We start from the raw sequence: 57,671 nt of genomic DNA on the forward strand, positions 1-57,671 counted from the left end.
TCGATAACTTTCATTTCCGTTCAAATAACGTAGAACGATTTGTATTTTTTCATCAGCTGTAAATTTAGCCATAGAAAAACTGCACCTCCAATTGTTAGACTGTGTCTAACAATTGGGGTGCAGTTCATTTTTTTGGCTCTTTTTCTATGGTAAGAATACTATCCAACCAATCCATACTATAAAAAGAATCCCGGCAATTACAGCTGGTAATAAATAAAAATGAGAAAATATAACTATTCCATACAAAAGTATTACTGGAAACAATAAATAGCGATCTGCCTTCCATCTTAACAATAGTAATTTGCCTTCATCACAATATAAATGAAGAAACATTTTTTTCGTAAATTCATTCCAATAATCGCGCGCATAGCGGGAAATTGCAACTAAAGTAAATACAAGAATAATAGCTGAAATCCATCTCGGACTCATAATAATACTTACAGTGCTTATACATACAATTTGAATATAAAATATTCGTACACTACTTGTACGGAAAAATTCTTTCAAAAAGGATTCAACAATACGAGAATCAGTTTTCTTCCCTAAAAACTTTTTAGAACGCGGAAACATCCACGGCTTTTTATTCGAACTACTCGGTTTAGCTGCATGACCACCAATTTGCATAATGCCACTCGTCCAGCGCATACTTTCTTCTTTCTCTTTTTCAACTTCTTTAAAAAAGGAATTTTTATAATTTAGTTTTTCTTTTATCAATACGATAATTAGAAAAACTGCTAGACCAATACATAATATAGAATAAAAAGGATCTTTATAAATGACAAACAGACTCATACAAAAAAAGGATAGACTTATAGAAAATATTACATTTTTGATAACCCATAGTAACCATCGTTTCCCCACACGTACATGAATAAATCTCGTTAATAACGACAACATAAATCGAAATACAGTAAAGAATAGCCAAAATAATACGACTTGTACCTTCGTCACTCCAATACTTTTCAGCAACACTGGTAACATAGCAACTACTACCACTACATTCGTTATCGCTATCCGAATAAACGTATATGTCATGCCATACTGGATTAACTTTTTCATGTGAGCGGGGTACGAAATTAAAAATAAACTATCCGCTTGTTCAAAAAATGAACGAACTCCTCTTGCATACGTAATCACATAAAATACAAGTAGGCCTAATCCGAAATAAACTGCCTCTCCTATCGATAGTTCTTCCATCCATAGTGAACGATAATAAATTCCCATAAATACAAGTGCCGGAATAATAATATATAGCGCAACCGTCCAATCAGTTATAGAACGTATGGACTTCCATTTCCGCCCTAGTTCATGGCGCAACCTTTTATAAAATTGTTTTTTAATCATGCTGTTCACGCCTTACGATTACATCAAAACAGTCTAACAATGAATTCCCTGGCATTTCTGCTAACGTTTGAATTGCCTCTAAATGGCCATCTGCGACTAATGTACCTTGTGAGATGAGTAAAAATCTTTCGCAAATTCTTTCAGCTGTATCTAATACGTGCGTACAAAGTAAAATTCCTGCCCCGCGTTCTTTTTCTTTATATAAATAACTTAAAAATTCTTTCGTAGCTACTGGATCTAAACCGATAAAAGGTTCGTCAATGATATAAAAATCTGGCTCAGTTAAAAATGCTAATATAAGCATCGATTTTTGTTTCATCCCTTTTGAAAACTTTGATAAATACTCATGTTTATGCTTATCCATTCGAAACATATGTAATAACTCTTCCGCTTTCCTTTCCCAGCCTCCTACTTCGTTCTCTCGAGCAGCCATTAACAATTCAATATGTTCCCAGAGCGTCAAATAATCATAATAAGTTGGATGTTCTGGCACGTATGCATACGGATTTTTCTTTTCACCAAATGATATTTCACCATTCACATTTACGAGTAACCCGAGCATCGTTTTAATCGTCGTACTTTTCCCGGCACCATTTGCGCCAATAAGAGCAACTAATTCACCTTGCTCAATCGAAAAGGCAATATCATGAATTGTTTTTTCACCTATTTCATATCCAGCAGAGCGGATATTTACTTCTAACATACATTCCCCTTCTTTCCATTTCCAATACAAACAAGGAAAAGAATAACATATAACTATCTATATATCATTATAAAATATTTATTTTCCTAGCAGGAAAAAATATTTTTTAACAGAATAATAAATGTTTGATTACATTTTATTGGAGTGGATAATATGTCTTTTCAAATTCGTGAAGCGACGATAGACGATATAGATGCACTTTGCTCTTTGACGAAAGAATTAAAGGGCTCCTCTATTTCCTATGAAGATATGAACAACCGATTGCAATTCGTACAAATGAGTCCTTTTGATTTTTTATATGTTTATGAGGAAGAAGAAACTATATGGGGATTACTTGGGTTTCGTATACGTGAAAATTTAGAAGATGTAACTCGGTATGGAGAAATTTCAATTATTAGCGTTGATTCTACACTACGACGAAAAGGTATTGGACAAATATTAATGGATTATGCAGAGTAATTGGCAAAGAATCATGATTGCATTGGCACATGGCTAGTTAGTGGAACAAAAAGAGTAGAAGCTCATGCTTTTTACAAAAAATTGGGATATGAAGTAAATGGTTACCGATTTGTAAAATATTTTTAAACTACTTTTTAATAGAAAGGATTATAACTATGACAAATATTCAAGCAATTTTCATTGATCGTGACGGTACAATTGGCGGGGACACTACAATACATTATCCAGGATCATTTACATTATTTCCTTTTACAAAAACATCCTTACAAAAACTAAAAGCTAATAATATAAAAATTTTCTCTTTCACAAATCAACCAGGTATTGCGGATGGAATAGCGACTATAGCCGATTTCTCACAAGAATTAGAAGGCTTCGGTTTTGATGATATTTACGTATGTCCTCATAAACATGGTGATGGTTGTGAATGCCGGAAACCAAGTACAGGTATGCTCCTTAAAGCAGCGGAAACACATGGCTTTGATTTAACACAATGTGCTGTAGTTGGTGATCGCTGGACCGATATCGTTGCAGGAGCAAAAGTGAATGCTACAACGATTTTAGTACGAACAGGGGCTGGATACGATGCCTTACATACGTACCGAGACAAGTGGGCACATATTGAACCAAACTACATTGCAGAAAACTTTGAAGATGCGACAAACTGGATTTTAAATCAACTATAATGCAAATTAAAAGAGCCGTTTTCATTGTGAAAACGGCTCTTTTAATCTTAATTTTTTTTAAAACGTCAATTCATAATGGAAATAACGATTATCTCTCAAATAACCATTCTCAGCGTATAATCGCTGTGCTGATAAATTATCGATCTCTGTTTGTAATTTTACACCTTTTGCACCATTTTCTAAGGCAAATTCTTTCGCAGCTTCTAATAATTTTTTTCCTGTTCCTGCTCCGCGCTTAGCAGCTTGTACAAATAAATCATTTAAAATCCATAATTCTTTCATCGAAATAGACGAAAATGATGGATATAATTGTGTGAATCCAATATATTCACCGTCTTCAACTGCTACAAAAATAACAGATTCTTTTCTCTCCATTCGATTTCGTAAAAATACTTTTGCTCCTTCTATGTCAGAATCTTGTCTATAAAACATACGATAGTTATTAAAAACTGATGCTAGTCCATCTAAATCTGCAATTGTTGCTTCATATATTCTCATTTTACTCCGTTCCCCTTCCAATACTGTCTCATTATATCCGTTGCCCATTTAGGCTGTAGAATTTCTTCTTTCGGCATAAACTCTTTCATTATTGGCTTTATATCCAATATAGGGGTGCCATCAATAGCATCTAACCCCTCAACAATAATTGATTTACCTTCTCTTTTAATTACCTTTACAATTGTTGTTCCTATGCGATTCGGACGATTTTTCCCACGCTGTGCAAAAATGCCTACTTTAGGATAATCATGATTATTTCTAGGATGTCTAGCAACATATTGAATTTGTTCATCAGTTACTTTATGAAAATAAAAAACTACTTCAATATGAGAAAAATCTTCAATGCCTTGTATACTTTCTTCTGTATACATTTCAGTTAAAGTAATATAAGATCTTACTTCTCCCCACTCATCATCTTTTATTTCTGTTCTTTCATTATGTACAAATGCGATTGGTTGAACTGAAAACATACGCATTCCCCCTTAAATGTAAACACTTACATTATAAAGTATTTTCTGAATGTTTTCCACACATACGAACTAGGTTACATAATATAATTATACTCTATTTCGTACAGCGAAATTAACTGCTTCAACTGCATGTATATGAGTTGTGTCGAATATCGGAATGGATACGTCTTCCTGCTTTATTAATAATCCTATTTCTGTGCAACCTAATATGATTCCTTGTGCCCCTTCTTGTACTAGCTCTTCTATAACTCTTTTATAATATACTCTAGATTGAGATGTTATCTTTCCTAAACACAATTCCGTATATATTACTTCGTTTATCTTATCTCTATCCTTTTCTGATGGTACCATGACTTCTATATGATTCTCTTCAATACGTGACTTATAGAAATCTTGCTCCATTGTATATTTTGTTCCAAGTAAACCAACAGTTTGAATACCTTTTCTTTTAATTTCTTTCGCAGTTGCATCAGCGATATGTAAAACTGGAATATGAATATTCTTCTTTATTTCCTCAACTACTTTATGCATTGTATTTGTACAAATAATTATAAAATCTGCTCCTCCCCTCTGTAACGAATATGCTGCTTTCCCTAATACTTCTCCTGCTCCATTCCAATCTCCGTTAGTCTGGAATCGTTCAATCTCTTCAAAGTCCACACTATTAATCATACATTTTGCTGAATGTAACCCTCCTAACCTCTCTTTTATTTCTTCATTTATAACTCGGTAATATTCAGTAGTTGATTCCCAGCTCATACCACCAATTAAACCTATTGTTTTCATTGAAAACCGCACCTACCTCACACTATTTTTTAAGCGAATTACAACATTTTATTATGTATATTATATATAATAAAACAAGACTTTACGTTTATAAATATAAAGTCTTGTTTTAACTATTTCCAAGGAAATTTAATAAGAATATTCTGAAATTATTTTTCTAATGTTTTTATTGAATCTTCATATTGATAATGAAAACATTCTCGATACAACTGTTTAATTTCATCATATGATGGCACACGTGGATTATTTGCTGGACTTCCACTTTCAATTGCATCTGATGCCATTTTAGAAATAGCTTTTTCAAATTCAACTTCACCAATTCCATATTCTTTTAAATTTGGAATACGAATATCAAAACAAAGTTTTTTTATTTCCCTCAGCGTGTAGTCGGCTACTTCTTCATCACAATATGAATACAAATCTTTATTTAAACAACGTCCAATTTCCGCTAGTCTTTTTACTGCACTACCTTTTGTATATTCTAAAACAGTAGGTAATAGTATTGCATTTGATATACCATGTGGTACATGAAATAATGCCCCTACTGGCCTTGACATTCCATGAACTAACGTAACAGATGCATTTGAAAATGCGATTCCAGCTTGCAAAGACGCGATCATCATCGCTTCTCTTGCCTCCATATTCTCTCCATCTTCATATGCAATACGCAAATATTTCATAATACTTTCAATAGCGGAAAGAGCTAGTACATCTGTAAGTGATTGTGAAGCTTTAGAAATATACGCCTCGACGGCATGACATAATGCATCTATCCCTGTTGCTGCTGTAATATGAGGTGGTACCGAACGTGTTAAAATCGGGTCAATAATCGCTACTTGTGGGGTAAAACTCGGATGCTTCATCATCATTTTTACATCTGTTCGTTTATTCGTAATTACTGCTACACTTGTTACTTCTGATCCAGTGCCAGAAGTTGTTGGAATTGCAATAAGTGGTAGCGGATCATTGTCTATTTCTAAATCCTTTTGAACATAATCTTCCACTTCTCCACCATTTGTATATAACACCGCAACTGCTTTTGCTGCATCAATACAACTTCCACCACCAATACCGATAATAAAATCACACTTTTCTTCTTTACAAATAGTTAACGCCTCTAACACGTGTATATTTGTAGGCTCAGCATTTACTTTATTATATGTAATAACAGTAATACCTTTCGTATTTAGTTGTTGTGTACACCTCTCAATATATCCTAAATTCTCCATAATTGTATCAGTTACTATAAATGCTCTTTTTCCAAACTTCTTGGATTGTTCCCCCAGCTTTTCAAGCGAATTCCTTCCATATAATACAGACTTCGGCATACGAAACTCAGCAACTTCTTGCAAGTACTCCACCCCTTCTCACCCTAATTAATGTTTTCGTCTATAAAATATTTGTTTCATAAATCTCTATAATTCATATAGTACCTATTTTAATAAATTCCTGTTAAGGTATAGAATGCGATAACTAAAAATACAGCAAACGTTTTCAAAACTGTAATCGCAAATATATCTTTATATGACTGTTTATGTGTTAATCCAGTTACTGTAAGAATAGTAATAATAGCCCCATTATGCGGTAATGTATCCATACCGCCTGATGCCATTGATACGATACGGTGCATTACTTCTAATGGAATATCAAATTGATGAGCCGCTGCAATAAACTTATCTCCCATTGCACTTAAAACGATTCCCATTCCTCCTGATGCAGAGCCTGTAATACCGGCTAAAATATTCGTCGTGACTGCTCCATTCACTAGAGGGTTTGTGAATGTGGCAGAGATGCCATCTCTCATAATTGCAAAGCCTGGAAGTGCTGCGATGACACCACCGAATCCAAACTCAGCCCCTGTATTCATCGTTGCAAGTAATGCTCCACCAATACTTGTATTTAATCCTGCTTGAAATCCTGTTACCACTCGTTTCCAATATAATAATAGCGTTGTTACTATACCTATAATAAGTGCCAATTCTACCGACCAGATTCCAACTACTGCACTTAATTCTACTTTTCCAAATGCCTTCATACCAATTGCAGAAAAATCAAAACCGTTCGGATACCACTTCGGTATCATAATAGTAAAAGCTTTATTCATTACACCTACTAAAATAAGTGGTATAAAAGCAATCACTTGCTGTGCTCTTGTAATTTCAACACTTTTAAGTAACGGCATATCTTTTTGTTCTACTTGCAAAGATGCTGCCATTTCAGTATTCCCATCGTTAAAACCAAAATATCCCTCACCTGCTGCTTTTGCCTTCTTTCGTCTACTCTCTAAATATAGTAACCCTAATGTAAGAACAAAAATTGCGCCTACAATCCCAAGTACCGGTGCAGCATAAATGTCCGTTTTAAAAAAGGTTGTAGGTATTACATTTTGAATTTGTGGTGATCCAGGTAACGCATCCATTGTAAACGTGACTGCTCCAAGAACAATCGTTCCAGGGATTAAACGCTTTGGAATATTCGCTTGTCGAAACAACTTAGCTGCGAACGGATATACAGCAAACACTACTACATACACACTAACACCGCTATACGTTAAGATAGCACCCATTAATACAATCGCTAATATCGTACGTTTTTCACCGACTAACTCTATAATTGTCTTTGCAATTGAGTCCGCAATTCCTGACATTTCTACTACTTTCCCAAATATTGCTCCAAGTAAAAATACAGGGAAATATAGTTTAATAAAACCTACCATTTTCTCCATAAAGATATTCGAAAAGAAAGGTAATACAAAACTAGGCTCTGTCAAAAATACCGCAAATAATGCAAATATCGGTGCAAATAAAATAACAGAAAATCCTCTATATGCTACAAACATAAGTAAACTAAGTGCTAATAATATAATAACTAGCTCCAATTATACCCCTCCTTTAAACTGAAAATTCAAACTATTATTGATAAACTTCTATTAATCTTTTGATTCTGACATCCCTCCTCTTATTCATACAAATTTTTCATACTAAAAATGTCTAATTATAAGTATTCGATTACATATGAAAAATCCCTTTAAACAAAAAACGATTTCATCGCCATACTTTATAAAGGGATTTTTAGTCTCTATATTTACTTCTTAATCAAACTATTTTCTAAACAAAAATGATGTAGTTCTTTTACATCATTTACTATATGAGTCGCATCAACTTCAGTCAATTCTGTTTCACTACCATAACCATATAAAACTCCGATTGATGCAATTTCATTATGATTCGCACCGATTATATCGTGCTTTCTATCTCCAATCATAACAATTTCTTCTTTATTAAGCTCTTCATTTGTTTGTAAAATATGAGCAATAATCTCTTCTTTTTTTATTCTTGTTCCATCTAAATCAAATAGAAATGTTGTATACATGTTTCATTCCCCCACCCATTTTACTTTATAAGTAACCTATAACATATTTTCCCACTTCCCCTTCTATTATACTATCATTATCTTTTTTTCTGAAAAATTACTTTTCCTATGTCACATACTTTCAGTTACAAAAAACGATACATATGATAAAGTAAAAAAGTTACAATTATTTTAATAGAAACCGGTGAAACAAATGTCTATTACATTAATCTTTATTATGGCCTTTACAATTATTATTCACGCAGTCGAAACAAGTTCTTATAGTATTCGATTAGCAGGGGTTCGTTTGAAAAAGATTGCCGTTGCTTTATCTGTCGTAGGAATGGTATTACTCATTTCAAGAACATCAAACTTACTACAAGCCTTTTTAATCGGTGGTATTGTCGATGAAGCAAAACTAGATTCTACTATTAATTTAGAGTATATTATACGACTTGTACTATTATCGGCTTCTATCGGTACATTACTTGCGATTATACTGTATCCAACTTTGACAAAACTATTTGGATACGTCATTCAAAACTTTGAAACAGACGGCTCTTTCATTCGAATGATGAAAACGAATAACATTCAAAAATTAAAGTACACAAAAAAATATGTACGCTTTCCAAGATTTGAAATGATTCATAGATTGCGTATCGGTGGTATCCCAAAGCGTATTATGCTTATTAACATGTTTGCTACTGCTATTTATACAGCAGGGGTACTTTCTGCCCTATACGCTTCTTTTCTAAATCCAGACTATGCAACAAACGCAAGTACAGCTTCTGGTCTTGTAAATGGTTTTGCTACAATTTTATTAACCGTACTACTCGATCCACGCATCGCTCTTTTAACAGAACGTGCTTTACAATCAGAGAATGGTGCTGAATCTATGAGTAAAATGTACGGTTGGCTAATGATTTCTAGACTTTTCGGTACATTATTAGCACAACTACTATTTGTACCAGGGGCTTACTGGATTTTATGGATTATTGAACTAATGCATTAATTTACTAGAAAGGTGAGTTTATCAATGAAGATACAAACAGAGCAAGATATAATTTTCCTAATAGAAAACGACGAATGGATGATGAATGTATTACAAATGGTGAAATCATTAGAACTACCTGATTGGTGGATTTGTGCCGGATTTGTTCGTTCTAAAATTTGGGATAATTTACATAACTACGAAATAAGAACAACTACACCAGACGTTGATGTCATTTATTTTGATCCTTTTCGTAAAGATGAGGTATACGAACAATCATTAGAAAAGAAACTGATAAATTTGGATGCCTCTATACCTTGGTCAGTAAAGAATCAAGCTCGTATGCATGTAGTGAATAATATGCCTCCCTATTCCTCTTCTATCGATGCTATTTCTAAATTTCCTGAAACAGCAACGGCTTTAGGGGTTACATTAAACGAAAAAAACAATGTTATATTAACAGCGCCTTGCGGTATTGAAGATGTTCTTTCATTACAAGTGAGACCAACAGCTCATTTTCTCGAATCAAAAGGACGCATACATATGTACAAAAACAGAGTTATTAAAAAGAATTGGCAAAGTAAATGGCCTAACATAACAATCACATATCCAGAAATATAGAAAGGGTGCTTCTCATTTATAGAAGCACCCTTTTCTTCATTTCAAAAAATGCATGACTGTTTCTGCAAATCTATCTGCTTCCTCATAATGAGGTGAATGACCGCTCTCTTCAAATGTGATATATTTTCCGTTTCGAGCATCTTTATTAAATGTTTCAATTTGTTTTTCACACGTTACTACATCATGTTTTCCTACAATTAATAACATTGGATTTTGTACATCTTTTATTTTAGATAATAATGATGTATGACATGCTCCCTCTAATTTTAATCTATCAAAGTGAATTTTGGAGCGATTTGAAAATACTTCCCACTCTTCATCACTATATAAACTTTCGTCTGTTTCATCTTCCTTATAATTGTAAATCTCCATTCTTTTTTCTTCTAATTCAGCGCTTAATATTATATAAGCTTCTAACAACTCTTCTGAACTAGCATTACTAGATAAATAAGCGAGACATTCTTCTAGCGCTAATTCTTTTCCATACTTTTTTAATAAATCCCCTGTCTTTTCTAACAAAGCCCTACTTGTTAATGCAAAATCGAAAGTTGGTCCTTCAAATATTATTTTCTCTATTGAACTTGGATATTTTGATGCATATAACAATGCTAAATATCCACCGAAAGAATGTCCAATTACAGACCACTTCTCAATTTGTAATACTTTTTTTAGTTCCTCACAGTCTTCAATCAAATCCTTTAATCCAAAAGCTTCGTCTTCAGTAATTTCTTCTGAGCGACAAACACCTCTTTGATCTATCATAATTACATATAAAGAATCTTTTAAACGTTCCGCTTGATGAAATGAAAAGTCATAGCAACTTTCTCCTGGTCCACCATGCAAATATAGGACTGGTTTATTTTTAGGATTTCCATGCGTTTCAACATATAGCTTTTTCCCTCTAATATTCATGTATTCCCCTGTTTCTATCCAATTCGCCATAAAAATCAGCACCTTCTTTTTTACTGAACATTATAACATTTATTGTTAAATAATCCCTATTACATTTAAAAAGACGATGATTATTGCAAGTGGCGCTACAAATCGAAGTAAAAATGCCCAACATGTAAATACTTTCTTTCCATAATTTCCACCTACAAAAAATTCTGCTTCTAGCACCTTCTTTTCCATTTTGAATGAAACGAAAATACTAATAAATAGTGCTCCAAGTGGCATTAATATATTACTAGATAAGAAGTCTACAGCATCAAAAATATTTTTTCCAAAAATCGAAATATCACTCCATACTCCAAATGATAACGCGGATGGTATACCTACTAAGAAAATGCAGAAACCGATCATCCATGATAATTTTGTTCTTCTTTCTTGTTCCCCATTTGCTAATGCTGAAACAACTGTCTCTAGTAGAGAAAATGCCGATGTTAATGTCGCAAATGTAAATAGTGCAAGGAATACTGTTAAGAAAAACCCACCAAATGGAATTTGACTAAATACTGATGGTAATACAATAAATAGTAATCCGGGCCCTTCTGTTGGCTCCATTCCTAATGAAAATACGGCCGGAAAAATAGCAAGACCTGCAAATAAAGAAACGAATAAATTCAGTCCAACAATTGTTATTGCTGATTTTGGTAAACTTTCTTTTTTATTCAAATAGGAACTATACGTGACCATAATCGAAATACCGATACTAATCGCAAAGAATGATTGTCCCATTGCGAACAAAATACTTTCTGAAGTAATCTTTGAGAAATCTGGTTGTAAGAAAAATTTCACACCTTTCATTGCATTATCCAGTGTTAGTGAGCGAACAATAAGAGCCACAAATAAAACGAACAACGCTGGCAACATATATTTACTTGCTTTTTCAATTCCGTTTTGTACACCTTTTGATACAACCCAAATCGTAATGAACATAAAAGCGAAATGTCCCATAATCGCCCAAGTGGGATTTCCAATTGTTTCAGTAAATAATGAACCGTAATTTTGTCCTGGAGTAATAAGTTGTCCCGTTACTCCTCTGAATAAATAAATGAATACCCATCCACCTACAACACTATAAAACGAAAGTAATATAAAACACGTTCCAACGCCAAGGCGTCCAATCCAATGCCACCCTGTATTTGGTGCAATACTTTTAAATGCTCCAACTGCTTGTTTCTGCGTACTGCGTCCAATCATAAATTCAGCTATAAGTAGTGGTAGTCCAATTAATACAGTAAATAATATAAAGATTAAAAAGAATGCTCCTCCCCCGCTCTTTCCAGCGATATAAGGAAACTTCCATATTGCGCCAAGTCCAATTGCCGATCCTGCTGCAGCCATTATAAAACCTAATTTCGAAGTCCATTGCTCCGTCTGTTTCATCTTATTTTCCTCCTAATAAAATCGTTTTATATAAATGAATAAATTTTATAAACCAATCCAAATAAACCCTCCATTTCTTTTTCTATAAAATAAAAAAATGGCCCAACGTCTCTATATAAAGAGACGCTAAGCCATTTACTTAACGCGGTACCACCCTTATTGATTCCATTATGAATCCACCTTAGTAGTAATCGTTTGATTACAAACCTAATATCGAAGGTTAACCGTTAAGATTTACTAAGAATGTGATTCCGTTCCACCTTACTGCTCCTAGGCGAGTTCAGGATGTCATTTGACTATGTCACACCAACCCATAGCTCTCTGTACAAATATACGACCTTACTACTCCTATTCAACACATTTTAATATTTAGAATATATTTTCTTTTGAAATTAATATGAAGTATATCGGTTATATTTGTAACTGTCAAGGGATATATTATTTTTTGTCGAAAAGGATTATTTCGGCCCTGTTTTATTTTTTTACTATCGTTATTTTAGCTGTATATATGATATTACCTGGAATGCAAAATGCATTGGTTCATATTGCTAACTCACTTTTACTAAGTTCATTAGCAAAAGAAAGAATCACTATTTCCCATTTTCAAACCAACTATAAAAGAGCATTAAAAAAGAATCTTCGCGATTATCGCGAAGATTCTTTTTACGGTATAAGCCGAGTACAATCTCTCGGAAAAGCACTCGCCTCTCGTACGTTTGTTAATTCTAAAAGTTTATATACAACCCTTTCTAACCCAATTCCAAAACCGCCATGCGGGGGACAACCGTATCGGAATGTATTTAAATAAGATTGAAATTTATCTAGATGTAATCCTTTTTCTTTAAAAGAAGCAAGTAACATTTCATAATTATGAATTCGCTGTGCTCCTGATGTTATTTCTAATCCTTTATATAGTAAGTCGAACGAATCAGTAATAGCTGAATTCTCGTTATTCGGCATCGTATACATCGGTCTCGCTTCTTTCGGATAATGTGTAATAAAAACAAATTCACTATTATGTGTTTCCTTCACATATTTCCCTAGTAACTTTTCACCTTCTGTATCTAAATCCCCAATCGGTGATTCTTTCCGATACTTATTTTTCAAAATTTCTTGCGCTTCTAACAATGTAATTTTAGGTATTTCTGTAATAACAGGCACTTCTATTTGTAATAGTTGTAGTTCTTTTTCACAGTTTTTTGCTACTTGTTGAAACATATATCGTAAAACATCCGTTTCTAATTGCATCACTTCATGAAAATCATGAATAAAGCCAATTTCTACGTCTAAAGATATATATTCATTTAAATGACGGGAAGAATTGTGATGTTCCGCTCTGTAAACAGGTGCAATTTCAAAAACACGTTCTAATCCTCCCGCTACCATCATTTGCTTATAAAACTGTGGTGATTGTGCTAAATAAGCTTCTTTTTGGAAGTATGGCAACTTAAAAACATTCGCTCCTCCTTCTGCCCCTTGCGAAACAATTTTCGGAGTAAATATACGTGTGAAATCGTTCTCTATAAGAAATTCACTAAAGCTCTGAACGAGTGTAGATTTCACTTTAAATATCGCCGTGGTTCTCTCATGTCTTAATGATAATACCCGCTCATTAAGTATTTGATCTAGGCCAACTTGTAACTTCTTTTTATTTATTTCAAATGGAAGTTGTTCTGCGCCATTTAATATTTTCACTTCGTGAGCAAGCACTTCAACCCCTAATTCTGTTTTCGAAGTCTCTACTATTTGACCTATGACTTGAACGACACTTTCCACATCCACTTTATATCCAGCTAACTCATTTTCTAATACACATTGAATAACTCCCGATCGATCCCTTATTAATAAAAAACTAACATTACCTAGATGACGAATCTTTTTTACCCATCCTTGAAGTAATACAACCTTTCCACTTTGCTTCGTACATTCTTTTGTGAGTGAACGCTTCATTATTTGATCCATTACATTTCCCTCCAATAATTTTATATTTATTTACGTTATTGTTGTCATCGTCATCATCCACGGTCACTCACCTCCTTTCAAAGAATACAAAAATCCGCCCCTATAAATAGGGACGGATTTTCCCGCGGTACCACCCAAATTGTCATAATGACCATCTTAGTCCTGATAACGGTAGGTACCGTTTGCTTTTACTAATTATCACGTTCAAAGCAACACTCACAGGTGTCTTTCCATCATGCGGTATCGCAATCTTCTCAGCAACCGATTGCTCTCTGTAGACCTTTGCATCATGTACTTTTCCTGATCATCACTTTTTATATTTACAGAGTATTCTATCTCTTCACTCTATAAAATGCAAGCACTTTTAAATATATTTTGATTTTTCACATCCAGTTTTGTACAATCTCCTCTAAAGCCATTCCACGTGAACCTTTCAATAAAACAACATCCTTTTTCGTTATAACTTTCAATACTTCCTCTGCTATCTTGGCTTTATTATCAAATGACTGTACTTTTCCTGTATGATAGTTCTTTCTTGCTTCTTCCGCTACAATTTCAGCTAACTCTCCATAAGTAAATACATATTGAATGCTCTCTTCATTTAACATTTTACCAATTTCTCCATGATATGTTTCAGCTTTCTTCCCTAACTCCAACATATCCCCAATCACTATAATTTTTTTCTTATAGGCATTTAATTTCACTAACGTCTCAATTGCAGCCTTCATGGAAGAAGGACTAGCATTCCATGCATCGTTAATAATGGTGAAACCTGTTTTAGCAGTTAGAAACTGAAAACGCATATTAGTAATATTTATTTGCTGCATCGATTCTTGTATTTTTTCCGTAGAGACATTATAAAATCGTCCTACAGCTATTCCAATGATCGCATTTAAAATATTATGCTTTCCATGTAAAGGAACATCATACTGCACTTTTGTTGAACCATTTAATTTAAAGTGAACACCATATTCATCTAATTGTACATTATTGGGATACAAATCGTTTGTGTCTTTTTCACCAAACGATTTACATTTTATATCTAGCATATTATTATTTCGGGAAAGCAATGGCTCATCACCATTATATAAAAACAGTCCATCGTCTTTTAATCCTTCTACAATTTCCAATTTAGCCTTAGCAATCTCTTCTCCAGATCCAAGCGTTTCTAAATGAGACTGTCCAATCATTGTAATGATCGCTACATCTGGCTGTGCTATTCGTGATAGATTTCGAATTTGTCCTTTTTCACTCATTCCCATTTCAAGTATTAAAAACTCTGTATCTTGTTTCATTTCTAAAATCGTTAGTGGTAAACCAATTTGACTGTTTAAATTACCCTTCGTTTTATGCACTCTATAAGTTGAACTTAAAACGCCTCCTATTATATCTTTCACTGTTGTCTTTCCATTACTACCTGTAATACCGATTACTTTTACATTTATCTCTCTTCGATAAAATTGTGCCAATTGTTGCAAAGCAAACAAAGTGTCATCTACAAATATAATTGGAATCCCTTTTGGCGGAGTACCGTAAGACTTTTTCCATAAGGAAGCGATAGCTCCATTATCCATTGCCTCTTTCACATACTCATGCCCATCTTTCACCCTAATGATTGGAACGAATAAATTTCCTTCTTTAATGTTTTTGGAATCTATACAGACACCATGTATTTCTATATGATAAAACGATTCTTTTAGTCCTTCTCCATTTACTACTTCTTCAAGTTTTTTCAAATTCATTTGAATCAAAGTATCACCTTATTTCCATTTAATTACATATTATCAATTTTAATTACGCATATTAATAAAAATTTTACAGCGAGGTGTTTATATGAAAAAAGCGATTAGTTTCTTTCTTCTTTTGTTATGCCTAATTGTAGTAAATGAAACGTACGCCTATTCACCAAAATCTTTACCAATCTCCCAAAACTCTGATCAATGGCAAGTGAATATTGATGAACCCAAAAAAATAAGCAAAAATATGCTTCAAGCTAAAAAAGATGAATTTCAAACCTATCAATTTTCAGTAAAAAATGTTGGAAACAGTGAAGTATATAACGTACAAGTCGAAGTCTTTCGTAATGAACCAAATACGAAAACAAAACACGAACTCTTTTCACGAAAAGAAAGTCGTCTCGCAAGCGGGAAAACCGGATTTAAACATGCTAATTTCCCTGTTTCTACAAAAGCAAATGAGGTTGATGTAATCATTACTTGGCAAGAACACCCTTTCCGCTCCATGAGAAACGGTCAAAAAGTTGAGTCTAGAAAATTTAAAGAGCATTTTGTTTTTAAAGACGAGAAAAAATAAATGGATGCGGATAAATTCACATTATCATCCATATAGCTTATTTTACTAGTACCAGTACTTAAGCAAATGTAAAAAGTCGTGGTTTATAAACGCCACGACTTTTTATATTAATTCGTACTAATTCCTCTTGCTGCCCAAATACGATCGATATCAGCAGCATGTTGTCCGCCATATAAAAGAGCATCCGCTTGCTTAATCGCTTTTGCTCCATCACTGAATTTAGAGTTTGGTGTTAATGACCAGTGTGATTGTAAAATAATTTTCGTTGCTACATCACGTCCAAAAGCTTGTGCCATCTCATATTGACCTTGTGCCCAAATTTCCCCATCATCATGTACCTCATTTGTAACATCTTTCGGATACACTTTATTCGTATCTAATCGGCGCAAGCACGTCGGATCTGAACTAGAATAAGCAGCCGCATCCCATTCTCCAACACATGCTTTTCCGTAGCCTGTTGTCGATACTGCATCTTCATACGTAGCACCTAAGAAGTCACCAAATCCTTCTCCCATCGCTCCGCCTTCTGCTGAACTACCAAAGCCAGGAACTTGGTTATCTTGAATTGAATGTCCGTATTCATGTGCGATAATACCAGCATCTTCTGCATCATCTACTCCGCCAGTACCAAAAGTTAAAGCTTTCGTTGTCGGAGAATAAAATGAGTTATCCGCCGTCGTTCCATTCACATTCACTTTAATAGAGCGATTATTAATATTTTTAAAACCTAACCCTTGAATGTAACACTGTAATGTATCGATATGATAATACGACATAACATCTTCAAAGCTATCATTTGCACGTGTATAGTTAAATTGTAAATTTGTAGATTTTGTTTTTGCTTTTGAAGAAATTGTTACATACTCTCCAATTAAAAATCCTGTCCCATCTAAACCTTTTAACGTAACAGTCTTCAATTGATTCGTTAACGCTGTTGAATCCGCATCGTTATTATCTTTTAAGCCTACTTTACTACCACTAGATACGACTGGGTTAGGTAAAAATACTTTTCCTGTCCCTTCAGCTTTTCGGTTTATATCAACCTTTTTAATTAACTTCCCATTTTCTGCATCAATAAATGTTTCCCATGCACCAAACGGGTTATTAGAATGGACTACAACTTTATATACTGGAAGAGCAATTCCCTCTTCAACAATATATCCGAATTCTTTCTCTGTAGGAGCCCATAAGTTTTGCTCACTTGCTTCTCCAACATACGCCATTGATTTTTGTATTGCATCTTTTTCACTAATTTTTGTCGTTACTTCCTTCACACCTTTGACGGATTGATAATCAGAAACAGCAAGTACGCCCTTTCCCTCTCCGTTAAGTGTAACTGTAATTTGTTTTGAAAATACAGGCGCACCATTAACAACTTGTTGGAATCTAACATATGAAGCTACTGACGTTTCTGTTGTAGAAATATATTGCAAGTCTGAAAGGTCTGTTTTCAATCCATACTGTGCAGCATTTTCTTTTAAATATTCAGTTGCTTTTTTCTGCGGCGAATAAGCTTCTAGCTTTACTTGCTGTTGTTTTTCCAACGCCGAAACCGTAGAAATCATCCCCATTACTAATGGCACAGTCATTGCCATTGCCACCATTTTTTTATTAAACATAGAACCACTCCCCCTAATAAAGTAGCTCAACCTTATCCCATTACCACTAGGCAATCATTCCCCACAACATGGGGGGATAAAAATTGAATCTACGAGTAATTCTCTATAAACAATTCTATTACCTTTCCATTTAGGATCAGTGAAATTTTCTCAATATTTATGCGTAAAGTGAAAACAATACTTTAGAAAGAAATTTCTAAAGTCATTCCTTATCCCTGAAACTTTTCATATTACTGTTTAAAAAAATAGACTTTTTACCTAACGGTAGGTTGAAAAAATTATTAATGAATGATACGATTTAAATAACCTTTTTTAGGAGGATCTATTATGAGTAAAAGTGAAGAAACACTCTCTTCAATAATGGAAGCAAGTTATCGCCTTTTTGCTACGTACGGTATTGCTAAAACAACTTATACGATGATTGGTGAGAAGGTTGGTATCGCAAAACCATCTATATATTACTACTTTAAGTCTAAAGATGCCTTGATTGAATGTATTTTTACTGAATTATGTAAAGCTATGCAGTTCTCTTCGTATTTTCATACAGAAGAATTTACGAAAACAAATTTTATTGAAAAATGTATTGCAATTGGCCTTAAAATAATTGATGAACAGCGAAACGACCCTTATTTTAATCTTGTGTTACAAGAATATGTTTTACTATCTTCAAGAAACAATATGTACAAAGATCGATTACTAACTGTGCAAACAGAATATTTACATGGATTTGAGGTACTCCTTACAAAAGCAAATAAACTTCAATTAATTGAAAATAAAAATCTAGTTTCAAAAGCTCATATGTTAGCATTAGTGCTTGATAATATCGGGAATTTTATGATGATTGATGCAAAGATAGATTATAAACAAATTTGGATTGAAGCTGTAAATAGCATTTTTGAAAGAAGGGATTGAAGTGAATACAAAAAAGCGCATTATCGGCTTAGATTTCGCTAGAGCTTTGGCGATGTTTGGTATGCTACTTGTTAATTTCATGGTGATAACAGGTGCAGAAGGAAATGGTCCCCCTTTTTTAATAACCCTCATGTCACTATTTGAAGGTAGAGCTTCTGCTTTGTTTGTTATACTTGCAGGCATCGGTATCACTTTAATGACTAGGTCAGCCGTTGCTAGCAATGAAAAAATAAAAATTTCTAATAGCCGAAAGACCATATGGAAACGATCACTATTCTTATTTATTTTAGGATTACTACTATATGGACTAGAGTGGACTGGGGATATAATACACTACTACGGTGTTTACCTTTTCGTCGCTGCATTACTCATTACAGTACGCAAAAAACTATTACTTTTTCTTTCTATCATTATTTTATTAATCGCACAAGCTCTTCAGCTTACTTTCAATACTTTCGAAGGTTGGGGAGGACCTACTCCATTCATAAACTATGTAGACTTCTGGACAATACAAGGTTTTCTTCGCAATTTATTCTTTAATGGCTATCACCCTATTTTCCCTTGGTTCTCGTTCTTCTTAATCGGTATGATAATTGGCAGGTTAGATCTTCATAATAAGAAAATTAGAGAAAGATTACTCTTACTGGGTATTACAATTACAATATTGTCAGAACTTTTATCAAAAGGGCTTACTCACTTTTTTATTCCATATATCGGCAAAGAGGCTGCCACATTTTTATTTAATACAGGACCCATCTTACCAAATGTATTATATATTTTATCTGCTACAGGATCCGCTATTGCTATATTAATCATTTGCCTCAACATCGCTGAAAAATATAGAAATAATTGGTTTGTCACTTCCATTGTACAAACAGGACAATTAACATTAACTCATTATGTCAGCCATGTATTTATCGGTATTGGGACGTTAATTCTATTAAATAAAATGGAACAACAATCACTACTATTCGTTTTATTATTTGCTAGTGGATTTTTCATTTTTAGCATTTTAATTAGTGTGTTATGGGGAAAGAAATTTTCTAGAGGACCTATCGAATGGATTATGAGGAAATTAGCCGGATAAATTTCCATCATACAAAAAGGAAGTTGGAATCATTCCAACTTCCTTTTTTCTTTAATGAGCCGCGCTTAATTTAATTCGAACTTTCGCTTCACCTAAAGATAGTTCATCGTCTTCATTCGTTAAGTGATCAAATGTAAATTGCTTAACGAGTAAATTTTCTTCCAATAAATCTTTATGGTTCGTTAATGTTCGTTGTAGTTCTTCCTCTGTATCAAGAATAACATCTACTCGTAAATTAACCGGTAAATTTAACTGCTTACGATATTCTTGAACCGCTCGAATGAATTCACGAGCTACTCCTTCTTGTAACAATTCTTCCGTTACATTCGTATCTAACATAACTGTATATTGTCCGTTAGTCGTATTAGAAAATCCTGATTTTGCGACTTTCTCTACCAGTACATCTTCAGCTGTTACAACTACTTCTTCTCCTGGTGCTGCTTCGTAAACTGCTCTTTCTGTAGATACAAAATGTTGCACTTCTTCTTTTGGTAATTGTTTTAGCCATGTATTTACTGCATTCACATTTTTACCAAGCTTCGGCCCAGCTGTTTTAAAATTCAGCTTTAATTGATAGGACGTATATTTCGTTTCATCGAGTTCAACATGAAACGCTTTGACATTTAGCTCATCCATGACGATATCACGATAAGATTCCCAATCCATATCATTTTCATTATGCGCTAGTAATACAAGTTCTGCTAACGGCTGTTTTACTTTTAAAGAATGCTGATTACGATTACTTCTTCCAAGTTCAACAACCTGTAAAACTGCATCCATTTCCTCTTCTAATTTCGGCTGAAGTAGTGATTCATTTACAACTGGATAATCCTCTAAATGAACGCTACTTGCAGTTAAATTCAAATGAATATCTTCAGCGACAAACGGTGTAAATGGTGCAATTAATTTACTAATTGTTACAAGTACTTCATGAAGTGTCTCATACGCAGCTGCTTTTTCAGCATTCATACCAGACTCCCAGAAACGATTACGTGATCGTCTTACATACCAGTTACTTACTTCATCTACAAGTGCCGCGATTTCACGAGCTGCATTCGTAAATTGATAATCATCAAGTGCTGTTCTCACTTTTTTCGTAGTGCTATGCAATCTTGATAATACCCATTCATCCAATTTCGTCCGCTTTACATCATACGTTTCTTTCGGATTATACCCATCTAAATTTGCATATAAAACATAGAAGCTATACACATTGACTAATGTATCTACAAACTTAGATTTTGCTTCCAGTACTGTTCTTTCAGAAAAACGTTTCGCATTCCACGGTGCACTGTCAACGAGTAGCGCCCATCTTAAAGCATCTGCACCAAACTGATTTACTAAATCAACTGGATCTAGTGCATTCCCTTTACTTTTAGACATTTTCTGTCCTTCTTCGTCTAATACATGTCCTAGTGATAACACTCGTTTATAAGGTACTTTTCCTGTATATAGTGCTGATACTGCTAATAAACTATAAAACCATCCGCGTGTTTGATCAATGCCTTCTGCAATAACATCCGCTGGAAACTGTTCTTCAAATAACTCTTTATTTTCAAATGGATAATGATATTGCGCAAATGGCATGGAACCACTATCAAACCAAACATCAATTACTTCTGGTGTACGATTCATTGTACTTCCGCATTTTTCACAGCAAACTTGCACTTCATCTACATATGGCTTATGCAATTCCAAATCTTCCGGTGTTTCTTTTGTACTATGCTTTCTTAAATCAGCAATGCTTTTCGGTGCGAATTGATGATCGCAACTTTCACATTCCCATACGTTTAATGGTGTTCCCCAATATCTATTTCGGCTAATATTCCAGTCCACCATATTTTCTAAAAACTTACCAAAGCGTCCATGTTTCATATGGTCTGGATACCAAGTAACAGAATCGTTATTTTGCAAAAATGTATCTTTAATTGCAGTTGTTCGGATTAACCAACTCTCTCCTGCATAATAAAGAAGTGGTGAATCACAACGCCAGCAATGTGGGTAGCTATGTTCATACTTTTCTTTATGATACAGTAAACCTTCCTTCGCTAAATGACGAACGATATCCACGTCACAATCTTTAACAAATTTCCCTTTCAAAAATGGTACTGCTTCTGTATATTCACCTTTCTCATCTACAACATGCAAGAATGACAATCCTTCACTTTGAACGACTCTATAATCGTCCTCCCCATATGCTGGAGCGATATGAACGAGTCCTGTACCACTATCTGCCGTGACAAAATCTGCTGCGATAACGTGATAGCCATTTGTAACTTCTTTCATTGGAAATGGCGGCATATAAGATGTGTTTACTAATTCTTCACCTTTATGAACAGATAATACTTCATAGTCTTCTTTTAATACATCTTGTACACGTTCTTTCGCAACAATGTATACATGACCTTCTTGTTTCGCTTTCACGTATTCCATATTTGGATGTACAGCGAGCGCAACATTTGCTGGAAGTGTCCAAGGTGTCGTTGTCCACCCTAGGAAATATTCATTTTCACTATCTTTTACTTGAAACTTAACTGTTGCACTTAAGTCTTTTACTGTTTTATACCCTTGTGCAACCTCATGTGAACTTAGTGAAGTTTGACAACTTGGGCAGTATGGTGAGACTCTATGCCCTTTATACAATAATCCTTTTTCATGAATCGTCCCTAAAATATGCCATACACTTTCGATATATGGATTCTCTAGCGTAACGTATGGATCATCCATATCTACCCAATAACCGATGCTTTCAGTGAATTCACGCCACTGCTTCTCATATGTGAATACACTCTCTTTACACTTCTGAATAAATGGCTCAATTCCATACTCTTCAATTTCATGTTTACCAGAAATACCGAGTTGCTTCTCAACACCTAATTCTACAGGTAAACCGTGTGTATCCCATCCCGCTTTTCGTAGCACTTTATAACCAGCCATCGTTTTATATCTTGCTACTACATCTTTAATTGTCCGTCCAAGCGCATGACCTACATGCGGTAATCCATTCGCCGTTGGTGGTCCTTCATAAAACACAAAAGACTGTGCGCCTTCTCGATTCTGAATTGATTGCTCGAAAATACTTTGCTCGTTCCACTGCTTACGAATACGTGTTTCTCTCCCTACAGCTGACTCTTTTACATCTACTTTCTTCATCTACAATCACTCCTTTTGAATATTTTAAAGCACACAAAAAAACCGTCCCCATGAAGTAGGGACGGGTTTAACCGCGTTACCACCCTAATTCTATTAGCTCTTCGCTAATAGCACTTAGCAACGTACTATCATACGTGTTCTTTGTAACGGTAGACATCCGTCCGAGCTTACTTATTTTCAGCCTCGGCTCCTCGGAGATGATTTTCAAATAACGTCTGCACACCGGCTTTCAGCTATACACCGGCTCTCTGGGGAACAATTCATTATTTTACTCGTTCTCGTCTTCAGATTTGTATACTTTATTAAAAGCTATTTTATGCCATTGGGCAATAAATTGTCAACTAATTCGAAATATATATTTAATTATACCCTTTTTTCACAATTCCTATACAATTATTTCTTAAATTCTTGTATTCCAGCTAAATCTTCATCTTCTTCAATAAGCTCAGCAAAGAATCTTGATTCATCCTCACGAAGAACAATTTCAAGCTCTTGCTTCGCCTCTTCAATTCTATTTAACTGTGCTAAATAACAAGCGCGATCATATCTTGCTAACAAATCACTCGCATCTATTGTTAATACATCATTTGTTATTTTTTCTGCCTTTAGTGTTTGTCCGGCACCATGATACGAAGATGCTAAAGAAAGAAGAATTGCTGCTTCATTTGGATGATGTATAGAAGCATTTTCTAATACATGAATTGCCTCTTCAAACCTTTCTTGACTTTGATACATTTCTCCTAAAGCAAGAAACGCTCTACTTACAAACGGTGTTTGCTCCATTAATTGTAAGGTAATCTTTTCTGCTTTTCTTTCTTCTCCTATTTTAAAGAATACTTGTGCTTGTAAAAGAAGCGTATCATAATCATCTGGTAACTCTCGAACCATTTGCTTCGTTAATTCTGAAGCATCCCGTAACATATCTTCTTCCTCACACGCCATGAAAAGATTTACAAGTTGCTTCGCTACATCGTAATCCCATTTATTTTCTAACGATGTTTGCAATACATCTATCGCCTCTTTATACATCGCCACATTCTCGTAAAATAGTGAAAATCGCTGCGCTGCCATACTATTTTTTTGATTTAACTTTAACGAGATTTCATACAAATCAATGATTGTAGTAATAATCGAAATTTCTTTCGCACGGTTTTTCATACGATAAAAAGCTCTCGTAATTATGGATTTTTTCGGCTGTTCATTTTGTTGCCGTTCAATCCATCTTTCCGTCACCGCAGATGCAGCATACATAAATGCCATACTTCTTTCTGCCTTCTTCACCTTTAATGTATGAAGAAAATCTCGTATGTTAGACAATTTCTTATGTTGTTCTATCGTTTTTACATACACATCAAATATTTGTTCATTATTTGCATCTTTTTGTATAACTTTCATTGCAATTTCAATTGCTTTTGCATTCCTTTTTTTCACTAACACTTTGGCATAATGATATAGAACTTCTATATGCTCACTATCTAATTGAAGTGCCTCTTCAATCTGTGCTTGTTCTTTATCTATTTCATCCATCGCTCCATACACATATGCAATCGCATCTAATCGCCATATTTCAGGTGCTTCGTCCGCTAATTGTTCTAGTTCTGTCAGTAACTCTTCCTGAAGACTCATTTCTACTGAAAGCTGTGCCAAATATTCCATATTAATATGCATCGGCTCTTCTTTCATAGCCTGAACCATATGACTTTGTTCTTTAGAACGGTTTTCTTCTTTTTCGTATATTTCCGCAAGCTGTAAATGTACACCGACGAAATTCCCATCAAGCTCTAAACAAGTTTCATACGCTTGCTTTGCTTCTGTCAATTGCCCTAATGCCATAAGTGTTTCACCAATTCGGTAATACGGTAATGCCGTTTCCTTTTGTTCTATCGCCTTATTATACCTTTTCATCGCTTGGCCGTACTGCCCAATAGATTCATATAAAATACCTGTATAACAACCGTATTCGCTTATTTCATTTCTTTCTTTGTGTAACGTTCTTAAGAATGCTATACCTCTTTGTACAAATACCGTTCCTTTAATTCGATTCACATATTCATCTAACGCACTTGCCACATTATATTCGCTCTGCTTTATACCACTCTCTAAATTAGACAAAGCTACTTTAAACCCTTCTTCATTTCCACCAAGTTCAATCTCAGCATCCCATAAAACCATTCCCGCATTCATAAGAAAATCTTGGCTCTTTTCAATTTGTTTTTCAATACCGAGAATATATTGTTTCGCTTCCTTGTATTGTTCTTTCGCCATATAAACTTGCGTAAGTCCAAAGTGAGAATAAACATCATCATGATTTTCTTCTAAAGCACGATTATACAATGTTTCTGCTTCTTCCAGACTATCATTTTGAAAATGATAGTCACCCAATTTTACATATAAAGGCGCCTTATCATCACAATTCTCAATACCTTTTAATAAAATTTCTTTCGCACTTTCCTCATCCTTCAAATCAGAGTCGTATATTTCCGAAAGTTTCGTGTAAATGTAAGGTGCATTGCTATCCAAATGAATCGCTATTTTAAGCCCTTTTATCGCTAAATGTAATTTCCCTAAATGATGCGCACATCTCGCTCGCTCATACCATACATGTGCCTCATTTTTATGCTCTTTTAACAGATCGTTAAAGATTTCATACGCTTCTTCATATCTTTCTAAATCTATTAATATTAACCCGTGATTCGTTAAAGTGAACCTTTCTGGACTACGTTCTAAAGCAACTTGAGAAAGCTGCAACGCCTTTTCAGATTGGTCAATATACATATATGATAAAGCGAGGAAACTCCAAGCAATCGGCTGATCTGCATCTAATTGTAATGAGGAACAAAAACTTGAAATTGCTTCTATATAACTTTCCTGTTCAAAAGCATATCTTCCGTTTATTAAATGATATAAAGCACGATTATTTTTCTTCTCAACACTCGCGAGCATTTGCCCAGCTTTTTCTAATTCTTGAAGGCGAATAAAGCACTGCGCACCATGCAATTTAACAAAATCTGAGCTTGGAAACCTCTTCATTAACTTTTCAATACAAGATAAAATAAACTCATTATCTACTTCAACATCTAAATGTTTAACCGTATATAACCACGTATTCGGATTATCACTCGTCTCTTTTAAAAATTGTACTAAGTTATGAATCCCATCTTTATCTTGTTCATCTAAATGATCCGTTAGAGAAAAAATGGATTTAAAATAATGATTTTCTTCTTCATTTAAAAATGATAATTGTCCCTTCTTTTCTTTCGGAACAAACGTAATCGCTAAACAACCTGTATAACGATATTTTTCTTGTAATTTACTATATTCCACAATAACTGGTTCTATAAAGTTCGGATCTTGAACATAAAAAGCTTGTAACGTATCATCATATCCAGCTAGCACTTGCACATGTGAAGCATGCTCAATATCTATACTTAATAATACGGGAATCCCCTGATCTAGCAGTCTCTTATAATTTTCTACATTCCCTTTAAAATAACGATATTCATAACCTAATTCTTCTAAATAAGAAACAGTATCTGAAAACTTCGAGCCTGTCATATCGAAAATAAACTCTGCTATTTCATCTTGTGTACGTTTTTCTCCCCATAACTGCAACATCATTTCCAAACTTGTCGGTACACAATAATTATCCTTTTGTACAATGGGAACTATCGGCAGGTGAACCTTTTTTCCATTTGGATTTTTTTCTAAATTATGATATAAAGACCCTTTTAAACTTTTTTCTTCTTTTAATAACTGTTGTAAATCTACAAGTTTATTCATTTTGTAAAGCGCTTCTGCACGTAAATGTACAAAGTAAGCTTTATACGCATGATAAGGAAGCTGATTATTTATGTTATCTATTACCGCTAACATCTCTTCATACTTCCCTAAATCTAATAAATATTTTACCTTTTCAAAATGAAAATATGGTACTTGCGGGAACTTTACAATCGCATCATCAATTAGCTCCAAAGCACGTTTTTGTTCTCCTTTATTCGCATATAACTGTGATAATAAATAGGTAGATAACTCTTCACAATCTTTATGCTGCATGCCGGCTATAAATTGTTCTTCTGCTTTCTCCCATTCACCTGTATGCATATAGACGTAGCCCCATTTATCAAATACAGCACGTGCACTGTACTCTTCTGCTTTTTGCATATAAAAAAGGGCTTCTTCATTTCGTTTCATTTCTAACAAACATCGTACTAACGTAAAATATGTTTTCGCTAAAAGATCAACTTCTATTTCTTCTTTATTTACCTCTTCTAATGAGTCTTTTAACAACTGTTCTACTTCAAGTATTTTCCGCTCATCAATTAACTCATCACAATATAAAGAGAGCGTTCTCATATTTGGAAATTTTTTATAAGCGTAGCGAATGAGGAATGAACTATATTGGTGCATAAGCCCTTCATCAGTAAGGCGTATTAATATATCAAACTCCTTATGTGAAGGAATATTAGCAAGCCAATTTTTCACATAAGATAAAGTATTCTTTTCTTTTATATATGAAATTTCATTATTTATTTCCTGTAATCCATCTATAAATCTCTTGTCTTTTAAACAAGCATCTAACTGCTTAAAATCTAGCATGTATTCACCTCGAATATTTATTTAAACTGCTACTTGCTTAGATTTTACACATCATATAGTAGGTATTCAACTAAAATCTCCTATAATGGATGGTATTATTTAATATTATTTGAATTTATAACAAAATATAGTAAATTTGATTGTTTTTCTCTGTATTTTGTTTGATTATATGTGATAACGTAACATGCGGATCTTATCTTTTGTAAGTTCAAATCAGTACATAAAATTATATCGGTGATTTTACGGTGATATCGACTTACCGACTAAAAATGTAAATCCTCAACACATTGCTACCTTTTAACATACTATTTCCCCAAATGTAATTTTCATATTTGGAGCATATATAAAGAGGAATATAGATGAAATGCTTTAAAAAATTGTAGTTCAGCTTCGTATTGAGTTAGCGCATCATCATATGTTAATCCTCTAACCATTAAACATTCTATAAATTGCTGTTTATCACCTGGATTTCCCGCAATCCCCTCTTCCTTTAATGAATGATACAACTTTTGTTTATCATTATGATGCATATTAAAATCTAAAAAGTTCACTTTATCACTCACTCTACATTCAATATTTTTTACGCCTAGTTCACTTAAAAAGATCGGTATTTTCATACCAATATTTCCATCTTTTCCGCTTCTCTGTGTGTCACTTTCAAATAACTTCTGCAAAACACCTAGCCTCATAATTTCCGATTGATTCTCTCCTTCTAAAGAGTATGAAGACATATTTGATATCCAATGTGGTTCAAAACAGATTATTTTTCCGCCCTTTTTAACTGAATGCATCATTTTTTGTAGCATCGTTTTTGGTGAACTCATATGTAACAAGAAAGCATGACAAATTGCTATATCGTATTTATCGTTTAATTGAATTTCTGTAGCATCTCCTTCAAGAAATTGTGAGTCATACGGAAGTAAACGAAACAACTCTCTCGCTTCAGCTAGTAATGTTCCCCCGCTATCAATACCTGTATACTTTGATCCTTTTGGAAGGAGTGGCATTAATACTAAGCCTCAATAACCATATCCACAGCCGTAATCAACGATATGTACCGGCTTAGTAATCTTCCAAACTGTATTTACTAAAAAGCTTACATAATTGTCGTTGTAATATAAATCTCTTGTATTTTTTAAATATGTTAGTTTACTGTTCCAGTCGTATGTTTCCAAGTTTAACGCTTCCTTTTTATATATGACATTACAATTCTCCATTTAATACGGACATTCCTACACCTGAAACAATTCTAGAAAAGTTTAGGTGTAATAAAATAATACTTTTGCTTTCACATTTTCTATAAAAATAAATAGGTATACATATCTACTATGATACGTATACCTATTTGTGTTACATCTCCTCAGGTGCCTCCACTCCAAGTAAACGTAATCCCTCTTTTAATACAACCGTCACAGCATACACTAATGCCAGTCTGCTGTCTTTCTCTTCGCTCTCTTCCAATATACGCACATTTCCATAATATTTATTGAACGATTGTGCTACATCTAATACGTATTTCGAAATAACCGATGGCTCATTTTTGTTGAAGGCTGCTTCAATTACTTGTGGGAATTTATTAAGTAATTTTACGACGCTCCAGCTATGATCATCTTTTAATGCATACGTACACGTTTCAAATTCTACACTTTCTTTTCTTAAAATAGAGCAAGCACGTGCATGTGTGTACTGTACATATGGTCCTGTTTCACCTTCAAATTTCAGCATGTTTTCTAATGAGAATTCAATATTATGCATACGCTCATTTTTCAAATCATGGAAAATAACTGCCCCTACACCAACTTGCTTTGCTACTTCTTCTTTCTGCTTTAAGTCTGGATTTTTCTCTTCAATATTTTGTTTAGCAAGTTCGATTGCTTCCTCAAGTACTTCTTCGAGTAAAATAACTCTTCCTTTACGTGTCGACATTTTCTTACCATCGTTTAAAATGAAGCCAAACGGTACATGTTCCATGCCGTCAACCCAAGTGTAGCCAAGCTTTTTTAATACAGTGAAAAATTGATTGAAGTGTAAACTTTGTTCTGGGCCAACTACGTATAACGCTTTATCAAATGCATATGTGTTTTGACGATATAGTGCTGCCGTTAAGTCACGTGTTGCGTAAATCGTCGCACCATCTGATTTTCTAATTAAGCAAGGCGGCATTCCCTCTTCTTCTAAATTAACGACTAACGCGCCTTCTGACTCTTCAAGCAAATCATGGTCCTCTAAAATCCCAATAAAGTCTTCCATTAAGTTATTATAAAAAGCTTCTCCTTGAAAATTAGTAAATTCTACACCGAGAAGTTCATAAATACGAGAAAATTCTTTTAAGGATTCGTGACGGAACCAATTCCAAAGCTCGACTGCTTCTTCATCACCTTCTTCTAATTTCTTAAACCAAGCGCGTCCATCCTCTTCTAGTTCTTTGTCGTCTTTTACCTCATCGTGGAATTGAACATATAACTTAAATAGTCCACGTATTGGATCCTCTTTAACTACTGCTCCATTTCCCCATTTTTTATAGGCGGTAATTAACTTTCCAAACTGTGTTCCCCAATCCCCAATATAATTAATCCCTACAACTTCATAGCCACATTTTTCAGCGATATGTTTCAATGAATTTCCAATCATTGTAGAACGTAAATGCCCCATTGAAAAAGGTTTCGCGATATTAGGAGAGGAATAATCGATAACGACCGTTTTTTCACATCCAAAATGATTTTGACCGTACTCTTCTTTCTCCGCTAAAACCGTTTTTAATACTGCATCACTTACAGTTTCACGATTGAAAAATACATTTACGTAAGGACCAACAGCCTCTACTTTCGTAAAAAATGGATCCCTTAATTTCTCCGCAACTTCCTTTGCGATAATTGCTGGCGATTTTTTATATTGCTTCGCTAGTGAAAAACATGGAAACGCTGCATCTCCGAATTCATCTTGTTTCGGTGTTTCAATTAAATCTAAAATTTGATTTTGCGTTAATTCATGCGTAAAAATATTGGATAAACTTTTCGCAAAATACATTTTATAATCCATACTACAACCTCCTTATTTTTTAAACACAAAAAACTCGTCTCTATATAAGAGACGAGTTTTAACCCGTGGTACCACCCTTGTTGTTCATTACGAACCACTTTCCCGTTTATAACGAGGACAGGGGGCCTCGGCTTACTCTACTATTCGTTCAAGAAGCATCTCCGAAGTGCGCTTCATCTTTTCCTTCCGTACTAGGCTCACACCATCCCTAGCTCGCTTTCCTTCTAAAAAAGACTACTCTCTTCATCTCAGACAGTTATATTTAATTAATTATTGCTTATTATACATCTTTTCAAACAATTAGCAAGGGTCAATTACACCAAAGTGGAACTTAGCACTTTTTCTTTTGTATACGTGAAAATTATGTTTTTCAAATCTAGAACTACGGAAATGATCTTTCAGAACGACACGCTTTCTCGCCACACGCTTCGCTTCTGCAATTGTTTCGTCAGTAATATCATGATACAAAGCGAAATGTTTTAATCCTTTAATTCCATCTGATTCTATAACAGTTTCTTCAAACATTGGATCAAGGTAAACGACATCATAACTATTATCTTCACATTGTTTTAAAAATGCGACATGCTCCGTTTGCTTTACATCAATTCGTTGCATTGCTTTATCAATTTCAGAGACGGATGAAGACCATGTTTCCAAACCATTTCCCATGATATAAGCCATATATTTGTTTCCTTCAAGTCCTGTTACTTTTCCTCTTTCACCAACAATATAACTAGCTACAATACTATCTGATGCCATACCGAGCGTACAATCTAACACTGTCATTCCGCTCTCTAATTTAGCAGCTTGTACAAATGGATCGTGTTCTCCGCGCATTAATCTTTTCACACGAAACATCGCTGAGTTCGGATGAAAGAAAAACGATTCTTCCGTACCTTTCGGATAAATGGCTAATCGGTTTTTCCCTACAACAAGCACATCTTGTTCATACTGTTCATGCAGTTTATGTACTGGTATGTCATTACGTATAACGAAATTACTATTTAATTCTGCTGCTACCTGCTTTGCATAATCTGTCATTTCTTTGTTTGTTCTTCCAGCTGTTGTTACTATCATTATTTCACCTCTATATAAAGAAAAGAGGGAGATTTACTCTCCCCCTTCTTTAGCAATTCTTTTCGAAAGCTTGTTCTAAGTTCGTAATAATTTCGTCCATAGTTGCACCTTCAATTTCATGACGGTGAATGAAGTGAACAACTTCTTTTCCTTTTAATAATGCCATAGATGGTGAAGATGGAGGAATTTCTCCAAAGTATTCACGCATTTTTGCAGTAGCATCTTTATCTTGACCTGCGAATACAGTTACAAGATGATCAGGTTGTTTTTCAGCACGAACAACTGCTTGACCTGCTGATGGACGTGCTAAACCAGCTGCACAACCACAAACAGAGTTTACAACTACTAAAGTTGTACCTGTTACTTTTTCCATAAATTCTGTTACAGCTTCTTCTGTAGTTAATTCTTCAAACCCAGAACGCACTAATTCTTGACGCATTGGGATTACCATTTGGCGCATGTATTCTTCATAAGCATTTGACATCTTGTAATCTCTCCTTCAACTTTCATTCCAAATTCATCATATCACGCTCTATTAATAGGTGCAAAAGAAAGATAACGATGATTTCATTTTTTTGGAGGAATTTCACAAACCCCTTCACGGCAATGTCCAACTGGGACAAGTTTTCTATTGTTAGCAATATAATCGTATACTTTACTTCCAAATCCAAGTATGATAGATAGCTTTATAAAAGGAACGGCAAACCAATAAGAGGGAACGGACTTTGCTAATACATGTATGCTATGAATTCCGTCATACCATTTATTATTTTTTAAAATGTACAATCTTTGTTCCATCTTACTTTGTAGTTCTTGAGAAAGTTCATACCTCTCAACTACATCTTCATCCCGAAATGAAACAAATTTCATCTTACCCTTTTTATCTAATTTTTTCGTACGTTCTGCAACTGCCGTACACATCGGGCACCAGCTATCATAGAAAACAATCATACATTATTCCCCTTTACGAGACTCCGTCATTTGTTTCCATACAGAACCTTTTGCTTCTTCTCCGCCTTCAATACGCTCTAATGCTAGACGTGCTTGCATCGCTACTTCAAACTCTGGATCATCTTGCGCTGCTTTTAATGCTGGAATCGCACTTTCATCTCCAAGTTCAAATAAGAACATAGCTGCACGCCAGCGTACTAATTTACTTGAATCTTTCAGAGATTTAATCATAACAAACATCGCTGCTGGATCACCTACATCTGATAAGCAATCGCCAGCTGTACGGCGAACACTTACTGAACGATCTAATAACGCTTTATATAATAACGGCAATACTTCATCACCTTTTACCATACCTAAATACGCTGTTGCTAAACGGCGGATTGAAACTTTTTCATCATCTAACGCCATCTTCAACACTGGAACATCTTCTTCAGTAGGATCCATTTGTTCTAATGCTGCAAAACGATTTTTCCAGTCAGCATCTTTCATCATCTCTTCTGTTACTTTATATGGCTCACGCTTTTGAATCGTTACTTCAACAGCACCTGCTTGATTTAATAATTCTTTAACCGTTTCATTTACACGTTCTTCTGAATAAGCAGCAACAATCTCTTCTACTACTTCTTTCCCGATTTCTTCAAAATTACCGTAACGTGTACTTTGTTCCACCCATTTACGTTCTTTTACAACGTTTGGTGCAGACATTTGAACTTTCATAATCGATTCTTTAAAACGATCGGGTAAACCAACACGTTCTTCCGATGTTCCATCTGTTAACTTTACTTGCATTGGAATTGTAAAGAACATTTGAACAAACACTTTCACTTCCCCAAAATGAGCAAGTTGTTGTTCTTCACTTTCTTCTACTACCTCTTCGCCGAAAACAGCACGAACTTGTTGTAATAAAACTTTCCAGTCATACTTCGCATTTCGCTCCACTGCTAAAAAGTCGGCTACATGATATACACCTTTAATGCCTTCAATTTTCAAAATTTCTTGCACTTGCATTGGTGCTTGTTCTTTATTTTCATTTGTATAATTATTACGCGCTCCTGATGGTAATACTTCATTCAAAATAACTTTCATTGTATTTGGACTTGGCGTCGGTTCAATTGCTTTAATCTTCACGTAAAAAACTCTCCTTTATTGCGTGTTCTTACGTGTATTGTAACATGTTCCACCTCTCTAAACCTACTCGGATGCTTTATTTTGCTGATTTCTTTCCATCTTCATACTTTTTCATTCTCTCCCCACCTAATTCTCCCAAACTTATTTTTTAAAGCCCCATCTTATCGCGCTGCCCCTCCAGCCTTCTATCCAAAAATGTAATACTCTCAATCACAACCTCCGTTCTATATATTCTCTTTCCTTGATTATCATCGTAATTACTCGTATGAATACGCCCATTAATTCCAACAAGTGAGCCCTTTGTACAGTATTCTGATACATTTTCAGCGGATCTTCGCCATATCTGACAATTTATAAAATCTACTTGTTGTTCACCTAAACTATTTCGAAAACCTCTATTCACCGCAACACATATTCGTGCATAAGCGACGCCTTGCTTTGTGTAGTATAATTCTGGCTCCTTTGTCAATCTACCGATTAATACAACTCGATTCATCATAAGTTATACCACCTCACATATTTTTCTTTATTGTAAAGAAAAATGTGTGAAGGGTAAAAAGCGTAAAATAGTATATTTTAAAATAAAAAATATATTATTTTATCTTGTAAAAACAAAAAAGAAACCTTACATATTTTAAAGATGTAAGGTTTCAAAATTTATACTTCACTGCAAGATATGTAATAGCCTCCACGAGCCATCTTTATCTCAACGCGATACATTACATTTTCTAAGTAAAAAGTAATCGGTTTAACTTTACTCTCAAATTTTAGTCTTTCATTACATTCAGCCGCATATCCTTCTATTGCTGAAGTAATAACTTCTGATGATGGATACGTTAAAGCATCTTCTAGTTCTATGAAAAAACTTTTAGAAAATAGTTTTTTCATAATTCCTTTCTTCTCTTTCATCATATTCCATCCCCCTTTAACTCAAGTTACTAACATCCATATTATACCATATCATCAATTTATCTTTAAAAACAAAAAAATCCTGCATTTTTCATGCAGGATTTTTTATTAGTCATTTTTCGTAAAGTAAGAAACGAAACGAAGAATTTCTAAGTATAACCAAACTAATGTAAGCATTAGTCCCATCGCAGTGTACCACTCCATATATTTCGGAGCTTGACTACGTACACCATTTTCGATTAAATCGAAATCTAGTAATAAGTTTAATGCAGCAACTACGATAACAACTGCGCTAATAATAATACCGATTGTACCACCTTGGTGAATGTACGGAACAGTCACACCAAACATGTTTAGTAGAAATACGACTAAATACATAACCACAATTCCAAGTGTTGCTGCCATCACGCCTGTACGGAATTTATCCGTTACTTTTACTACACGTGTTGCATATAATACTAACATTGCAAATAGAATTGAGATTGTTAGTAATACAGCATTTAAAACGATAGAATCGCCAAATTTCATTGTATATACCGCTGAAATACTACCTAATACAATTCCTTCTACTGCTGCATAGATTGGCGCACCAAAAGGTGAAATACGTGGGAAGAACATAGACGCAAGTGCGATGATTGCCGCAACGATTAAAGCACCAATTAATACTGGCATCTTCATAGTCCCTTGCGTCATCTGTATGTATGAATAGACAGACGTTGCAAGTAGCAAGATAAGCATAATAAACGTTTTGCCTACTGTTCCGCCAATAGTCATCGCAGAAGCACTTGCTCCCTCTTTACGGAATGCCTCTTTTTTCAGCATTGGATTAGATGTTCTCATTTTTTCCCTCCTAAAATAGGTTCTACCAATAGTGTAAAGTTTTTCTCTTTACTTTTCAATATATGCAGCTTGTTTTTATTTTAATCCTTCAACAATGTCCGATAGTTCACTCCATCGTTCCATCGTTTTTTCTAGCACTTCTTCTGTGTTTTGCTGCGCTTCAGATAATTTTTGTGCTTTTGTGAAATCAGAACCAACATTCGCAAGTTCTTCTCCGATTGACTCAAGTTTTTCTTCAAGTCCTGCAATTGTATCTTCAATTGTTTCCCACTCACGCTGCTCATTATAAGAAAGTTTACGCTTACGTTGCTGTTTCGGCGCTTCTTCTACTACTTTTTTCTCTTTCTGTACTTCCGCTTTCTCGATAAGTTCTCTCTTTTTTTCCATTTCTAAATAATCCGTATAACTACCTAAAAATTCGCGCACTTCTCCTTCTCCCGTAAAGATGAACAACTCATCAACTACTTTATCTAAGAAGTAACGGTCATGCGATACTGTTAAAACGACGCCTGGGAAATCTTCTAAATAATCTTCTAATACAGTTAATGTTTGTGTATCTAGATCATTCGTAGGTTCATCCAGTAATAGTACGTTCGGTTCTCCCATTAATATACGTAATAAGTATAAACGTCTTCTCTCGCCACCAGATAGTTTACCAAGCGGTGTACCATGGGAATGTGGTGGGAATAAGAAACGTTCTAACATTTGAGACGCACCTATTACTTTTCCATCTGTCGTATGAATAACTTCCGCGATTTCTTTAATGTATTCAATCATACGTTGATTTAAATTCATTTCTTCATTTTCTTGCGTATAATAAGCAACTTTTACAGTTTGTCCAACTTCAATTTCACCGCTATCAGGAGATAGCTTACCTGCAAGCATATTTAATAAAGAAGATTTTCCGCTTCCATTCGCTCCAATAATTCCGATTCGATCTCCTGGTTTCACAATATGATTAAAGTTGTGTAATACCGTTTTATCACCGAATTTTTTCGTTACATCTTTTAACTCAAGTACTTTTTTCCCAAGGCGGCTACCGCTAAGCGCAATATCAACTGACTGTTTTGCAGCTGGTCCTTCTTGACCTTTTAGTTCATCAAATCGTTGAATACGTGCTTTTTGCTTTGTCGAACGAGCTTTTGCACCACGGCGAATCCACGCTAGTTCACGGCGATATAAGTTTTGACGCTTTGATTCCTGCGCAAGTTCTTGTTCTTCACGAAGTGCTTTTGCTTCTAAAAACGTACTGTAATTCCCTTCATAACTAAACAGCTTTCCATTATCTAATTCGAAAATGCGATTCGTCACACGGTCTAAGAAATAACGATCATGGGTTACAAGTAATACAGCACCTGTGTACCTTGCTAAATATTCCTCTAACCACTCAACTGTCTCATGGTCAAGATGGTTCGTAGGCTCATCTAAAATTAACAGATCCGGTGTTTCAATAAAACACTGCGCCATGGCAATACGTTTTTTCTGTCCACCAGATAAATTTCCAACAGTTGCTGTGAAATCCGTAATTCCTAGTTTCGTTAATAACGATTTTGCATTCGCGTTTGCTTCCCACGCACTCATCGCATCCATACGTTGTTGCACTGCAAATAATTGTTCCTGTACTTTTTCATTACTTGGATCTTTTTCGATATGTAATAGCGCCTTTTCATAATCACGAAGAAGACGAATTAAAGGTGTATCACCATGGAAGACTTGCTCTAATACTGTTAATTGCTCATCAAACTCTGGTTGCTGTGATAAATAACTAATTGTATACCCACGTGAATGAGTCATATCACCTGTGTCAGGAATTTCTGCCCCTGCGATAATTTTTAATAACGTTGATTTACCAGTACCGTTTACACCGATAATTCCGGCACGTTGTCCTTCTGCAATACTAAATGATAATCCATCAAATAACGGTTTTTCTCCATATGATTTTGATAAGTTTTCCACAGTTAACATTTTCATATTTGTGCATTCCACTCTTTCATAAATTGTTCAATAAACTGTTCCATATAACGATGACGCACTTCAGCCTCTTGTTTTGCTGCGTCCGTATTCATTAAGTCTTTTAGTTTTAAAAGTTTTTCATAAAAATGATTTAAAGATGGGTCGTTATTTTTTCTATATTCATCTTTCGTCATCACTTCACGTGGAGGAATAGTTGGATCATACATTAATCTCCCTTTGGCTCCACCATACGCAAATGTGCGAGCTATTCCAATTGCACCAAGAGCGTCTAAGCGATCTGCATCTTGAACAATCTTCCCTTCAAGCGACTCCACTTTACCGCCATGACCACCTTTATAAGACATATTAGCGATGATATGAAGAACATGTTTACTTTCCTCTTCTTCCACATGTAACTCTTCTAACCAATCAGAAACTTTTTTCATTCCTGCTTCTTCACTTTCATTTAATTTCTCATCTGCCACATCGTGAAGTAATGCTGCCATTTCAATTATAAAACGATTTCCACCTTCTTGCTCGGATAAAGAAATCGCCAGTTTATGTACGCGCTCAATATGATACCAATCATGCCCACTCGCATCTTTTTCTAAAATATGTTTTACAAAAGTAATTGTTTTTTGAATCTTTTCTTGTTTTGTCATTTTATCTTCACCCAGTTACTTATTGTAACACGCCCGCATTTTTTCATCACATATTTTCTTGTCCGCCCATACACTGGGTGGTAGGCATCATCATGAAGGAGGAATAAACATGTTCTATAATAATCAACCGCCTTACCCACAACAACCATTCTCCCCTCAGCAACAGGAACAAAGATATACTGAGCAATATGAAGAACAAGAGCTACAACAGCAAGAACAACAATATGAACAAAATCCATACGCAACACCACAGAACCAAGGACCTGAATACCCTCAAAACCCTTATGACACACGTCCAAATTTTGAATACCCTCAAAATCCATATGCAGAATCACAAAATCAAGAACAACAATTTCAACAAAATCCATATGCAGTACCGCAAACTCAAGAGCAACAATTTCAACAAAATCCATATGTAGCACCACAAAATCAAGAGCAACAATTTCAACAAAATCCATACCCAACTCAGCCTCAACAACCGCAATACCAACAACAAATGTATCAACCAAACTACGACGCACGTGTCTCACCACCTAAACCACCAACAATTGATCCAACGCAACCTCAAATTTTACCTCCTGGACCAATTACAGAACCGACACAACAACAAATTCAACAAGTTGTCGGTACACAGTTTTTACCTTTAAAGAAACCTGTACTAGATTTCGTAAAGCCTTGGGTAGATTACGGTTTAAATGAAGCAAAATACACATCACACAAACACGCTTTAACAGAAGTTGCTGCAATTATGTTTTTAGTTGGGAAAGGCTTTAATCCGACGATTGCGCATTATATTGTAGAATCTTGGGAGAAGAATGAACAGTTTTAGGGTTGTTTATTTTATGTTTTAAAAACTATAAAAGTGCCGTAAACGCCTGATATTCAAGCATTTACGACACTTTTAATTTGGTGTATTTATTTAATGTCACTTCAAGAGTTAAATACTATGCTGATTTATTATCTGCTACCTTTCGATCGATTAACTCTCTATTAAGACCTTTTCTTCCTAGGACCTATAATTAATTTAATCGCCGTTCTTTCTTGATCATTAATAGTAACTTCTTGAAATGCTGGAACAAAGGCTAAATCAATACCACTTGGAGCAACAAACCCTCTTGCGATTGCAATTGCTTTAATCGCCTGATTTAAAGAACCAGCCCCAATCGCTTGAATTTCTACATTGCCACTTGTTCTTAGTACACCTGCTATTGCACCTGCAACTGAATTTGGTTTTGATTTTGAAGATACCTTTAATATATTTTCCATGTAAGTTGCTCCCTCTATTATTTAATTACTCTTTCGTTACCGTATAAAATATTTCAACGTATCTTTAACTACTATTCACACCAAAAGAAAACAATACTACATATGTACATTCATTCGATACTTTTCGTCTTCTTCCTGCCCTACTATGTAAATAAAACAGACAGACTATAAACCCTAATATACAAATTTTTCAAAGAAAGAAATTCACTTAAATGATCACATCATTGCAACTGAGGATACTGGTTTTACTTTTGCAGGTGCAATTACAATATAAAAAGCAGTCCTGCTATATTTCAACATTTAAAGAATTCTCTACTAAATAATTAATCTTTGTGCCTTCAAAAATTTCCATTGTACCTTTCTATTAATCTAATAAACATGAAAAAGCACCTAACTCTTTTACTACAAAAGTTAGGTGCTTTTTATATTAAAAACTTCTCATTCTTTCTTATTTCTCCACATAAACCGACTTAACAATTGTACGATTATATGGTTGTCCTTCTTTATTCATCCCTTTTATATCCATCGTAACGTTATATACTCCTGGTTGCTTTATGTTTTTCAAAGCACCAGTAAATGTATTGTTATTAACATTTTGTAATTCATTAAATTCAGAGACTAGTTTTCCTTTTTTATTAACTACTCTTACTGTTATAGAAAGATCCCCTTTCATTTCAGGTGCCACAGGTGATTTTTTCAGTTTATACTCAGATTTATTCGCTTTAACTTTTGTAGGCATTTGGAGAACAAATGGTGCCTCACCCTTGTAATCGCTTACAAATAAATATGCATCTTTCGACTCCTTCGCCATCATTTTAACTTTCCATTCTCCTACATCCATTTTATCAAATTTAAATGTTCTAATTGTCGCACCACCAAAAAAAGATTCACCTTCACCAGTAGTTATAACGCTATCCTTATTTGTGTACATTTTTCCTTTTGGAGATATCATTTGTACTTCTACATCAGAAGAAGCAGTTAATATAGAAACGATTCCTTCTGCCTTTTTATCAACCGTAACGGTTTGCTCTATCCACTGATTTTGTGGCAATTCTCCTCCTAAAATATTTTGATTTGAAGTTGTATTTAATTGTTCTATATTTTCATTTGAACTAGTGCTGGATGCTACTAAAGCTGGAACCGGTACATTTGCTGTACGTAAATATGGTTCAATTCGTGAGAAAACAGCTGATCCTTTTCGTATATTATCATGATCAAATCTGGAATCTGTAAATAAATGAGTTCCATACGGCAGCTTAGCACTCCACTCATTTACTAGTCCATCATTTGAACCGTATGATGACAAATATAATCCGCCCATTGATAACGCCGAAAATACAGGGCCCCAGCTAGTCCCAGTAACTGTATAATAACGGTTTAATTTAGCTGCTGGATTATTATCAATCGTTGAACGAAATTTTGCCATTTCGCCCATTTGTAATGAATACGTACCATCATCTTTTTGACCTAATATAGAAGCAAGCCATCCTGCCCACCAACTATATGATAAATCCGCTAAATTCGATCCATGATGTGGCGTCGCAAGCGTAATAATATTTCCGACAAATCGATTTGCACCATATCCTACTAATGCAGCCTGTGTATCGATACCGCCTTTACTATGTGCTACAATATTAACTTTTTTACCGAAATGATTATATATTTCTTCTAATTTTTGTGCTAACAATTTTCCATTATCCCACTGACTAGCTGACCCTTTCCCAGCAGCATCATATAATTGTATAAATACTGTTTGATAGCCTGCTTTCAAAGCATAGTCATACATATCATTCATATCATGATATACTGTCTTTTCATACCAACTATCTGCATTCCCATTCCTTCCTTGCACAAAGAGAATTGGAGGCTTATTTTCATCATAATTAGCAGGTTTTTGGCCTACAAACCATTCTCCAGGTGTAAATACTTCTGTATCAGGAAATCCCTTTCCAAGCTCTTTTACAACTTCTGCCCGTACATTCGTGCTAATCATTGGAGCCATGATAAAAAATAAAATCAGTAAGGCAACACATCTTCTCATTAATCGCATGTTACTCCCCCCACTTTTTTTGAAAGAAGGTGCTCTTTGTAATATTTTTTATCTTCTCTCTTAATACTAGATAATCTTTTTACTTAAACAAGATCCTGTCCCTATTCTCACGAGATTACTAGTACCCCTTCTTCCTTAACACACGTTATTCTCTTTGATTCTATCTCTTCCTTTTTAGAGAACACTACAAAAAAGTTTCTCAATAATTGTTAACTTTTCTAAATCCAAAGATCCCCCAATTATTATTGTTTATACAAAGCATACAAATCTTGAAAAAATTTTAGTAAAAAAACATTTTATTACCAGCTATTTATAAAAAAAGATTAATGAAGATATATACTTTCATTTAATTAAATATAAACCAGACGAAAAGAAGCTTATATTGTAAGACTTTCCTACGATTAAAAATTAGACTGAAATTTCTAAATAGATAATAATATTTCCAGAAACATATATTATGATAATTTCCACAGACTTGAATTAAACTTTTAGAAGTACTAACCTATCGGTGAGCAGAAGAAATTTCTGTAAAAAGAAAGGAGAATGCTTTATGATGACCAATTTACAAAAGGAGTTTTTTAAACGATTAAAAATTCCTGCAAAAGAAATAACATTTAATGATTTAGATGAAATTCTCTTAAAAATGGGATTGATTCTTCCCTATGAAAATCTTGATATTATGGCTGGTACTATTAAAAACATCTCAAAAAATAACTTAGTAGAAAAGTTACTTATTCAAAAACGCGGCGGTCTTTGTTATGAATTAAACTCCTTATTGTATTACTTTTTAATTGATTGTGGGTTTCAAGTATATAAAGTAGCCGGTACTGTTTACGACCTTTACAATAATAAATGGAAACCCGATGATGGTCATGTCATTATCATATTAAGTCATGATAATAAAGATTATGTCGTGGATGCAGGTTTTGCATCTCATCTACCTTTACATCCAGTCCCTTTTAACGGAGAAGTCATCTCTTCCCAAACGGGAGAATATCGAATTCGTAAACAAAATACCCGAAAAGGTACACACATTTTAGAAATGAGAAAAGGAGCTAACGGGGAATCTACAAATTTCTTGCAATCTGAACCTTCACATGAATGGAAAATAGGCTATGCCTTCACTTTAGATCCAATAGATGAGAAAAAGGTGAATAACATTCAAAAAGTGATTGTAGAACATAAAGAATCTCCTTTTAATAAAGGGGCTATCACTTGTAAATTAACTGATTACGGTCATGTATCATTAACAAATAAAAATTATACAGAAACCTTTAAAGGCACCAAAAATAAACGTCCAATAGAATCAAAAGATTATGCCCGCATTCTTCGTGAATCTTTTGGAATAGCGCAAGAGAAACATGTAGGAAAAACACTAGAAAGAGGCTAGTTGACTATAAGTATTTCATAATAAAGCAGATTCCATATTTAGAATCTGCTTTATTTTATATTTTGTTATAAAGAAAATTATTTATGCTGTTACCCTTTAATTTTCAATGATATACTCCTCATCATATTTATCATATTGGAGGCCTGATCCTATTCTTGTTTCCGTAACTTGATCTCTTAAAAACGGTGCAGCTTCCATTTTGCTAGTTGCAATTTCAATTCCATATTTTTTCGTTAAATGGGCTAATTCTATTAAAAACCACTCTCTTCGCAATGTAACTGGAATATCAAATGTTTTTCTTTTCATATATAATAGCACCTCTTTAATTTTCATAGCTTAAAAATATCACTGGATGCACTTATTAAAACTACCTTTTACCACTAACATCCAATGAAACATTATAGTATATGCATGTCCATTTCAAATGTGCTATCACTAATATGATATTTAAATTCACATAATTATATTATGTAATAGTAGAAAAGGAAGGCATGTCCCTCCCTCTTCTACTATAGAGATTTAAATTAAGAACATCTTGGCACACCTAAAGCTAAAAAGAAACCTGCTACTCCCGCAGTAATCGGTACTTTTAACGTAATAACATCGTCTACCTTCGTTACTAAAAAGTAAGCATTACCGTCTTGTAAAATACAAGTTACTAACAATTGAAATTCCATTCAAATCTCCTCCTTTCAATCGATATACTATAATCTATGAAATCTCTTTCAAAAAGTAATAGGAAATATATTCATATTTCCTTATATACAGAATAAATGTTTATGAGTCTAGTAAAAATATTAATTTTCTAAATTTATTTAAACCGTGTAATATCCAATAAACTCCTATATAATCAATAGAGAAAATCTTACAAATAGAGGTATGAAAATGGCGATTTTGAGTAATATTGGTGCAGCTTTATTTTTTATTGCTTTTATTCTTTTAATCTTATGTATCATTTCATTCTTTAAGAAAAATGGAAAAGCACAACAATATGGTCGTCCTACCGTTATTCTTTTTATGATTTCTATTATATTAATAATGACCGGTACAATAAAATTTGAACACCCAGTCATCGAATTTTTTGCTATTTTAAGTTTTATTCTATTTATATTCTTCCTCGTACTTGCAATATTATCTGTTATTAAGAAAACAGGTGTAGCAAAAAAACAATTTATTATTACAGCCGTATTATTTGTCATTTTTGTTGCGCTATCAGGTATTTCAGCTCCTTCTTCTGAAAAAACGAAAGCAACTAGTAAAAAAGTGGCATCTAACAATGAAGAACAAAAAGATAGCGCACAGAAAAAAGAGATAGAAAAGAAAGAAGCTGACGAACAAGCTCGTAAACAACAAGAACAGCAAGCTCAAACACAACCAGCTAATGGTAATACTAATAGTACATACTACAAAAATTGTGATGCAGTTAGAGCTGCTGGGAAAGCTCCTTTGTATAAAAATCAACCAGGGTACAGCCATAAACTAGATAAAGACGACGATGGAGTTGCATGTGAAAAATAGTAGTAAAAAAGAAGCTTCTAGTAAGCTTCTTTTTTATTATCAAAAACTATTGCAACGAAGTACCCTCCCTCTTCCTTTTATCCCGCATTAACGAGCAGTAAGACCCCAACTTAAAATTCAGCGACAGCAAAGAAGTTAGGTGGAGAATCAACTGCCCGTAAAATCCCTATTGGTTCAACTAATAATCAGTGAGGGATGAACCCCCCCACTGATTATTAGTTGAACTTTATAAAACTCATTTTATTATTCTTAAAACTGACACATAATAAGTGATTTCAATCACCACATTGTTTTTCATTTATCGCTATTCTTAATTTAGATATTACATTCAAACTTTATGGAGGAATTCATATGGAACATACATTTACTGAAACTTCTATTGTTGGCGAGATTGTTACACAATTTCCGAAAGCTAGTGATCTTTTTAAAACATATAGAATAGACTTTTGTTGCGGTGGTAATAAACCACTTATTGATGCAATTCATGAAAGAAATTTATCAGCTACTGAAGTACTGACAGAGTTAAATACGCTTTATCATAATACGAAACGATTAAATGAATCTGAAATTGATTGGAAAAATGCTTCTTATCGTGAGTTGATTGATTATGTAATTAATAAGCATCATCGCTATTTAAATGAAGAGTTGCCCCAGTTAAGTCCATATGTAACGAAAGTATTACGCGTTCATGGAGCGAATCAGCTTCATTTAGCTCAAATTCATAAGCTATTTCATGAACTTAAAATGGAATTAGAACAGCATTTAATTAAAGAAGAAACGGAAGATTTCCCATTAATTTTAGCATTCGAACAAAATCCAACTGATGAAAACTATGCAAAGTTACGTAAAGTAGTAGATGAACTAGAAAATGAGCACAATCATGCCGGAAATATTATGAAAGAACTTCGTAAAGTGACAAATGACTTTACTCCTCCAGAAGGAGCTTGCGGCACTTATCGACTTGTTTATCAACGCCTTGAAGCGTTAGAGTCTGATTTATTTGAGCACATTCATTTAGAAAATAATATTTTATTTCCACGTGCCATTACGAGAGCGTAAATAAAGTACAGGACATGAGTATACATACTTATGTCCTGCTTTTTCATTTTGCGAAAAATATCCACATCCCTCCTCACACAAATCCGAATTTTAACAATTTGTGAATCATTGTAAAAATGTGATAAATATCACATCCCCCCCTTTTTTGATTTTCTATAATAAAAATATAATCCTTTGTTCAATATTTCACATAAAAAGGGGAAACGAAAATGAAAAAACGTTTAGTTATGATCGGAAATGGTATGGCTGGCATACGCTGTATGGAAGAAATATTAAAACATAATAGTAATTCATATGAGATTACTATTTTTGGAGATGAACCGCACCCAAACTACAACCGCATTATGCTCTCTCATGTTTTACAAGGCAAAACAAATATGCAAGATATCATTATGAATGAATATAGTTGGTACGAAGACAATGAAATAACTTTGTATACAAACGAAAGAGTTCAAAGTATTAACCGAGAAGAAAAAATCATTATTACAGAAAAGAATCGTACTCTCACATATGACAAACTCATTATCGCAACAGGTTCTAGTGCTTTTATTTTACCTGTTGAAGGTTCCACTCTCCCTGGTGTAACGGGATTTCGAACAATTGAAGATACACAATTTATGATTGATACGGCTAAAGAAAAGAAAAAGGCCGTTGTCATTGGTGGTGGGTTACTTGGTTTAGAAGCCGCAAGAGGTCTTATTGACTTAGGAATGGACGTACATGTTGTTCATTTAATGCCTAGCTTAATGGAGCAACAACTAGATTCGAAAGCAGCTTCTCTTCTGCGTGAAGATTTAGAAGCACAAGGCATGAAGTTTCTAATGGAAAAGAAAACTGTAAAGATTCTTGGTACAGACTATGTTGAGGGCATTCAATTTGAAGATGGTGAAGTTGTGGATTGTGATTTAATCGTAATGGCTGTTGGAATACGACCAAATACGCAAATAGCAAGAGATGCTGGTCTAATTGTCAATCGCGGCATTGTAGTCAATGACTATATGCTAACAAATGATGAATCCATTTATGCAGTTGGCGAATGTGCAGAACATGATGGTATCGCATATGGACTTGTTGCCCCTCTTTATGAACAAGGCGCAATATTAGCGAAACATATAACGAATTTACAAACTGATGGATATACGGGCAGTATCGTTGGTACGCAATTAAAAGTTGCTGGTTGTGATTTATTCTCTGCTGGCCAAATTTATGAAGATGATCAGACGAAAGCAATATCAATCTTTGATGGATGTAAACGTTCCTATAAGAAAGTATTAATTCGTGACAATAAAGTAGTTGGTATCGTTTTATATGGTGATACTGCTGATGGTACCCGCCTCTTTAGCATGTTAAAGAAAGAAGAAGACATACAAGAATATACACCAGCATCCCTTCTTCACAAAGCTGGTGAAGAAAGTGAGCTTAACGTTGCTACAATGAGTGGGGATGACACGATTTGTGGATGTAATGGTGTTACGAAAGGTACAATCGTTCATGCTATTGTAGAACAAGAGTTAACTACTTTTGAAGAGGTTAAAGGATGCACGAAAGCCGCTGGATCTTGTGGTAAATGTCGTCCGCTTGTGGAACAAGTTTTATCTCATACACTCGGAGATGCTTTTGATGCTTCTGCGCAGTCTACTGGTATGTGTGGATGTACAACTTTATCACGTGATGAAGTCGTAGCAGCCATTCACGAGAAAGGTTTAAAATCTCCAAAAGAAGTACGCAATGTTCTTGGTTTTGCACATGAAGACGGCTGTTCGAAATGTCGCCCTGCTTTAAACTACTATTTACGTATGGCGATTCCAGAAGAATATGCAGATGATAAATCGTCCCGTTTCGTTAATGAAAGAATGAATGGTAACATCCAGCACGATGGTACATTCTCTGTTATTCCACGTATGTACGGTGGCGTTACAACAGCAGATGATTTAATGAAAATTGCGGAAGTTGCGAAAAAATACGATGTTCCTCTTGTGAAAATTACAGGCGCGAGCCGAATCGGCTTATATGGTGTTAAGAAACAAGATTTACCTAACGTATGGGCTGACTTACATATGACTTCGGGATATGCGTATTCAAAATCGCTTCGTAATGTCAAATCCTGTGTTGGTTCTCGCTTCTGCCGTTTCGGTACGAAAGATTCATTAGGACTTGGTATGCTCCTTGAACAATCATTAGAAATGGTAGATACACCTCATAAAATGAAGATGGGTGTAACGGGGTGTCCGCGTAACTGTGCGGAAGTATTGACGAAAGATTTCGGCGTTGTTTGTGTCGAAAATGGATACCAACTTTATATTGGCGGAAATGGTGGTATGGAAGTACGCGAGGCTGATTTTGTAATGATTGTCCCTACTGAAGATGATGTCCTTCGCATTGCAACAGCTTACATGCAATATTATCGTGAAACAGGTATTTACGGAGAGCGCACTGCCTACTGGACAGAACGATTAGGCTTCGATCACATAAAGGAAATACTACAAGATGCAAATATGGTCACTAAGTTAAATGAACGTTTCCAAACAGCTCGTGGCACATATACGGAAGCATGGGGACAAGCATTAGAAACGAAATCATTAAAAGCGATGTATGAAGTAGAAACTGTGAAATAAGGAGCTGTGATCTATATGATACAAACGAAAGAAAAAATAAAAGTTATGCGTGCAGAAGATCTTCCTATTCAAATCGGTAAAGAGGTACAAATAAAAGGTATGTCTATCGCCCTATTCCGCCTTTCAAATGGCGATATTCGAGCTGTAGAAAATCGTTGTCCTCATAAAAACGGACCATTAGCCGAAGGAATTATATCTGGTGAATTCGTCTTTTGCCCACTACATGATTGGAAGATTTCATTACTAACAGGTGAAGTTCAAAAACCTGATGACGGTTGTATTCAAACGTACGAAGTAGAAGTTATTGACGGTGACATTTATATAAAGTGAAACTTTAATCAGCAGGGATTGGTTCATCCCCCGCTGATTATTAGTTGAACCAATCGGGCTTTTACGGGCAGTTGATCCCCACCTAACTACTTTGCTTTCGCTGAATTTTAAGGTGGAGGTCTTACTGCCCGTTAATGCGGGATAAACATGTAATTTACAAAAGGAAGCCCCCCTGGCTTCCTTTTAAATAAAAATAGACGAGGTGCGAATATGAACGGATATGTATATTTAGTTGGTGCAGGACCAGGTGATGAAGGACTTATTACAAAAAAAGCAATAGATTGTTTAAAGCGTGCAGATATTGTCTTATATGATCGCTTATTAAATCCTACCCTTCTTAGCTATACAAAAGAAACATGTGAACTTATTTATTGCGGAAAAATGCCAAAGAATCATACTATGCGACAAGAAATGATTAACGCCCACCTCCTTCAATTTGCGAAAGAAGGAAAAAGCGTTGTCCGCTTAAAGGGCGGAGACCCGTCGATTTTTGGCCGTGTTGGTGAAGAAGCAGAAACTTTAGCAGCAGCAAATATTCCATATGAAATTGTACCAGGTATTACATCTAGCATCGCCGCTAGTAGCTATGCAGGTATCCCCCTCACCCACCGCGACCACAGTAATAGCGTCACATTACTAACTGGACATGCAAAAGGTCCTTTAACCGATCATGGAAAATATAATTCATCTCACAATAGCGACACGATTGCCTACTACATGGGTATAAAAAACTTACCTACAATTTGTGAAAACTTACTACAAGCAGGAAAAAAAGAAGATACTCCAGTAGCAGTCATTGAATGGGGTACAACTGGTAAACAGCGCGTTGTTACAGGGACACTGTCTACCATTGTTTCTATTGTCAAAAACGAAAATATTTCTAATCCTTCTATGACAATTGTTGGTGATGTCGTTTCCTTACGTAATCAAATCGCTTGGAAAGAACGCAAGCCATTGCACAGCAAGAAAGTTTTAGTTGCATCTGCAACGAATAAAAAAAGCACAATAAAACAACTATTGCAAGAATCCGGTGCAGAAATATATCAAATTCCAACTTTCAAAAAGAAAGAATACACATTAACGTCTGAACAAATCAATGAGATTTTTAACGTTGATCGCCTTGTATTTTGTTCAGCTGAAAGTGTAGAAATCTTGATGCGATCATGTAGTAAATTCCATAAAGATATTCGTACTTTACAAGCAGAACTACAGCACATGAACGATATCACTCAAGAAAAACTGATGCAATATGGACTATTAAGTCAACAAGCAACGTTCTCTTCCGTTACAACTGTTTATTTAGGACGAAATATTAATCGCATTGCTTTCATTCAAGAAAAAATTGGTGCTGGCTCCTATATGATGACTCATGAATATACAATCGATCATCGTTTCGATGAAGTCCACTCTCGTATGCTTTCTGAATTCTCATGGGATAGCATTGTATTTGAAGGACGTGCTTCCATTGATACATTTCTAGTAGAAATAAAACGTCTTGGTTTTATCGATATTCTTACTCTTCCATTCTCGTATACCGATGTTCCAACTTTACACTATGCAAATAAAGTCGGGTTTCATAACATAGATCATCAATTACAAGAAACTCTTATGAAGAAAGACATGGTGAGACAATGAAAGGAATTGTATATGTTGGACACGGGAGCCGGCTCCAAGAAGGTAACGAACAATTCATTCACTTTATTCAATCTGTTATGAAAGAACGTAACGAAAGAATTCAAAAAATTGCTTTTCTAGAACTATCGACACCTACCATTTCGGATGCAGTTACAGAAACAATACTAGAGGGAGCAACTGAAATAATGATTGTACCTGTTTTATTATTTGCAGCAGCTCACTATAAACGTGATATTCCTTTTGAAATAGAGCAACTGCAAAAGAAATATCCACAAATAACATTTTCAGTTGTACCACCTTTTAGTACGCATCCACATATGATTGAGCTTGTAGTGAAAAGAATACGTGAAACAATGCCCATACAAGGTAGTAGTATTTTACTCGTAGGACGAGGTAGTAGTGATCCACAGCCGATACATGAGTTACACCAAATCGGAGCAGCCGTCGAACAAAAACTCGGTATGCCAGTATACTGTTCCTTTTTAACGAAAGGAACGCCTTCTTTTACTGCTGAGCTCAAGACTATAACATCGACTACGTCCCATGTATACGTCATGCCGTACCTTCTTTTTACCGGATTATTACTTCAAAAAATTAAATTGCATACAAAAAAATACGATCACGTTACGACTTGCAACTGCCTGCAGTTTGATACATATATGAAATTAACATTATTAGAAAGAATGGAGGAATGTGTGTATGTATAACATGTACCCTCTTATGTTTAATCTACATAATAAAGTGGTCGTTATCATTGGTGGGGGTAAAATCGCATATCGAAAAGCGTCTGGATTAAAGGATACAGGCGCTTTTGTCACCGTTATCAGCCCAGAAATTTGCGAGGAAATGAAGGCACTTCCCTATATTACTTGGAAGCAAAAAACTTTTTCTAATGATGATATTAAAGATGCTCACCTTATTTATGCAGCTACAAATCAACATGCTGTAAATATGATGGTCAAACAAGCCGCTCATGATTTTCAATGGGTGAACGTAGTAAGTGATGGTACAGAATCATCATTTCACACACCTGGTGTCATACGAAATCGCGAATATGTTGTAACGATTTCAACTTCAGGTAAGGATCCATCGTTTACGAAGCATTTGAAGCAGGAACTAACCTCTATATTTCCTAGACTTATAAAAAAGCTTTCTCGTACACATAAATCGTAATCTACCTATTATCTAACTATGAATTTACTTTGGACAAACGTTTTTTAGAGGCGTTTGTTTTTTTATTATTTAACAAATAATTGACACTCCTACCGCTTAGACTAACTTCAGTGGAAGTCCTTTTCTGATAACCTAGTCGTATAAGCGGCGGAGTGCCTTTATCTACTTGTTCTGTTAAAGTTCCCATTATTTAAGTTCATACATTTATCCCTTAATTTCTTTATCTGTAGGCAAAACAATTGCAGCTATTATATAAATTAACACTGTGAATCCGCTGGTAAAAAAGGCTGATAATGCCGTTACTATACGAAGGATACTTACATCAATTCCATACTTGTCGCTTAAACCACCTAACACACCTGATACTTGTTTATCTTGAGTGGACTTATATAGTTTTTTCATCTAAACACCCCGATTCAATTAAATATTTGTATGCTAAAAATTAGTTCAATCCTTAGAGGAAATTTAAGATTCCTTTAACTAACCTGCCCTTTAATTGAATAACACTTGCTATCTATATTTTAACATAAAATCCCATAAATCTTCTGTTTTTCATTTTAAAACCACATTATTTTAGAAAACAAACGTTTGGTAAGATAGAAATAAAAAACATGTCGAAGCCTATTACTAAAAGAACCATCCCAGAATACTTTTGGATGGTTCTTTTTCCTTATTAATGATTCTTTAACATCACTAACAGTTTCTCTTGGCTATACATCCATACTGTAATGATTAAACAAGCAAGTGCGACTTCTGATAATGCCATAAATCCAATTGCATAATGACCTGTTAGTTGGAATAGTAATGTTAAAATTAGCGGCGGGAAGAACCCTCCTAGTCCGCCTAAAGCTGAAACGAGTCCATTTACAATACCAGCTTGTTCAGAGAAGTACATTGGAACAAGTTTAAAGATTGTACCATTTCCAATACCTGCACAAAATGCGACTAGTAGGCAACCAAATGTATATACGTTCATACTAGGCATAAATGATAAAATAATACCTGAAAGTGTTAAACCGATAAATACGAAGATTAATATTTTAAATGGATTAAACTTATCACCTAGCCACCCACCAATCGGGCGCATAATTGTTGCTAATACGATGAATCCGGCTGTCCGCATACCTGCATCTACTTTCTCTAATCCGAAGTGAGATACTAAAAAGTTTGGTAAGTATACTGTAAACGCGACAAATGATCCAAAAGTTAAAAAGTAAAAGATACATAAAAACCAAAGTTTTTCATTTTTATATACACCTTTTATTTGTTCCATTAATGGTGTATTCACCTTTTTCTCTTTACGATCACCTAATAAAAAGTTCATAAGTGCAAACGCTGCAAGTAAAACTAAATAACATTGTACTGTCGTTCTCCAGCCAACTGAAGTTGCGATAACAGGCGCTAAAAACGAAGTAATTGCTGTTCCGGCGTTACCGACACCGTAAATACCATTTACAAAACCGTGACTCTCTTTTGGAAAGTATTTCGGTAAAGAAGTTACTCCTACAGAGAATACAGCACCACCGATTCCTACAAATAATCCACCAATAATTAAATCCATCATAGAATTGGCAACACTAATATAAAAAACAGGAAATAATAATAGAATAAAACTAATAAAGAATAATTTTCTTGCTCCGAAACGATTTGTCCAATAACCAATTGGAATACGAAGAACAGAACCTAAAATAACGGGTACTGCTGTTACCATAGAAATTTGTCCCGCAGTTAATGGGATATCCGCTTTAATATAGGGCATTAATGATGATAAAATAACCCACACCATAAAACCGATAACTAGATTGGAAGTTTGTAAACTTAATTGAAAATTAGGACTTTTCATCCCGTTCCCTCCTATGTATGCATAGTTATATTCATTCTCTCCAGCCTAATCACGTCCTTACATGATTAGGCTGAAAAGAATCAACCACCACTTACTGGCGGAATCATCGCTACGATATCGCCAGTTCGAATGATGTCATCCTCGTTTGCATACTCTTCATTTATGGCGACCATAATCTCGTTTGAAATTGCTACGTTGTAGTTCTTAGTCAGTACTTCCTTTAATTCCGCAACCGTAATATTTTCACAATCTATGCGCAAAGCTGGCTTACTTACTTCTTCTTGTAAATGTGCAAATAATAGTACTTCAATCATGTTCTCATCTCCTTACTAGGCTCGCCATTTACATATGCTATTTTCTCTAACTGATCACCTATCCATGACTCACCATCTTCCCAAAACTCTTTCTTCCAAATTGGCACCATTTGCTTTATACGCTCCATAATATATTCATTTGCCTCATAGGCCGCTTTCCGATGTGGTGTAGAAACAGCGACAACAACAGCAAGATCCGAAATTTGTAATGTACCAATGCGATGTGTAATTGCCACATATGTCCCAGGCCATTTCTCCCTTACTTCGGTACCAATTCTCTCAAGCTGTTTCTCCGCCATTGTCTTATAAGCTACATACTCTAAATAAAGTGTACGTCGACCTTTCGTAAATTCTCTGACAGTACCAATAAACGTAGTAACCGCACCACACTCACGCCGAATTACTTTGTTTGTAACTTCTTCAATTGAAATAGCTGTATCAATTACTTCATAATACGTATGTGTCATTTTGCACCTCTTATCTTTGTATAAGTTAGCAATCTATTTTCTATTATTTATATGATCGAAGCGGTTCATCCCACGGCCACTCACTTCCAGCGTTTGATTCTAATAACAGTACCGAAACAGTTATTCCTGCTTCAAACCCTCTCGTTCCTCCTGGTAAAATGATAAATGCATTCGCTTCTGCAAGTGAAGAAATTGCGCTAGATTTATCTAAACCAACTGGTGTAACTTGTAATTGGCCATCTGCAATTTCTACTCTCCCTCTTACAAATCGAGTAAACGGATTTGCTTTCGGAAAGTCTTTCTGTAAAATTGCTTCTGCACGATAAATATGTGGATCTTTCCTATGCAAGAATGTTCCAATGACTGGTCGAACATATAATTCACATCCGACATAACAAGCTGAAGGATTACCAGATAGACCAAATAATAGTTTTCCCTCTAACTCAGCTACAGTCGTCACACTTCCTGGTCGCATCGCTATTTTGTTAAAAAGTACTTTAGCTTGTAATCTCTCATAAATGGCAGGTAAATAGTCATAATCTCCTACCGAAACGCCACCAGTTGTAATTAATATATCAACTTCTTTTATCGCTTTTTTTACAGTGTTATAACACGTCTCAAAATCGTCAGCAAATTGTCCGTAATATTGTACAACTCCGCCCACTCGTTCAATTTGAGCAGCGATCATATAGGAGTTACTATTTCGAATCTTCCCTTGCTTTAATTGTTCATGTACTTCAAGCAGTTCACTTCCTGTCGTTACAATTCCAATAATCGGCTGTTTTACAACATGTACCGTACTATAATCAAACGTAGCAAGAAGCGTTGCTACTCCTGGATTAATAACAGTCCCTTTTTTCACAAGGATAGCATTTTGTTTTACATCTTCTCCTTTAAAAGAAATGTTATCACCGGTAGCGAAACAGCGTTTTAGTTTCATATAAGTCTTTTCGTTTTCTTCAAATCCTTCCGTTAGCTCTAACATAACAACAGCATTACACCCCGCTGGAATTGCGGCTCCTGTCATAATACGGACAGCTTGAAATGCTTTCACTTCTTCTGTAAAAACAAATCCTGCTCCAATTTCGCCAATCACTTCAAACTGAATGGGATTACTGCTACTTGCTTCTTTTGTATCCTCTGCTCGAATTGCAAACCCGTCGTACGGAGAGCGATCAAAATGCGGGACATCATGATCTGCAATAACATCTTCTCCAAGAATTCTTCCGTAACTTTCTATAAGAGAAGCCTCTTCTGTTTCACCTTGATGAGCATATTCCATTACACGTGCAACTGCTTCTGCCACTGGAATTGGATTACGTTTTAATAACATTCTTTCACCTCGTTTTTAGAAAGAGAAACTTATTTTCTATTCACCCTATATATTTTGCGTATAATCGTTTTGCCACTTTCACATCATTTGCTCCATGAATAAATGCCCTACCGTCTGCAAATAAAACGAAACGATACTCATCAACTAAAAACGATAGTAAATACGGCGTTTTTTGGACATGTACACTTTTTTGTAATCGTTTTTGAACTTCCTCTAAATGAAGAACTCGTTTTATACCTGGGCGGATTTGAACTGTATCCCGTCCGCATAGCACTTCCGCTTTCATCTGTGATTCAAATGTTAAACTTGGGTACGTACGTGCATTTCCGCAAGATGGACATGTACTTTTTTTCTGCCTATTTACTTTTAATGAGAGATATTGATTGTTCCAAATATCAAATGATAACATTGTTCCTCGCAGCGTCTCAAAATCATCCACCAATATTTTCATCGCTTCTGTCATTTGGTGAGCAACAACCATTTGTACAGCTGGCTGAATAATTCCGGCTGTATCGCATGTTGCTCCGCCCATTGGATGATCCATTAGACAGCGAAAACATGGTGTTTTTCCCGGAAGAATTGTATACGTTAAACCGTAACTTCCAATGCATCCACCGTATATCCAAGGTATATTCTCTTTTTGTGAAATATCATTTATAAGTAGACGTGTATCGAAATTATCAGTCGCATCTAATATGAGATCCACTTCTTTCGTTAACTCTTCCATTTCTTGCATTGTGACATCCGTTACAACAGGTACAATTTCCACTTCAGAATTAATGATTTTCAAATGCTCTGCCGCTGCAATTGCTTTTGGTTTACACTGCTGTGCATCTTCTTCTGTATATAACTGTTGCCGCTGTAAATTACTCCATTCGACATAGTCACGATCGGCAATTGTCAATTTCCCAATTCCCATCCTAACGAGCGCTTCTGCATTCGCAGCTCCTAGTGCACCCGCACCAATTAAGAGCACATGTTTCTTTCTTATTTTCCTTTGTCCCATTTCACCAATTCTAGAAAACAACACTTGCCTTGAATATCGCTCTTGCATAAGGAATCCTCCTTTCACTATCCGCCAATGTACGACATTTCAACTTTTTGACGTTTATTTGTACTTTCCGCCGTTCTTTCATCTGAATATCGATCTGTTCTATATCGCCATGTATGTTGTAAAATTTTTAATAGTGAGGCGTCAGAAATATTTTCTCGAAGAAGCGATCGTAAATCCGTTCCTTTTTCTCCAAATAAGCACGTATAAAACTTGCCGTCTGCCGAAATACGAGCTCTCGTACAAAAAGAACAGAATGAATCAGAGACTGAAGTAATAAATCCAACTTCTGCATCTCTCCCTACATATCGATACAATTTCGCAACTTCTCCAAAGTAACGAGGTTTAACGGGCTCAATCGGATACACACGATTAATTTTCTCTATTAATTGTTCCTTCGTAATAACTTGTTCAAAATTCCATCCATTCGTACTGCCCACATCCATAAACTCAATGAAACGTAACTGTATTTCTTGTTCTTTAAAATAACGAGCCATAGGAAGAATTTGATTATCATTCATCCCTTTTTTAACGACCATATTTACCTTTACTTCTAATCCAGCAGCCTTCGCTGCTTCAATTCCTTTCAATACAGGTTTTGTACTTACATTTCTTCCATTAATTTTTTGGAAGACATGATCCTCTATTGCATCTAAACTAATATTTACTCGCTTTAATCCTGCGTCTTTTAGCGCCTTAGCTTGTTTTGCTAAATGAATTCCGTTTGTTGTGAGTCCAATGTCTTTTAAGCCTTCTATCTTTGCAAGCCTTGCAATTAATTTCGGCAAGTCTTTACGCAATAAAGGTTCACCGCCAGTAAGCCTAATTTTATTGACTCCCATACTTATAAATAATTTTGCTAATCTTTCTATTTCATCAAACGTTAATAAAAATTCTTCCTGTAAAAAAGCGTAATCAGATCCGAACACTTCAGCAGGCATACAATATGTGCACCTAAAATTACAACGATCAATAACTGAAATACGTAAATCTTGAAGTGGCCGTTCTAAAGAATCTTTCATGTTCTCGTGCATCTATATCCCTTCTTTTCTGCTGCAATCCTTAGTAAGCTTTCAATTTTTTATTTGCCTTCATTATAAAAAAGAACCGACATATTCAATGTGACTTTTCTCACATTACTTTCCCCATTCAAAAATTCTTCACAAATCTGTTCGCATTTTGTTCACAA

At 34.9% G+C, this 57,671-nt stretch carries 51 protein-coding genes, 4 pseudogenes and 4 other annotated features; of the genes and pseudogenes, 17 read left to right on the forward strand and 38 right to left on the reverse strand.

What is annotated here, in order from left to right; translation table 11 throughout:
- Positions 1 to 144 precede the first annotated feature (144 nt).
- Positions 145 to 1,344 carry an ABC transporter permease gene (locus CO726_RS18850; RefSeq protein ID WP_099685279.1) on the reverse strand — a complete coding sequence of 400 codons (1,200 nt, stop codon included), beginning with the start codon at positions 1,342 to 1,344 and terminating at the stop codon, positions 145 to 147.
- Positions 1,337 to 2,047 (reverse strand): ABC transporter ATP-binding protein, encoded by a 711-nt coding sequence (locus CO726_RS18855; protein WP_099685280.1) that lies wholly within the window; start codon positions 2,045 to 2,047, stop codon positions 1,337 to 1,339. Before CO726_RS18855 ends, CO726_RS18850 begins: the two co-directional genes overlap by 8 nt.
- Positions 2,048 to 2,200: 153 nt before the next feature.
- On the opposite strand from CO726_RS18855, the pseudogene CO726_RS18860 reads away from it, so the two are divergent.
- Together CO726_RS18860 and CO726_RS18865 are read left to right on the forward strand one after the other, a co-directional pair.
- Positions 2,201 to 2,632: pseudogene (locus tag CO726_RS18860) on the forward strand (GNAT family N-acetyltransferase).
- Between the two features lie 29 nt (positions 2,633 to 2,661).
- Positions 2,662 to 3,189, forward strand: coding sequence for an HAD-IIIA family hydrolase (locus CO726_RS18865; RefSeq protein WP_099685281.1), 528 nt, complete (start codon positions 2,662 to 2,664; stop codon positions 3,187 to 3,189).
- A gap of 57 nt (positions 3,190 to 3,246) precedes the next feature.
- Here the strand turns inward: CO726_RS18865 and CO726_RS18870 are convergent, their stop codons facing one another.
- The 6 genes and pseudogenes from CO726_RS18870 to CO726_RS18895 all read right to left on the reverse strand — a co-directional run.
- A complete protein-coding gene (locus CO726_RS18870; protein WP_001223856.1) occupies positions 3,247 to 3,687 on the reverse strand; it encodes a GNAT family N-acetyltransferase in 441 nt (146 codons plus the stop codon).
- Complete coding sequence (locus CO726_RS18875; protein ID WP_099685282.1) at positions 3,684 to 4,157, reverse strand: SAM-dependent methyltransferase; 474 nt, start codon at positions 4,155 to 4,157, stop codon at positions 3,684 to 3,686. The genes CO726_RS18870 and CO726_RS18875 overlap by 4 nt, the downstream gene beginning before the upstream one ends.
- Before the next feature lie 87 nt (positions 4,158 to 4,244).
- Positions 4,245 to 4,943 (reverse strand): aspartate/glutamate racemase family protein, encoded by a 699-nt coding sequence (locus tag CO726_RS18880; RefSeq protein WP_099685283.1) that lies wholly within the window; start codon positions 4,941 to 4,943, stop codon positions 4,245 to 4,247.
- 149 nt (positions 4,944 to 5,092) lie between these two features.
- Positions 5,093 to 6,295 carry an alcohol dehydrogenase EutG gene (gene eutG, locus CO726_RS18885; protein WP_099685284.1) on the reverse strand — a complete coding sequence of 401 codons (1,203 nt, stop codon included), beginning with the start codon at positions 6,293 to 6,295 and terminating at the stop codon, positions 5,093 to 5,095.
- Positions 6,296 to 6,381: 86 nt separating this feature from the next.
- Entirely contained in the window at positions 6,382 to 7,821 is a 1,440-nt protein-coding gene (locus CO726_RS18890) for a GntP family permease (protein ID WP_099685285.1), read from the reverse strand.
- A 206-nt stretch (positions 7,822 to 8,027) separates the two neighbouring features.
- Positions 8,028 to 8,294, reverse strand: a pseudogene (locus tag CO726_RS18895) (HAD hydrolase-like protein); the annotation flags it as partial.
- 214 nt (positions 8,295 to 8,508) lie between these two features.
- On the opposite strand from CO726_RS18895, the gene CO726_RS18900 reads away from it, so the two are divergent.
- Both CO726_RS18900 and CO726_RS18905 read left to right on the forward strand, forming a co-directional pair.
- Positions 8,509 to 9,306 carry a lipid II flippase Amj family protein gene (locus tag CO726_RS18900; RefSeq protein ID WP_099685286.1) on the forward strand — a complete coding sequence of 266 codons (798 nt, stop codon included), beginning with the start codon at positions 8,509 to 8,511 and terminating at the stop codon, positions 9,304 to 9,306.
- 24 nt (positions 9,307 to 9,330) lie between these two features.
- Positions 9,331 to 9,906 (forward strand): nucleotidyltransferase family protein, encoded by a 576-nt coding sequence (locus CO726_RS18905; RefSeq protein ID WP_099685287.1) that lies wholly within the window; start codon positions 9,331 to 9,333, stop codon positions 9,904 to 9,906.
- Between the two features lie 36 nt (positions 9,907 to 9,942).
- Here CO726_RS18905 and CO726_RS18910 read toward each other — a convergent pair whose 3' ends face one another.
- Both CO726_RS18910 and CO726_RS18915 read right to left on the reverse strand, forming a co-directional pair.
- Positions 9,943 to 10,848 (reverse strand): alpha/beta fold hydrolase, encoded by a 906-nt coding sequence (locus CO726_RS18910; RefSeq protein WP_099685288.1) that lies wholly within the window; start codon positions 10,846 to 10,848, stop codon positions 9,943 to 9,945.
- Between the two features lie 45 nt (positions 10,849 to 10,893).
- Positions 10,894 to 12,234 (reverse strand): sodium-dependent transporter, encoded by a 1,341-nt coding sequence (locus CO726_RS18915; RefSeq protein WP_099685289.1) that lies wholly within the window; start codon positions 12,232 to 12,234, stop codon positions 10,894 to 10,896.
- A gap of 116 nt (positions 12,235 to 12,350) precedes the next feature.
- Positions 12,351 to 12,599, reverse strand: a binding site (T-box leader).
- Positions 12,600 to 12,696: 97 nt separating this feature from the next.
- On the opposite strand from CO726_RS18915, the pseudogene CO726_RS33020 reads away from it, so the two are divergent.
- Positions 12,697 to 12,820, forward strand: a pseudogene (locus CO726_RS33020) (peptide ABC transporter permease); the annotation flags it as partial.
- Positions 12,821 to 12,897: 77 nt separating this feature from the next.
- On the opposite strand, the gene aspS reads toward CO726_RS33020, so the two are convergent.
- Together aspS and CO726_RS18935 are read right to left on the reverse strand one after the other, a co-directional pair.
- Positions 12,898 to 14,196: an aspartate--tRNA(Asn) ligase gene (gene aspS, locus CO726_RS18925; protein ID WP_099685290.1), complete on the reverse strand. Its 1,299-nt coding sequence runs from the start codon at positions 14,194 to 14,196 to the stop codon at positions 12,898 to 12,900.
- Positions 14,197 to 14,301: 105 nt separating this feature from the next.
- Positions 14,302 to 14,513: a binding site (T-box leader), on the reverse strand.
- Between the two features lie 66 nt (positions 14,514 to 14,579).
- Positions 14,580 to 15,947: a UDP-N-acetylmuramoyl-tripeptide--D-alanyl-D-alanine ligase gene (locus CO726_RS18935; RefSeq protein ID WP_099685291.1), complete on the reverse strand. Its 1,368-nt coding sequence runs from the start codon at positions 15,945 to 15,947 to the stop codon at positions 14,580 to 14,582.
- Positions 15,948 to 16,029: 82 nt separating this feature from the next.
- Between CO726_RS18935 and CO726_RS18940 the strand changes: the two genes are divergently transcribed.
- Positions 16,030 to 16,509 carry a hypothetical protein gene (locus CO726_RS18940; RefSeq protein ID WP_016134360.1) on the forward strand — a complete coding sequence of 160 codons (480 nt, stop codon included), beginning with the start codon at positions 16,030 to 16,032 and terminating at the stop codon, positions 16,507 to 16,509.
- Between the two features lie 107 nt (positions 16,510 to 16,616).
- On the opposite strand, the gene CO726_RS18945 is transcribed toward CO726_RS18940, so the two are convergent.
- Positions 16,617 to 18,128: a M36 family metallopeptidase gene (locus tag CO726_RS18945; RefSeq protein ID WP_099685292.1), complete on the reverse strand. Its 1,512-nt coding sequence runs from the start codon at positions 18,126 to 18,128 to the stop codon at positions 16,617 to 16,619.
- 327 nt (positions 18,129 to 18,455) lie between these two features.
- Here CO726_RS18945 and CO726_RS18950 point away from each other — a divergent pair, with 327 nt between their 5' ends.
- Complete coding sequence (locus tag CO726_RS18950) at positions 18,456 to 19,040, forward strand: TetR/AcrR family transcriptional regulator (RefSeq protein WP_000045221.1); 585 nt, start codon at positions 18,456 to 18,458, stop codon at positions 19,038 to 19,040.
- Between the two features lies 1 nt (position 19,041).
- A complete protein-coding gene (locus CO726_RS18955) occupies positions 19,042 to 20,127 on the forward strand; it encodes a DUF418 domain-containing protein (RefSeq protein WP_001093117.1) in 1,086 nt (361 codons plus the stop codon).
- 51 nt (positions 20,128 to 20,178) lie between these two features.
- Here CO726_RS18955 and ileS read toward each other — a convergent pair whose 3' ends face one another.
- The 14 genes and pseudogenes from ileS to CO726_RS19025 form a co-directional block, all read right to left on the reverse strand.
- Positions 20,179 to 23,280, reverse strand: coding sequence for an isoleucine--tRNA ligase (gene ileS, locus CO726_RS18965; RefSeq protein ID WP_000754925.1), 3,102 nt, complete (start codon positions 23,278 to 23,280; stop codon positions 20,179 to 20,181).
- 54 nt (positions 23,281 to 23,334) lie between these two features.
- Positions 23,335 to 23,574: a binding site (T-box leader), on the reverse strand.
- 99 nt (positions 23,575 to 23,673) lie between these two features.
- The gene (locus CO726_RS18970; protein WP_099685293.1) at positions 23,674 to 27,876 is read right to left on the reverse strand and encodes a bacteriocin-processing peptidase family protein; all 4,203 of its coding nucleotides are present in this window, start codon (positions 27,874 to 27,876) and stop codon (positions 23,674 to 23,676) included.
- Positions 27,877 to 28,173: 297 nt separating this feature from the next.
- Positions 28,174 to 28,883 (reverse strand): annotated as a pseudogene (locus CO726_RS18975) (class I SAM-dependent methyltransferase).
- A gap of 12 nt (positions 28,884 to 28,895) precedes the next feature.
- Positions 28,896 to 29,051 carry a hypothetical protein gene (locus CO726_RS32525; RefSeq protein WP_245916696.1) on the reverse strand — a complete coding sequence of 52 codons (156 nt, stop codon included), beginning with the start codon at positions 29,049 to 29,051 and terminating at the stop codon, positions 28,896 to 28,898.
- A 175-nt stretch (positions 29,052 to 29,226) separates the two neighbouring features.
- Positions 29,227 to 30,915, reverse strand: coding sequence for an arginine--tRNA ligase (gene argS / locus CO726_RS18980; protein WP_099685294.1), 1,689 nt, complete (start codon positions 30,913 to 30,915; stop codon positions 29,227 to 29,229).
- A 44-nt stretch (positions 30,916 to 30,959) separates the two neighbouring features.
- Positions 30,960 to 31,174: a binding site (T-box leader), on the reverse strand.
- Between the two features lie 41 nt (positions 31,175 to 31,215).
- The gene (locus CO726_RS18985) at positions 31,216 to 31,992 is read right to left on the reverse strand and encodes a class I SAM-dependent methyltransferase (RefSeq protein WP_099685295.1); all 777 of its coding nucleotides are present in this window, start codon (positions 31,990 to 31,992) and stop codon (positions 31,216 to 31,218) included.
- Positions 31,993 to 32,041: 49 nt separating this feature from the next.
- Entirely contained in the window at positions 32,042 to 32,476 is a 435-nt protein-coding gene (locus tag CO726_RS18990; RefSeq protein ID WP_098761179.1) for a BrxA/BrxB family bacilliredoxin, read from the reverse strand.
- 83 nt (positions 32,477 to 32,559) lie between these two features.
- The gene (locus CO726_RS18995) at positions 32,560 to 32,943 is read right to left on the reverse strand and encodes a thiol-disulfide oxidoreductase DCC family protein (protein ID WP_099685296.1); all 384 of its coding nucleotides are present in this window, start codon (positions 32,941 to 32,943) and stop codon (positions 32,560 to 32,562) included.
- Positions 32,944 to 32,946: 3 nt separating this feature from the next.
- Positions 32,947 to 34,074: a conserved virulence factor C family protein gene (locus CO726_RS19000; protein WP_099685297.1), complete on the reverse strand. Its 1,128-nt coding sequence runs from the start codon at positions 34,072 to 34,074 to the stop codon at positions 32,947 to 32,949.
- 148 nt (positions 34,075 to 34,222) lie between these two features.
- Positions 34,223 to 34,573, reverse strand: a complete 351-nt coding sequence (locus CO726_RS19005; protein WP_099685298.1) for a single-stranded DNA-binding protein — start codon at positions 34,571 to 34,573, stop codon at positions 34,223 to 34,225.
- Between the two features lie 158 nt (positions 34,574 to 34,731).
- Complete coding sequence (locus CO726_RS19010) at positions 34,732 to 34,986, reverse strand: DUF4318 domain-containing protein (RefSeq protein WP_099685299.1); 255 nt, start codon at positions 34,984 to 34,986, stop codon at positions 34,732 to 34,734.
- 105 nt (positions 34,987 to 35,091) lie between these two features.
- Entirely contained in the window at positions 35,092 to 35,823 is a 732-nt protein-coding gene (locus tag CO726_RS19015; protein WP_099685300.1) for a Bax inhibitor-1/YccA family protein, read from the reverse strand.
- Between the two features lie 75 nt (positions 35,824 to 35,898).
- Positions 35,899 to 37,794 (reverse strand): ABC-F family ATP-binding cassette domain-containing protein, encoded by a 1,896-nt coding sequence (locus tag CO726_RS19020; RefSeq protein WP_099685301.1) that lies wholly within the window; start codon positions 37,792 to 37,794, stop codon positions 35,899 to 35,901.
- The gene (locus tag CO726_RS19025; RefSeq protein ID WP_098761186.1) at positions 37,791 to 38,438 is read right to left on the reverse strand and encodes an HD domain-containing protein; all 648 of its coding nucleotides are present in this window, start codon (positions 38,436 to 38,438) and stop codon (positions 37,791 to 37,793) included. The genes CO726_RS19020 and CO726_RS19025 overlap by 4 nt, the downstream gene beginning before the upstream one ends.
- A 109-nt stretch (positions 38,439 to 38,547) precedes the next feature.
- Here CO726_RS19025 and CO726_RS19030 point away from each other — a divergent pair, with 109 nt between their 5' ends.
- A complete protein-coding gene (locus CO726_RS19030; RefSeq protein ID WP_099685302.1) occupies positions 38,548 to 39,267 on the forward strand; it encodes a hypothetical protein in 720 nt (239 codons plus the stop codon).
- Between the two features lie 161 nt (positions 39,268 to 39,428).
- On the opposite strand, the gene spoVS is transcribed toward CO726_RS19030, so the two are convergent.
- The gene (spoVS, locus tag CO726_RS19035; protein ID WP_097952820.1) at positions 39,429 to 39,704 is read right to left on the reverse strand and encodes a stage V sporulation protein SpoVS; all 276 of its coding nucleotides are present in this window, start codon (positions 39,702 to 39,704) and stop codon (positions 39,429 to 39,431) included.
- A gap of 448 nt (positions 39,705 to 40,152) precedes the next feature.
- Positions 40,153 to 41,754 carry a lipase family alpha/beta hydrolase gene (locus CO726_RS19040; protein WP_099685303.1) on the reverse strand — a complete coding sequence of 534 codons (1,602 nt, stop codon included), beginning with the start codon at positions 41,752 to 41,754 and terminating at the stop codon, positions 40,153 to 40,155.
- A 550-nt stretch (positions 41,755 to 42,304) separates the two neighbouring features.
- Here CO726_RS19040 and CO726_RS19045 point away from each other — a divergent pair.
- On the forward strand, positions 42,305 to 43,144 hold the full coding sequence (locus tag CO726_RS19045; protein ID WP_099685304.1) for an arylamine N-acetyltransferase family protein: 840 nt from the start codon (positions 42,305 to 42,307) through the stop codon (positions 43,142 to 43,144).
- A 96-nt stretch (positions 43,145 to 43,240) separates the two neighbouring features.
- Here the strand turns inward: CO726_RS19045 and CO726_RS19050 are convergent, their stop codons facing one another.
- Both CO726_RS19050 and exsG read right to left on the reverse strand, forming a co-directional pair.
- A complete protein-coding gene (locus CO726_RS19050; protein WP_136699744.1) occupies positions 43,241 to 43,450 on the reverse strand; it encodes a hypothetical protein in 210 nt (69 codons plus the stop codon).
- A 218-nt stretch (positions 43,451 to 43,668) separates the two neighbouring features.
- On the reverse strand, positions 43,669 to 43,821 hold the full coding sequence (exsG, locus tag CO726_RS19055) for an exosporium protein ExsG (protein ID WP_098761190.1): 153 nt from the start codon (positions 43,819 to 43,821) through the stop codon (positions 43,669 to 43,671).
- A 208-nt stretch (positions 43,822 to 44,029) separates the two neighbouring features.
- Between exsG and CO726_RS19060 the strand changes: the two genes are divergently transcribed.
- The 7 genes from CO726_RS19060 (at position 44,030) to CO726_RS19100 (ending at position 51,474) form a co-directional block, all read left to right on the forward strand.
- Complete coding sequence (locus CO726_RS19060; protein ID WP_099685306.1) at positions 44,030 to 44,662, forward strand: excalibur calcium-binding domain-containing protein; 633 nt, start codon at positions 44,030 to 44,032, stop codon at positions 44,660 to 44,662.
- A gap of 351 nt (positions 44,663 to 45,013) precedes the next feature.
- A complete protein-coding gene (gene ric / locus CO726_RS19070; protein ID WP_099685307.1) occupies positions 45,014 to 45,721 on the forward strand; it encodes an iron-sulfur cluster repair di-iron protein in 708 nt (235 codons plus the stop codon).
- Positions 45,722 to 45,930: 209 nt separating this feature from the next.
- On the forward strand, positions 45,931 to 48,336 hold the full coding sequence (gene nirB / locus CO726_RS19075) for an NADPH-nitrite reductase large subunit (RefSeq protein ID WP_099685308.1): 2,406 nt from the start codon (positions 45,931 to 45,933) through the stop codon (positions 48,334 to 48,336).
- A 15-nt stretch (positions 48,337 to 48,351) separates the two neighbouring features.
- Positions 48,352 to 48,666, forward strand: coding sequence for a nitrite reductase small subunit NirD (gene nirD / locus CO726_RS19080; protein WP_098761193.1), 315 nt, complete (start codon positions 48,352 to 48,354; stop codon positions 48,664 to 48,666).
- 210 nt (positions 48,667 to 48,876) lie between these two features.
- Positions 48,877 to 50,301 (forward strand): uroporphyrin-III C-methyltransferase, encoded by a 1,425-nt coding sequence (locus tag CO726_RS19090; RefSeq protein ID WP_099685309.1) that lies wholly within the window; start codon positions 48,877 to 48,879, stop codon positions 50,299 to 50,301.
- Positions 50,298 to 51,008: a sirohydrochlorin chelatase gene (locus CO726_RS19095; protein ID WP_099685310.1), complete on the forward strand. Its 711-nt coding sequence runs from the start codon at positions 50,298 to 50,300 to the stop codon at positions 51,006 to 51,008. Before CO726_RS19090 ends, CO726_RS19095 begins: the two co-directional genes overlap by 4 nt.
- Positions 51,001 to 51,474: a precorrin-2 dehydrogenase gene (locus CO726_RS19100; RefSeq protein ID WP_099685311.1), complete on the forward strand. Its 474-nt coding sequence runs from the start codon at positions 51,001 to 51,003 to the stop codon at positions 51,472 to 51,474. Before CO726_RS19095 ends, CO726_RS19100 begins: the two co-directional genes overlap by 8 nt.
- A 204-nt stretch (positions 51,475 to 51,678) precedes the next feature.
- Here CO726_RS19100 and CO726_RS19105 read toward each other — a convergent pair whose 3' ends face one another.
- The 7 genes from CO726_RS19105 to moaA form a co-directional block, all read right to left on the reverse strand.
- Positions 51,679 to 51,876 (reverse strand): PspC domain-containing protein, encoded by a 198-nt coding sequence (locus CO726_RS19105; protein WP_000737852.1) that lies wholly within the window; start codon positions 51,874 to 51,876, stop codon positions 51,679 to 51,681.
- A gap of 271 nt (positions 51,877 to 52,147) precedes the next feature.
- Positions 52,148 to 53,317: a nitrate transporter NarK gene (gene narK, locus CO726_RS19110; protein WP_000841864.1), complete on the reverse strand. Its 1,170-nt coding sequence runs from the start codon at positions 53,315 to 53,317 to the stop codon at positions 52,148 to 52,150.
- Between the two features lie 80 nt (positions 53,318 to 53,397).
- Positions 53,398 to 53,631 (reverse strand): molybdopterin converting factor subunit 1, encoded by a 234-nt coding sequence (moaD, locus tag CO726_RS19115; protein WP_099685312.1) that lies wholly within the window; start codon positions 53,629 to 53,631, stop codon positions 53,398 to 53,400.
- Positions 53,628 to 54,098: a molybdenum cofactor biosynthesis protein MoaE gene (locus tag CO726_RS19120; RefSeq protein WP_098761199.1), complete on the reverse strand. Its 471-nt coding sequence runs from the start codon at positions 54,096 to 54,098 to the stop codon at positions 53,628 to 53,630. Before CO726_RS19120 ends, moaD begins: the two co-directional genes overlap by 4 nt.
- 43 nt (positions 54,099 to 54,141) lie before the next feature.
- Positions 54,142 to 55,431, reverse strand: a complete 1,290-nt coding sequence (locus CO726_RS19125; RefSeq protein WP_098761200.1) for a molybdopterin molybdotransferase MoeA — start codon at positions 55,429 to 55,431, stop codon at positions 54,142 to 54,144.
- Between the two features lie 40 nt (positions 55,432 to 55,471).
- Entirely contained in the window at positions 55,472 to 56,485 is a 1,014-nt protein-coding gene (locus CO726_RS19130; protein WP_099685313.1) for a molybdopterin-synthase adenylyltransferase MoeB, read from the reverse strand.
- 17 nt (positions 56,486 to 56,502) lie between these two features.
- On the reverse strand, positions 56,503 to 57,516 hold the full coding sequence (gene moaA / locus CO726_RS19135; RefSeq protein WP_099685314.1) for a GTP 3',8-cyclase MoaA: 1,014 nt from the start codon (positions 57,514 to 57,516) through the stop codon (positions 56,503 to 56,505).
- Between the last annotated feature and the right edge of the window lie 155 nt (positions 57,517 to 57,671).

The sequence above is a fragment of the Bacillus fungorum genome (assembly GCF_002746455.1).
Classification (GTDB): domain Bacteria; phylum Bacillota; class Bacilli; order Bacillales; family Bacillaceae_G; genus Bacillus_A; species Bacillus_A fungorum.

Excerpts from the sequence above, each read along its gene's own strand:
- aspS (WP_099685290.1), bottom strand. The coding sequence starts at position 14,196 with ATGGATCAAATAATGAAGCGTTCACTCACAAAAGAATGTACGAAGCAA.
- CO726_RS19025 (WP_098761186.1), bottom strand. The coding sequence starts at position 38,438 with ATGACAAAACAAGAAAAGATTCAAAAAACAATTACTTTTGTAAAACAT.
- nirB (WP_099685308.1), top strand. The coding sequence starts at position 45,931 with ATGAAAAAACGTTTAGTTATGATCGGAAATGGTATGGCTGGCATACGC.
- CO726_RS18995 (WP_099685296.1), bottom strand. The coding sequence starts at position 32,943 with ATGATTGTTTTCTATGATAGCTGGTGCCCGATGTGTACGGCAGTTGCA.
- CO726_RS19095 (WP_099685310.1), top strand. The coding sequence starts at position 50,298 with ATGAAAGGAATTGTATATGTTGGACACGGGAGCCGGCTCCAAGAAGGT.
- CO726_RS18950 (WP_000045221.1), top strand. The coding sequence starts at position 18,456 with ATGAGTAAAAGTGAAGAAACACTCTCTTCAATAATGGAAGCAAGTTAT.
- moaA (WP_099685314.1), bottom strand. The coding sequence starts at position 57,516 with ATGCACGAGAACATGAAAGATTCTTTAGAACGGCCACTTCAAGATTTA.
- CO726_RS19015 (WP_099685300.1), bottom strand. The coding sequence starts at position 35,823 with ATGAGAACATCTAATCCAATGCTGAAAAAAGAGGCATTCCGTAAAGAG.
- CO726_RS18875 (WP_099685282.1), bottom strand. The coding sequence starts at position 4,157 with ATGTTTTCAGTTCAACCAATCGCATTTGTACATAATGAAAGAACAGAA.
- CO726_RS19100 (WP_099685311.1), top strand. The coding sequence starts at position 51,001 with ATGTATAACATGTACCCTCTTATGTTTAATCTACATAATAAAGTGGTC.
- CO726_RS19020 (WP_099685301.1), bottom strand. The coding sequence starts at position 37,794 with ATGAAAATGTTAACTGTGGAAAACTTATCAAAATCATATGGAGAAAAA.
- CO726_RS18865 (WP_099685281.1), top strand. The coding sequence starts at position 2,662 with ATGACAAATATTCAAGCAATTTTCATTGATCGTGACGGTACAATTGGC.
- CO726_RS19060 (WP_099685306.1), top strand. The coding sequence starts at position 44,030 with ATGGCGATTTTGAGTAATATTGGTGCAGCTTTATTTTTTATTGCTTTT.
- CO726_RS18910 (WP_099685288.1), bottom strand. The coding sequence starts at position 10,848 with ATGGCGAATTGGATAGAAACAGGGGAATACATGAATATTAGAGGGAAA.
- CO726_RS19050 (WP_136699744.1), bottom strand. The coding sequence starts at position 43,450 with ATGAAAAGAAAAACATTTGATATTCCAGTTACATTGCGAAGAGAGTGG.
- CO726_RS19005 (WP_099685298.1), bottom strand. The coding sequence starts at position 34,573 with ATGATGAATCGAGTTGTATTAATCGGTAGATTGACAAAGGAGCCAGAA.
- CO726_RS19130 (WP_099685313.1), bottom strand. The coding sequence starts at position 56,485 with ATGCAAGAGCGATATTCAAGGCAAGTGTTGTTTTCTAGAATTGGTGAA.
- CO726_RS18940 (WP_016134360.1), top strand. The coding sequence starts at position 16,030 with ATGAAAAAAGCGATTAGTTTCTTTCTTCTTTTGTTATGCCTAATTGTA.
- CO726_RS19010 (WP_099685299.1), bottom strand. The coding sequence starts at position 34,986 with ATGATGAAAGAGAAGAAAGGAATTATGAAAAAACTATTTTCTAAAAGT.
- CO726_RS19120 (WP_098761199.1), bottom strand. The coding sequence starts at position 54,098 with ATGACACATACGTATTATGAAGTAATTGATACAGCTATTTCAATTGAA.
- ric (WP_099685307.1), top strand. The coding sequence starts at position 45,014 with ATGGAACATACATTTACTGAAACTTCTATTGTTGGCGAGATTGTTACA.
- CO726_RS18900 (WP_099685286.1), top strand. The coding sequence starts at position 8,509 with ATGTCTATTACATTAATCTTTATTATGGCCTTTACAATTATTATTCAC.
- CO726_RS19090 (WP_099685309.1), top strand. The coding sequence starts at position 48,877 with ATGAACGGATATGTATATTTAGTTGGTGCAGGACCAGGTGATGAAGGA.
- moaD (WP_099685312.1), bottom strand. The coding sequence starts at position 53,631 with ATGATTGAAGTACTATTATTTGCACATTTACAAGAAGAAGTAAGTAAG.
- CO726_RS19030 (WP_099685302.1), top strand. The coding sequence starts at position 38,548 with ATGTTCTATAATAATCAACCGCCTTACCCACAACAACCATTCTCCCCT.
- CO726_RS18850 (WP_099685279.1), bottom strand. The coding sequence starts at position 1,344 with ATGATTAAAAAACAATTTTATAAAAGGTTGCGCCATGAACTAGGGCGG.
- CO726_RS18945 (WP_099685292.1), bottom strand. The coding sequence starts at position 18,128 with ATGTTTAATAAAAAAATGGTGGCAATGGCAATGACTGTGCCATTAGTA.
- CO726_RS19045 (WP_099685304.1), top strand. The coding sequence starts at position 42,305 with ATGATGACCAATTTACAAAAGGAGTTTTTTAAACGATTAAAAATTCCT.
- nirD (WP_098761193.1), top strand. The coding sequence starts at position 48,352 with ATGATACAAACGAAAGAAAAAATAAAAGTTATGCGTGCAGAAGATCTT.
- narK (WP_000841864.1), bottom strand. The coding sequence starts at position 53,317 with ATGAAAAGTCCTAATTTTCAATTAAGTTTACAAACTTCCAATCTAGTT.
- CO726_RS18870 (WP_001223856.1), bottom strand. The coding sequence starts at position 3,687 with ATGAGAATATATGAAGCAACAATTGCAGATTTAGATGGACTAGCATCA.
- spoVS (WP_097952820.1), bottom strand. The coding sequence starts at position 39,704 with ATGGAAAATATATTAAAGGTATCTTCAAAATCAAAACCAAATTCAGTT.
- CO726_RS18880 (WP_099685283.1), bottom strand. The coding sequence starts at position 4,943 with ATGAAAACAATAGGTTTAATTGGTGGTATGAGCTGGGAATCAACTACT.
- ileS (WP_000754925.1), bottom strand. The coding sequence starts at position 23,280 with ATGAAGAAAGTAGATGTAAAAGAGTCAGCTGTAGGGAGAGAAACACGT.
- CO726_RS18985 (WP_099685295.1), bottom strand. The coding sequence starts at position 31,992 with ATGATAGTAACAACAGCTGGAAGAACAAACAAAGAAATGACAGATTAT.
- CO726_RS18970 (WP_099685293.1), bottom strand. The coding sequence starts at position 27,876 with ATGCTAGATTTTAAGCAGTTAGATGCTTGTTTAAAAGACAAGAGATTT.
- exsG (WP_098761190.1), bottom strand. The coding sequence starts at position 43,821 with ATGGAATTTCAATTGTTAGTAACTTGTATTTTACAAGACGGTAATGCT.
- CO726_RS18990 (WP_098761179.1), bottom strand. The coding sequence starts at position 32,476 with ATGTCAAATGCTTATGAAGAATACATGCGCCAAATGGTAATCCCAATG.
- CO726_RS19040 (WP_099685303.1), bottom strand. The coding sequence starts at position 41,754 with ATGCGATTAATGAGAAGATGTGTTGCCTTACTGATTTTATTTTTTATC.
- CO726_RS18905 (WP_099685287.1), top strand. The coding sequence starts at position 9,331 with ATGAAGATACAAACAGAGCAAGATATAATTTTCCTAATAGAAAACGAC.
- argS (WP_099685294.1), bottom strand. The coding sequence starts at position 30,915 with ATGGATTATAAAATGTATTTTGCGAAAAGTTTATCCAATATTTTTACG.
- CO726_RS19125 (WP_098761200.1), bottom strand. The coding sequence starts at position 55,431 with ATGTTATTAAAACGTAATCCAATTCCAGTGGCAGAAGCAGTTGCACGT.
- CO726_RS18855 (WP_099685280.1), bottom strand. The coding sequence starts at position 2,047 with ATGTTAGAAGTAAATATCCGCTCTGCTGGATATGAAATAGGTGAAAAA.
- CO726_RS19105 (WP_000737852.1), bottom strand. The coding sequence starts at position 51,876 with ATGAAAAAACTATATAAGTCCACTCAAGATAAACAAGTATCAGGTGTG.
- CO726_RS18915 (WP_099685289.1), bottom strand. The coding sequence starts at position 12,234 with ATGAAACAGACGGAGCAATGGACTTCGAAATTAGGTTTTATAATGGCT.